At 67.2% G+C, this 56982-nt stretch carries 54 protein-coding genes and 1 pseudogene (1 of these 55 only partly in view); 31 read left to right on the top strand and 24 right to left on the bottom strand.

Going from position 1 to position 56982, the window contains the following annotated elements:
• The first annotated feature begins 166 nt into the window (after positions 1-166).
• Complete coding sequence (locus EV646_RS00005) at positions 167-1702, top strand: hypothetical protein (protein ID WP_132142589.1); 1536 nt, start codon at positions 167-169, stop codon at positions 1700-1702.
• Positions 1703-1708: 6 nt separating this feature from the next.
• On the opposite strand, the gene EV646_RS00010 is transcribed toward EV646_RS00005, so the two are convergent.
• The 4 genes from EV646_RS00010 to EV646_RS00025 form a co-directional block, all read right to left on the bottom strand.
• Positions 1709-2560, bottom strand: a complete 852-nt coding sequence (locus EV646_RS00010) for a carbohydrate ABC transporter permease (RefSeq protein WP_132142591.1) — start codon at positions 2558-2560, stop codon at positions 1709-1711.
• Complete coding sequence (locus tag EV646_RS00015) at positions 2557-3483, bottom strand: carbohydrate ABC transporter permease (protein ID WP_132142593.1); 927 nt, start codon at positions 3481-3483, stop codon at positions 2557-2559. The genes EV646_RS00010 and EV646_RS00015 overlap by 4 nt, the downstream gene beginning before the upstream one ends.
• A gap of 4 nt (positions 3484-3487) precedes the next feature.
• Positions 3488-4822 (bottom strand): ABC transporter substrate-binding protein, encoded by a 1335-nt coding sequence (locus EV646_RS00020; protein ID WP_241995073.1) that lies wholly within the window; start codon positions 4820-4822, stop codon positions 3488-3490.
• 61 nt (positions 4823-4883) lie between these two features.
• Complete coding sequence (locus tag EV646_RS00025) at positions 4884-7670, bottom strand: alpha-L-rhamnosidase (protein ID WP_132142597.1); 2787 nt, start codon at positions 7668-7670, stop codon at positions 4884-4886.
• Between the two features lie 181 nt (positions 7671-7851).
• Between EV646_RS00025 and EV646_RS00030 the strand changes: the two genes are divergently transcribed.
• Positions 7852-8745 (top strand): AraC family transcriptional regulator, encoded by an 894-nt coding sequence (locus tag EV646_RS00030; RefSeq protein ID WP_132142599.1) that lies wholly within the window; start codon positions 7852-7854, stop codon positions 8743-8745.
• Here the strand turns inward: EV646_RS00030 and EV646_RS00035 are convergent.
• Entirely contained in the window at positions 8711-9400 is a 690-nt protein-coding gene (locus EV646_RS00035) for a TetR/AcrR family transcriptional regulator (RefSeq protein WP_132142601.1), read from the bottom strand. The two genes, EV646_RS00030 and EV646_RS00035, sit on opposite strands and share 35 nt — an antisense overlap.
• Before the next feature lie 85 nt (positions 9401-9485).
• Here EV646_RS00035 and EV646_RS00040 point away from each other — a divergent pair, with 85 nt between their 5' ends.
• Positions 9486-10676, top strand: a complete 1191-nt coding sequence (locus tag EV646_RS00040; RefSeq protein ID WP_132142603.1) for an FAD-dependent monooxygenase — start codon at positions 9486-9488, stop codon at positions 10674-10676.
• Here EV646_RS00040 and EV646_RS00045 read toward each other — a convergent pair.
• Together EV646_RS00045 and EV646_RS00050 are read right to left on the bottom strand one after the other, a co-directional pair.
• Positions 10644-11102, bottom strand: a complete 459-nt coding sequence (locus tag EV646_RS00045) for a PGPGW domain-containing protein (protein WP_241995077.1) — start codon at positions 11100-11102, stop codon at positions 10644-10646. The genes EV646_RS00040 and EV646_RS00045 overlap by 33 nt on opposite strands.
• A 38-nt stretch (positions 11103-11140) precedes the next feature.
• A complete protein-coding gene (locus EV646_RS00050; protein ID WP_241995079.1) occupies positions 11141-13207 on the bottom strand; it encodes a peptidoglycan DD-metalloendopeptidase family protein in 2067 nt (688 codons plus the stop codon).
• Positions 13208-13489: 282 nt separating this feature from the next.
• On the opposite strand from EV646_RS00050, the gene lpdA reads away from it, so the two are divergent.
• Together lpdA and EV646_RS00060 are read left to right on the top strand one after the other, a co-directional pair.
• The gene (lpdA, locus tag EV646_RS00055) at positions 13490-14887 is read left to right on the top strand and encodes a dihydrolipoyl dehydrogenase (protein WP_132142607.1); all 1398 of its coding nucleotides are present in this window, start codon (positions 13490-13492) and stop codon (positions 14885-14887) included.
• Positions 14888-15112: 225 nt separating this feature from the next.
• Complete coding sequence (locus tag EV646_RS00060) at positions 15113-17233, top strand: peptidoglycan DD-metalloendopeptidase family protein (RefSeq protein ID WP_132142609.1); 2121 nt, start codon at positions 15113-15115, stop codon at positions 17231-17233.
• Positions 17234-17245: 12 nt separating this feature from the next.
• Here EV646_RS00060 and EV646_RS00065 read toward each other — a convergent pair whose 3' ends face one another.
• Entirely contained in the window at positions 17246-18004 is a 759-nt protein-coding gene (locus EV646_RS00065) for a metallophosphoesterase (RefSeq protein ID WP_132142610.1), read from the bottom strand.
• A gap of 9 nt (positions 18005-18013) precedes the next feature.
• A complete protein-coding gene (locus tag EV646_RS00070; protein ID WP_132142612.1) occupies positions 18014-19519 on the bottom strand; it encodes a PstS family phosphate ABC transporter substrate-binding protein in 1506 nt (501 codons plus the stop codon).
• Between the two features lie 111 nt (positions 19520-19630).
• Here EV646_RS00070 and EV646_RS00075 point away from each other — a divergent pair, with 111 nt between their 5' ends.
• The 7 genes from EV646_RS00075 (at position 19631) to EV646_RS00105 (ending at position 26585) form a co-directional block, all read left to right on the top strand.
• A complete protein-coding gene (locus tag EV646_RS00075) occupies positions 19631-20989 on the top strand; it encodes a dihydrolipoyl dehydrogenase family protein (protein WP_132142614.1) in 1359 nt (452 codons plus the stop codon).
• A gap of 45 nt (positions 20990-21034) precedes the next feature.
• Positions 21035-22054: an energy-coupling factor ABC transporter permease gene (locus tag EV646_RS00080; protein WP_132142616.1), complete on the top strand. Its 1020-nt coding sequence runs from the start codon at positions 21035-21037 to the stop codon at positions 22052-22054.
• Complete coding sequence (cbiQ, locus tag EV646_RS00085) at positions 22051-22809, top strand: cobalt ECF transporter T component CbiQ (RefSeq protein ID WP_241995081.1); 759 nt, start codon at positions 22051-22053, stop codon at positions 22807-22809. Before EV646_RS00080 ends, cbiQ begins: the two co-directional genes overlap by 4 nt.
• Positions 22806-23570: an energy-coupling factor ABC transporter ATP-binding protein gene (locus tag EV646_RS00090; protein WP_132142620.1), complete on the top strand. Its 765-nt coding sequence runs from the start codon at positions 22806-22808 to the stop codon at positions 23568-23570. The genes cbiQ and EV646_RS00090 overlap by 4 nt, the downstream gene beginning before the upstream one ends.
• Positions 23571-23821: 251 nt before the next feature.
• Complete coding sequence (locus EV646_RS00095) at positions 23822-24610, top strand: SGNH/GDSL hydrolase family protein (RefSeq protein ID WP_132142622.1); 789 nt, start codon at positions 23822-23824, stop codon at positions 24608-24610.
• Positions 24611-24705: 95 nt separating this feature from the next.
• The gene (locus EV646_RS00100) at positions 24706-25734 is read left to right on the top strand and encodes a winged helix DNA-binding domain-containing protein (protein WP_132142624.1); all 1029 of its coding nucleotides are present in this window, start codon (positions 24706-24708) and stop codon (positions 25732-25734) included.
• Positions 25735-25766: 32 nt separating this feature from the next.
• On the top strand, positions 25767-26585 hold the full coding sequence (locus tag EV646_RS00105; RefSeq protein ID WP_132142626.1) for an SRPBCC family protein: 819 nt from the start codon (positions 25767-25769) through the stop codon (positions 26583-26585).
• Here EV646_RS00105 and EV646_RS00110 read toward each other — a convergent pair.
• Positions 26528-26830, bottom strand: a pseudogene (locus EV646_RS00110) (excinuclease ABC subunit UvrA); the annotation flags it as partial. The gene EV646_RS00105 and the pseudogene EV646_RS00110 overlap by 58 nt on opposite strands.
• Before the next feature lie 54 nt (positions 26831-26884).
• A complete protein-coding gene (locus tag EV646_RS00115) occupies positions 26885-27436 on the bottom strand; it encodes a MarR family winged helix-turn-helix transcriptional regulator (RefSeq protein WP_132142628.1) in 552 nt (183 codons plus the stop codon).
• A 58-nt stretch (positions 27437-27494) separates the two neighbouring features.
• Between EV646_RS00115 and EV646_RS00120 the strand changes: the two genes are divergently transcribed.
• The 6 genes from EV646_RS00120 to EV646_RS00145 all read left to right on the top strand — a co-directional run bounded on the left by EV646_RS00120 (position 27495) and on the right by EV646_RS00145 (position 33137).
• The gene (locus tag EV646_RS00120; RefSeq protein WP_132142630.1) at positions 27495-28208 is read left to right on the top strand and encodes an SDR family NAD(P)-dependent oxidoreductase; all 714 of its coding nucleotides are present in this window, start codon (positions 27495-27497) and stop codon (positions 28206-28208) included.
• A gap of 54 nt (positions 28209-28262) precedes the next feature.
• The gene (locus EV646_RS00125; protein WP_132142632.1) at positions 28263-29312 is read left to right on the top strand and encodes a LacI family DNA-binding transcriptional regulator; all 1050 of its coding nucleotides are present in this window, start codon (positions 28263-28265) and stop codon (positions 29310-29312) included.
• A gap of 91 nt (positions 29313-29403) precedes the next feature.
• Entirely contained in the window at positions 29404-30726 is a 1323-nt protein-coding gene (locus EV646_RS00130) for an extracellular solute-binding protein (RefSeq protein WP_132142634.1), read from the top strand.
• Between the two features lie 13 nt (positions 30727-30739).
• Positions 30740-31675, top strand: a complete 936-nt coding sequence (locus EV646_RS00135; protein WP_199236727.1) for a carbohydrate ABC transporter permease — start codon at positions 30740-30742, stop codon at positions 31673-31675.
• A gap of 65 nt (positions 31676-31740) precedes the next feature.
• Entirely contained in the window at positions 31741-32556 is an 816-nt protein-coding gene (locus tag EV646_RS00140) for a carbohydrate ABC transporter permease (RefSeq protein WP_338419233.1), read from the top strand.
• 401 nt (positions 32557-32957) lie between these two features.
• A complete protein-coding gene (locus EV646_RS00145; protein WP_132142638.1) occupies positions 32958-33137 on the top strand; it encodes a hypothetical protein in 180 nt (59 codons plus the stop codon).
• Between the two features lie 154 nt (positions 33138-33291).
• On the opposite strand, the gene EV646_RS00150 is transcribed toward EV646_RS00145, so the two are convergent.
• The 8 genes from EV646_RS00150 to EV646_RS00185 all read right to left on the bottom strand — a co-directional run bounded on the left by EV646_RS00150 (position 33292) and on the right by EV646_RS00185 (position 40286).
• On the bottom strand, positions 33292-33642 hold the full coding sequence (locus EV646_RS00150) for a YciI family protein (protein WP_132142640.1): 351 nt from the start codon (positions 33640-33642) through the stop codon (positions 33292-33294).
• A gap of 93 nt (positions 33643-33735) precedes the next feature.
• Positions 33736-34191, bottom strand: a complete 456-nt coding sequence (locus tag EV646_RS00155) for a carboxymuconolactone decarboxylase family protein (protein ID WP_132142641.1) — start codon at positions 34189-34191, stop codon at positions 33736-33738.
• A 32-nt stretch (positions 34192-34223) separates the two neighbouring features.
• Positions 34224-35006 carry a sugar phosphate isomerase/epimerase family protein gene (locus EV646_RS00160; RefSeq protein WP_132142643.1) on the bottom strand — a complete coding sequence of 261 codons (783 nt, stop codon included), beginning with the start codon at positions 35004-35006 and terminating at the stop codon, positions 34224-34226.
• Between the two features lie 4 nt (positions 35007-35010).
• Positions 35011-35862 carry a carbohydrate ABC transporter permease gene (locus EV646_RS00165; RefSeq protein ID WP_132142645.1) on the bottom strand — a complete coding sequence of 284 codons (852 nt, stop codon included), beginning with the start codon at positions 35860-35862 and terminating at the stop codon, positions 35011-35013.
• Positions 35852-36796: a carbohydrate ABC transporter permease gene (locus tag EV646_RS00170; RefSeq protein WP_132142647.1), complete on the bottom strand. Its 945-nt coding sequence runs from the start codon at positions 36794-36796 to the stop codon at positions 35852-35854. Before EV646_RS00170 ends, EV646_RS00165 begins: the two co-directional genes overlap by 11 nt.
• Positions 36797-36801: 5 nt before the next feature.
• Positions 36802-38112, bottom strand: a complete 1311-nt coding sequence (locus EV646_RS00175) for an ABC transporter substrate-binding protein (protein WP_132142649.1) — start codon at positions 38110-38112, stop codon at positions 36802-36804.
• Between the two features lie 10 nt (positions 38113-38122).
• A complete protein-coding gene (locus tag EV646_RS00180; RefSeq protein WP_132142651.1) occupies positions 38123-39265 on the bottom strand; it encodes a mandelate racemase/muconate lactonizing enzyme family protein in 1143 nt (380 codons plus the stop codon).
• Positions 39266-39278: 13 nt separating this feature from the next.
• Positions 39279-40286, bottom strand: coding sequence for a hydroxyacid dehydrogenase (locus tag EV646_RS00185; protein ID WP_132142653.1), 1008 nt, complete (start codon positions 40284-40286; stop codon positions 39279-39281).
• A gap of 92 nt (positions 40287-40378) precedes the next feature.
• Here EV646_RS00185 and EV646_RS00190 point away from each other — a divergent pair, with 92 nt between their 5' ends.
• The 3 genes from EV646_RS00190 to EV646_RS00200 all read left to right on the top strand — a co-directional run bounded on the left by EV646_RS00190 (position 40379) and on the right by EV646_RS00200 (position 43195).
• Positions 40379-41269, top strand: coding sequence for a LysR family transcriptional regulator (locus EV646_RS00190; RefSeq protein ID WP_132142655.1), 891 nt, complete (start codon positions 40379-40381; stop codon positions 41267-41269).
• A gap of 79 nt (positions 41270-41348) precedes the next feature.
• Positions 41349-42290, top strand: coding sequence for an SDR family NAD(P)-dependent oxidoreductase (locus EV646_RS00195; RefSeq protein ID WP_132142657.1), 942 nt, complete (start codon positions 41349-41351; stop codon positions 42288-42290).
• 128 nt (positions 42291-42418) lie between these two features.
• On the top strand, positions 42419-43195 hold the full coding sequence (locus EV646_RS00200; protein ID WP_132142659.1) for a putative protein N(5)-glutamine methyltransferase: 777 nt from the start codon (positions 42419-42421) through the stop codon (positions 43193-43195).
• A 109-nt stretch (positions 43196-43304) separates the two neighbouring features.
• On the opposite strand, the gene EV646_RS00205 is transcribed toward EV646_RS00200, so the two are convergent.
• On the bottom strand, positions 43305-43949 hold the full coding sequence (locus EV646_RS00205) for a TetR/AcrR family transcriptional regulator (protein ID WP_132142661.1): 645 nt from the start codon (positions 43947-43949) through the stop codon (positions 43305-43307).
• Between the two features lie 100 nt (positions 43950-44049).
• Here EV646_RS00205 and EV646_RS38700 point away from each other — a divergent pair, with 100 nt between their 5' ends.
• The 3 genes from EV646_RS38700 to EV646_RS00215 all read left to right on the top strand — a co-directional run bounded on the left by EV646_RS38700 (position 44050) and on the right by EV646_RS00215 (position 46702).
• Positions 44050-44187, top strand: coding sequence for a hypothetical protein (locus EV646_RS38700; protein ID WP_158290861.1), 138 nt, complete (start codon positions 44050-44052; stop codon positions 44185-44187).
• A gap of 38 nt (positions 44188-44225) precedes the next feature.
• Complete coding sequence (locus tag EV646_RS00210) at positions 44226-44606, top strand: VOC family protein (protein ID WP_132142663.1); 381 nt, start codon at positions 44226-44228, stop codon at positions 44604-44606.
• 764 nt (positions 44607-45370) lie between these two features.
• On the top strand, positions 45371-46702 hold the full coding sequence (locus tag EV646_RS00215; RefSeq protein WP_199236728.1) for an IS4 family transposase: 1332 nt from the start codon (positions 45371-45373) through the stop codon (positions 46700-46702).
• A 73-nt stretch (positions 46703-46775) separates the two neighbouring features.
• Here the strand turns inward: EV646_RS00215 and EV646_RS00220 are convergent, their stop codons facing one another.
• Positions 46776-48740 (bottom strand): elongation factor G, encoded by a 1965-nt coding sequence (locus EV646_RS00220; protein ID WP_132142665.1) that lies wholly within the window; start codon positions 48738-48740, stop codon positions 46776-46778.
• Positions 48741-48897: 157 nt separating this feature from the next.
• On the opposite strand from EV646_RS00220, the gene EV646_RS00225 reads away from it, so the two are divergent.
• Positions 48898-49671: a phosphotransferase family protein gene (locus EV646_RS00225; RefSeq protein ID WP_158290862.1), complete on the top strand. Its 774-nt coding sequence runs from the start codon at positions 48898-48900 to the stop codon at positions 49669-49671.
• Here the strand turns inward: EV646_RS00225 and pyrH are convergent.
• Positions 49664-50371 (bottom strand): UMP kinase, encoded by a 708-nt coding sequence (gene pyrH / locus EV646_RS00230; RefSeq protein WP_132142669.1) that lies wholly within the window; start codon positions 50369-50371, stop codon positions 49664-49666. The genes EV646_RS00225 and pyrH overlap by 8 nt on opposite strands.
• Before the next feature lie 57 nt (positions 50372-50428).
• On the opposite strand from pyrH, the gene EV646_RS00235 reads away from it, so the two are divergent.
• The 4 genes from EV646_RS00235 to EV646_RS00250 all read left to right on the top strand — a co-directional run bounded on the left by EV646_RS00235 (position 50429) and on the right by EV646_RS00250 (position 54066).
• The gene (locus tag EV646_RS00235) at positions 50429-51214 is read left to right on the top strand and encodes a DinB family protein (RefSeq protein WP_132142671.1); all 786 of its coding nucleotides are present in this window, start codon (positions 50429-50431) and stop codon (positions 51212-51214) included.
• Positions 51215-51248: 34 nt separating this feature from the next.
• The gene (locus EV646_RS00240; protein WP_132142673.1) at positions 51249-51914 is read left to right on the top strand and encodes a VOC family protein; all 666 of its coding nucleotides are present in this window, start codon (positions 51249-51251) and stop codon (positions 51912-51914) included.
• 269 nt (positions 51915-52183) lie between these two features.
• Positions 52184-53128, top strand: coding sequence for a small ribosomal subunit Rsm22 family protein (locus EV646_RS00245; RefSeq protein ID WP_132142675.1), 945 nt, complete (start codon positions 52184-52186; stop codon positions 53126-53128).
• A 176-nt stretch (positions 53129-53304) separates the two neighbouring features.
• Entirely contained in the window at positions 53305-54066 is a 762-nt protein-coding gene (locus EV646_RS00250) for a phosphotransferase (RefSeq protein WP_132142677.1), read from the top strand.
• A 60-nt stretch (positions 54067-54126) separates the two neighbouring features.
• On the opposite strand, the gene EV646_RS00255 is transcribed toward EV646_RS00250, so the two are convergent.
• Together EV646_RS00255 and EV646_RS00260 are read right to left on the bottom strand one after the other, a co-directional pair.
• Positions 54127-54522 carry a VOC family protein gene (locus tag EV646_RS00255; RefSeq protein WP_132142679.1) on the bottom strand — a complete coding sequence of 132 codons (396 nt, stop codon included), beginning with the start codon at positions 54520-54522 and terminating at the stop codon, positions 54127-54129.
• Between the two features lie 9 nt (positions 54523-54531).
• The gene (locus EV646_RS00260; RefSeq protein WP_132142680.1) at positions 54532-55488 is read right to left on the bottom strand and encodes a helix-turn-helix domain-containing protein; all 957 of its coding nucleotides are present in this window, start codon (positions 55486-55488) and stop codon (positions 54532-54534) included.
• Between the two features lie 71 nt (positions 55489-55559).
• Between EV646_RS00260 and EV646_RS00265 the strand changes: the two genes are divergently transcribed.
• Complete coding sequence (locus tag EV646_RS00265) at positions 55560-56531, top strand: NAD(P)H-binding protein (protein WP_132142682.1); 972 nt, start codon at positions 55560-55562, stop codon at positions 56529-56531.
• Positions 56532-56730: 199 nt separating this feature from the next.
• Positions 56731-56982 carry the 5' portion of a dihydrofolate reductase family protein gene (locus EV646_RS00270; RefSeq protein WP_132142684.1) on the top strand. Its footprint extends 60 nt past the window's final position, so 252 of the gene's 312 nt are visible here — the first part of the coding sequence; its start codon is at positions 56731-56733; its stop codon lies off the right edge, out of view.

The following is a 56982-nucleotide window of genomic DNA, read 5'->3' on the forward strand; positions in this document are numbered from 1 at the left end:
CAACCAGCAACCTGACCCACGGGGAAGACCACCCCGACGGCCAGACCGCCAGCCAACACGAACCGATCACCCCGAACCCAAATCGCAACAGGCTCCTAGGGCGAGAAAACCCTCCATCGAGAAGCAGCCGCAGGCCTGTGTCCTTGGGTGAGCCTGACCGAGCGACGTGGCCGGGCCGGTGATCTACTTCGCGGGTGTATCTGAGCCCTTCCTGTTGGAGTTTACGTCGTGGTATTGGCGGGCCGCGTTCGATGAGGCGGAGTTGCGTGGCGCCGTTGCGGCGATGAACGAGCCAACCACCGCGGAGGAGTTCGAGCGAGGGTTCCTGACGCTGTTGCGCAGTGGCGAGACCGTTGCCTGTGGCATCGCGTTGGACTATTTCGACCGGGGCGAGATGACGAGTCGGTTCGTGGGGGGTAATCCGCTGGAGCCGTACGCCGAGGAGGTGTTCACGGTGGCTCGGCGGCTGCTCGCCCAGCCGCCGAGGCCTGCGGATGACATCGCCCGGATGGAGGGCGCCAATCATGCGAGTGCGCTGGCCGCGTTGTGGCGCTCGGGGTTGATCGAGGAGGACGCGGACAGGATCGCCGAGATCCTGGTTCGGATGCCCGTGGTCGAGTTGCGGGAACGTGCTTTGGACGCGGCGCGCGTCTTCGTGGATGACGACGAAGAGAGTTATCCACGACTTGCCGCGCTGATCACCCGGGTGGAGGCGTGTCGCACGCACGTCGAGGCGATCGCCGCGCTGCGAAAGGATGCCAGGGCCGAGGCGACCGCCGCCCTGGTCGACGCGACCACGGACGCCGAATGGCGGGTCCGGCAGGAGGCTGCTGCGGCGCTGGCGCACGGCATGCGCTTCTACGCGCACCGGGACTTGCTGGAGCGTCTGGAGCGGGACTGGTCGGCCGACGAGCAGTCCAGCGCGGCTCAGGAGGTTCGCGACGCGCTGGCCCCGGGACCGCACAGTTGGTCCTGGGAGGGGACCGAGCTGCCGACCGCGGAGCTGCGCGAGGCGCACCGCGAACTGCGGTCGCCCACCACTGAGGCCACGCACCGACAGGCTTTCCGGACCATGCTGCGCAGCGAGTCACCGGTGGCGGTGGGGATCGCCCTCGAACACATGCACCACGTCGACGGCCTCACTCGCTTCGGTATGGACGACACCGAGCACCACCAGGAGGCTCTCGCCGTTGCGCGCGACGTTCTGCGGCAGCCGTCGTCCCCGGCGGACCTGAGTCCGGGCACGGGCGCCGGCGCGAACCATGCGGGCGCGCTGGGCATCGTGGCCGAGCTGGGCGAGCCGGAGGACGCCCCGGCGATCGTCGCCGGCCTGAAGTCGGTCTTTCGGGTGGTCCGTGAGTGCGGCCTGGAGGCTGCGACTGATTGCCTCCAACGCTGGGAGGTACCGGACGAAACGATCATCGCCGCGCTGGAAGACCTGATCTTCGACAGCTCGGCGGACCTGGTACTGCGCACGGACGCGGTGGTCGCACTCTTCGCCGTAGAGACGCCGCAGGTGACCGCCGTACTGCTGCGCGCCGCCCGCTGCAGCGAGCTTCCCATCCAGGTCGAGGGCGCCAACGGGCTGAGCATCCAGTCCGGGGCCGACGACCATCGGGACCTGCTTCGCGAGGTCGTCAGGTCCTGGCCGGAGGACGCAGGGGACCGCGCCTGGATTGCGCGGGACGCCCTGCGTCCGTGACCGGCTTCAGCCTTTGATGGCGCCGGAGGTCAGTCCGGCGACTATTTGGCGGTTGAAGAAGAGGAACATGATGAGGGGTGGGATGGTGATCAGGAGGATGTCCATGAAGAGGAGGTTGTACTGGGTCGTGAACTGGCTGGAGAAGTTGTAGAGGGTCAGCTGGACGGTTGCGTTCTGGTCGCCGGGCAGGAAGTACAGCGGGTTCACGAAGTCGTTGAACACATTGACCGACTGGACCACCACGACGGTGATGATGACGGATCTGAGCAGCGGGAAGATGACCCGGAAGAACAGCCGCAACGGCCCGGCCCCGTCGATGATCGCGGCTTCGTCGAGTTCGCGGGGGATGGTCGCGACGAACGCCCGGAACAGCAGGATGCAGAACGACAACCCGAACGCGATCTCGATCAGGATCAGCCCGGGCATGGTCTTGAACAGGCCCAGCTTCTGCAGCACCCAGATCGTCGGTACGACGGCCGGCGGGATGATCAGCCCGGACAGCACCAGGAAGTTGATGAACGGGTTCCACCGGCTCTTACGGCGTTGCAGCACGAACCCGGCCATCGCCGCCAGCACCACCATGCCGGCCACACTGGCCACGGTCAGGATCGTGCTGTTGATGAAGGCGATCACCAGCATGTAGTCGCGGGCCTTGACCACCTCGACGAAGTTCTGCACGATCCGGAACTGGTGCGGCCAGGAGAAGTCCAGGTCGGCCGACTGCTGCCGGTCCTTCACCGCGGTCAGCACGATGAACGCGAACGGGATGACGAACACCACGATCGAGGACAGGATCGCGACCGCGCTGAGCAGGTAGTTCCGGCCCGGCTTGTGGTTGACGAGTTCGGCGGTGCTCACATCTCCACCTCCTTCCGGTTCAGGAACCACGACAGCGGCAGGATGATCGCGGTGACCAGCAGGAACAGGATCACGTTGCCGGCCGTCGACAGCCCATAGAACCCGGCCTGGTACTGCTTGTAGATCACCGACGAGATCACGTCCGAGGTGAACCCCGGCCCGCCGCGCGTCATCGCCCAGATCAGCTCGAACGACCGCAGGCCGCCGATCAGCGACAGGATGATCACGGTGACGGTGGCCGGCTTGCACAGCGGCAGCACGATCCGCCAGAACGACTCCCACGACCCGGCGCCGTCGACGCGAGCGGCCTCCATGTACTCGCGGGGGATCGACACGATGCCGGCGATGTAGATCAGGGTCGCCAGCCCGACGCCCTTCCATACGTCCACGGCGGCGATCGACATCAGCGCCCATTTCGGGTCGGTCAGCCACCCGGGTCCCTGGATGCCGATCACGCTGAGGGTCTCGTTGATCAGCCCGCGCTCGGGGTTCATCAGCACCTGGAACAACAACCCGACGCCGATCGTGCTGACCAGCACCGGGAAGAACACGACCGAGCGAAGGTATCCGCGGCCGACGATCCGCGACGTCAGCAGTACGGCGAGCAGCAGCCCGAGCACCACCTTCGACCCGGACGTCACCACCGCGTAGATCAAGGTGTTCGTGAAGCCTTTGACCAGGGCCGGCTCCTGGAAGAACATCACGAAGTTGTCCAGCCCGATGAACTTCGACTCGAACAGACTCCACCGGGTCAGGCTGTAGTAGAACGAGGCGAAGGTCGGGACGAGGAACAGAATGCTGTAGATCAGCGCGGTCGGCAGATAGAACCAGAACGAGTACGGCGAGTAGACCTTCCCCCCGGCCGCCGAAGCGGCCGGGGTCGCGTCACTACGCGACTTCACACGAGCAGAAGTGATGGTCATAGCATCACCAGCCCGCCAGTCCGAGTTGCTGCGCCTGCTTCTTCACATCCTCGTCGTACCGGGCCGCACCGTCCTTGGCCTTGCGGATACCGGACCCGACCTCGACGGTGATCTGCTCCAGCGACGGGCCCTTCACCGGCGAGAGGAACTCCAGCGCCAGGCTGGACGCCCCTTGCTTGTCGAGGTACGGCTGCATGTCCTTGATGGCCTGCGGTACGTCGGCCGGCAGCGTGCAGCCCTTGACGGCGTACGGACCGGTCGGAGCGCCCGCTTCGGACTGGGACTTGCAGCCGTCCGGGCTGGCGACGAAGGCCAGGAACTTCTTGGCCGCGTCCAGTTTGTCGCCGGTCGTGGTCTTCGGGATGTAGAGACCACCGGGAGTCCACAGGGTCAGCCCGTTCGTGGCCGCGTTGTCACCAGGCAGCGCGAACAGTCCGACGGTCTTGGCCGCGTCCGGGTAGGTGGCGATCATGTTCGCGACCACGCCGGACAGGATCGGGTAGTGCGCACCCTTGCCGGTGGCAAGCATCTTCAGGCCGTCCGGCAGCTTGGCAGAGGCGAAGTCCTTGTTCTCGTAGCCGGCGTCGTGGACGGCCTGGGTGTGCTCGAAGCCCTTCAGGGCCGCGGGCGAGGTCGCGTACTTCGCCTGGTTCTTGGTGTACTTGTCGGCGAAGTCCGGCTCGGCAGCGGACACGTTGTGGAAGTCACCGAGGACGAACAGCTGCGACGTCCAGGTCTCGCCGTACGTCTGGATCACCGGGGCGACCCCGCCGCCGGACGCCTTGATCTTGGCGTTGTTGGCCATGAACTCGGCCCAGGTCTTCGGCACCTTCAGGCCGAGCTTGGTGTAGACCGGGATGCTGTAGAGGACCGCGCCGCCCATGAAGCCGCCGACGGGGGCGCCGTACACCTGCCCGTCGGCGGTCACGGTCTTCTTGAAGTTGTCGTCCAGGTTGGCGACCCACGGTTCGTCGTTGACCGACAGCAGGTTCTTCTGCGGTGCGATCGCGTTGAACAGCGACCCGGTGTTGTAGTTGAACACGTCGACCATGTCGCCGGTGGACAACCGGGTCTTGATGATGTTGTCGCCCTCGGTGCCACCTGGCCTGGTCTCCACCTTGACGGTGATGCCGGGGTTCTTGGCGGAGAAGTCCTTGGCGAGCTGCTCGGCCTCCTTCACGTCCTGATCCTGGTTCGTGGTCAGGTACGTGATCTCGACCGAGCTACTACCGCCCGAGTCGTCGCTGGAACCGAGACTGCCCGCGCTGCACGCGGTCAGGGCGAGGGCGCCGACCGCGAACAGGGCCAGTCCTCTCGTGCCTGGGCGGAACCTCATCATGACCTCCAAGGGGATGTTTCGTCAGGGCAGGTGCATCGGGGCGGGGGTCGTCGGGTGTTGCTCAGTTGGTGTCGAGCAGGGCGTCGAGCTTGGCTTGCAGTTCTTCGGACGAGCGGGTGAAACCACGCGGGCTGACGGCTTCGACGAGCTGGTCGGCCGGCTGCTCGAGGTAGCGCTCCAGCCGCGCGGCGAGTTCGGCGTCATCGGCAACGACCTCGGCCTCGCGCGCCGCGGTCGCGATGGTGTCCCAGCTGGGCTCGTGATCCATCAGTTGCCGGATGGTCGCATCCGCGGGCAGCGCCGGCGTCTCGCCGTACGGGTCCTCGGCCGTCCACTCGTGCGTCCCGTGTCCGACCTCGACAGGCTCACTCTGCCCAGGTACGGCGACCTGTGCCCGCGCGCCGACGGGAACAGTCACACTCAGCTGGATCTGGCCGTCGGAGCGACTCCACGAGACCGCCGCTTCGCCGTACGGCGTGAGGTGCTTGGCCGCGGCGCTCGTGAGGTGCGACGTGAACAGCGGCCGTACGACGATAGTCCGGTAGGCCGGGTCACCGGCGGCGAGGCCGGCGACGCGGCGGTGCATCCAGTCCGCGACCGCTCCGAGCGCGTAGTGGTTGAACGACGTCATCTGGCCGGGGTTGATGCTGCCGTCGGGCAGCATGCTGTCCCAGCGCTCCCACACGGTCGTCGCACCCATCGTCACTGCGTACAGCCAAGAGGGGCAGCCTGTCTGTAGCAGGAGGCGATATGCGAGGTCAGGATGTCCGGAATCGGCCAGCGCGTCGGCCATCAGCGGCGTACCGACGAAACCGGTGCTGATCCGGAAGCCTGACGTACGGACGAGGTCGGCGAGGCGTTCGCCGGCGCGGCTGCGCTGGGTCTCGGTCGGCAGCAGCGCCCACTGGAGTGCGAGCGCATAAGTCGTTGCCGCGTCGCTCAATACGCGTCCGCCCTCGGTGGCGTACTCGGCGGCGAAGGCCTGCCGGACGCGCGCGGCGAGATCGGCGTACTCGCGGGCCAGATCAGCCTGTCCGACGATCTCGGCAGCCTTGGCGACGACCTCGGCCGAGCGGGCGAGGTGCGCGGTGGCGATGACATCCGGGTCGGCCTTCGCGCGGAACGGGTTGTCCGGCGGCGCGGTCGGGTCGAGCCAGTCGCCGAACTGGAAGCCGCCGGACCAGAGCAGGTCGTCGCCGGCCAGGGCGGCCATTTTGTCCACCCACGCGCGCATGCTCGGCAGTTGACGTTCGAGCACCTCGGCGTCGCCGGTGCGTTCGTAGATGACCCACGGAACGATCGTTGCCGCGTCACCCCAAGCTGCCGTTGCCGGACCGTCGTTCTTGAGCACGTCCGGGATGACGAACGGGACCGAGCCGTCCTTCTGCTGCTCGGCCGCTAGGTCGGCGAGCCAGTTGGTCAGGAAGCCGGCAGTGTCGAACAGGAAGCTCGCGGTGGGGGAGAAGACCTGGATGTCACCGGTCCAGCCGAGCCGCTCGTCGCGCTGCGGGCAGTCGGTCGGCACGTCGACGAAGTTGCCGCGCATGCCCCAGACCACGTTCTCGTGGAACCGGTTGAGCAACTCGTGGGAGGACTCGAACCATCCGGTCCGCCGCAGGTCCGACCCGACCACAACGGCCTCGAGGTCGGCCAACTGAAGATCGGGTACGCCGGTCACCTCGGCGTACCGGAAGCCGTGGAAGGTGAGTGGCGAGTCGAGCGTGACCTCATCGGGTCCGGCGAGGATGTAGGTGTCGGTCGCCTTGGCGGTGCGCAGTGGGCGGACGCCGAGCTCGCCGTTCTCGAGCACCTCGGCCTGCCGCACGACGATCTCGTCGCCCTCGGCGCCGCCGCGGACCGTCAGCCGGACCCGGCCGACCACGTTCTGGCCGAAGTCGACCAGCGTCTTGCCGGACGGCGAGGTCGTGATCTCGACCGCGGGTACGACTTCGGTGATCCGCACTGGCGGGCCGTCAGGTGCGACGAGCAGGTTCAGATCCGCGTCCAGTACGTCGACCGGCTTGGCCTCGCCGGGTGTCCGCCGGAGGTCGGTGCTCTGGCCGTCGTACAGGTCGTCGGCGGTGATCGCGCTCTCGCGTGCCGTCCAGGTGTCATCGGTGCCGAAGGTGTGGACCGTGCCGTCGGCGGTGGTGACCTCGAGTTGCGCAAGTACGGCGAGGTGGGTGCCGTACACCTCTTTCTGGTCCCGGAAGCCGAGGCGGCCGCGGTACCAGCCGTTGCCGACCAGGAATTCGAGGCTGTTCTCACCCGCGCGGACAAGGTCGGTCACGTCGTACGTCTGGTAGCGGAGGCGGTACTGGTACGCCGTCCAGCCCGGTGCGAGCTCTTCGTCGCCGACCCGCTGACCGTTGAGTTCGGGAACGTAGACACCGTGCGCGGTGGCGTAGAGGCGAGCCTTCACGACGTCCGAAGGCAGGTCGGCGACACCGGCGAGCAGGGGAGCGGGTGAGCCGTAGGAGTTGTCGCGCGGGCTGACGAAGCGTGCGGTCCAGTCGGTCGCGCTGAGCAGACCTGCCTCGACGGTCGCCGGCTCGCTCCACTCACTCCAGTCGTCACCGCCCCGGACGCGCACGCGAACCTGCGCGGACTGGCGTGACGCGAGCGGGTCACCCGGCCACGGGACCAGGACCTGGTCCGGCGACTCGACCGTGTACACCTGAGCCGTTCCCGTGCTGATCTCGACCTCGTACGCCGTCTGCGCGTAGCCGGCAGGGGCGGTCGGGACCTGCCACGACAAGCGTGGCGTGGCGGTGCCGATGCCCAGCACGGGCCCGGCGTCGGTCCGGTGTTCGAAGCGGAGAAGGGTGGGTGCGGCGAGGTTCGACATGAGACTCCAACCGACGAGTGAAACGATTCAGTGGGTGCTGTGACACAGCGCGGCGTGTTGTTTCGGATTGATGGCGGGGAGGTTTCGCCTGTCCACTGATCCTGCGACCAGTCGCCGCCGAGGACTAGCCAAAAGTGCACTCGTGGTAGCACAAAATGCACCTTGGCCCCTATGGTGAGGCATGGCCGACGAGCCGGTACGGACCATCGGGACCCTGCTGCACTTCATCGAAGGAACACAGGTGCACGCGGGTCCACATTTGCACACACGCTTCCATCCGCTGCACACGCACAGCTTCTTCGAGCTCGCGCTGGTGATCGGCGGCGAAGGTGTGCACCACAGCCAGGCCGGACGGCAGCGGGTCGAGGTCGGCGACGTGATGGTGCTGCGGCCGGGCGTGTGGCACGAGTACGTGGACTGCCGGGACCTCGAGGTCTACAACTGCTGTTTCTCAGCCGACCTGGTGCAGCGCGAGCTGGCCTGGACCCGCGAGGATCCCTTGCTGGGTTATCTGTTGTGGACCGGACCGTTCTCGGCACAGCGGCGCGGCATGCTGATGACGCATCTCGACGAGGATGCGTTGAAGCAGGGCATCGGCTATCTCGACCGCATCCGGGAACTGCGGAACGAGTCGCTCAGCCGGCGGCGCGGCGACATCGTCGGCTGGCTGTCGCTCTACCTGAGCTGCGTCGCGCGGACGATCGAGCGCGACGAGCTCGGCGGTCAGACGCATCCCGCCGTACTGGATGCGATGCGGATGATGGAAGCGGACCCGGCGCGGCAGTGGACACTGACCGAGCTGGCGCAGGCTTTGCACCTGGCGCCGGGGTATCTGGTGCGGCTGTTCAAGTCGGCGACCGGTACGCCGCCGATGGCCTATCTGTCGCGGCATCGGGTCGAACTGGCCGCTGAGCAGTTGCTGCATACGGACCTGCCGATAGCCCGGATCGGGGAGTCGGTCGGGTGGCCGGATCAGAACTATTTCGCCCGCCGGTTCAAGTCGCATTTCGGGCTGAGCGCATCGACGTACCGGCAACGTTTCAACCAGCGGAAGCACAGTCCTTCCGGGCGTTGATCAGGGCTTCCAGGCCGTCGAGGATGCGGTCGAGGCCGAACTCCAGGCCCTGGTTCTCACTGCCGCCCGCGGTGGTGAGAGCGGCCGTCAGGCTCGGGAATCGGGCGGCCTCGGTGGTCAGGATGTCGGCCAGCGCCCGGTTGATGTGCTCCTCGGTCAGACCCGTCGTGATGGTCTGCTGAGCGATGTTCCGGACGTGGCTGGTGAGGACCAGGATCGAGTCGAACTGCTCACCGCCGCTGAGGCCCGAGTCTGTCAGAGCCCGGATGCCGCGGTCCATCCAGGTCAACTCGTTGGGGCCGAGGAGCCGGCGTCCGATGGTGGACTGCAATAGCCACGGATGTTTCGCGAACGCCGCGTAGAGGTCGAAGGCCCAGGTCTTCAGGGCCTGACGCCAGGGCTGTGCCGGGTGCTCAGGCGGGGGACCGATGGCGAGGTCGCTCATCACCGCGACCAACTCGGTCTTGCCCGGGACATGGCGGTAGAGCGCCATTTTGGTGACCGGCAGGTCGTCGGCCACGCGTTGCATCGAGACCGCGTCCAGGCCCTCGATGTCGGCGATCCGGATCCCAGCCTCCGCGATCTCGGTCAAAGTGATCGCCGGCTTCGGCCCCCGGCTGCGTTGTTGTTGCCGCCCCCACAGCAGTTCCGTCATCCCGCAGTCCTTCCTTGTCGGCTTGAACTGTGTCTACCATACACAGTACTGTGTCCGGCGGACACAATTAACGATGGAGGCCGTGATGAAGGTTCTGGTGTCGGGTGCGAGCGTGGCGGGTCCGGCGGTCGCGTACTGGCTGGGGCGGTATGGGTACGACGTGACGGTGGTCGAGCTCGCGCCGGCGCTGCGCGAGGGCGGGTACGCGGTCGACTTCCGCGGCCCGGTCAACTTGGGGGTGCTGTCGCGGATGGGTGTGCTGGATGACCTGCGGGCGCGGCAGACGGGTGGTAGCCCGATGCGGTTCGTGGACGAGGCGGGCCGGCAGCTGATGCGGCTGCCTGGTGAGTTTGCCGGGGGAGACCTGGAGGTGCTGCGGTCGGATTTGTCCCGGATTTTGTACCAGCACAGTTGCGAACGGGCGTCGTACCGGTTCGGGGACTCGATCGCTTGGCTGAACGAGCACGCCGGGGGTGTCGACGTCCGGTTCGAGAGTGGGATCGAGGAGACGTACGACCTGGTGATCGGGGCGGATGGGCTGCACTCGATCGTCCGGCGGCTGGCGTTCGGGCCGGAGCGGGAGTACGTGCGTCACCTCGGGTACTACATCGCCGGATGGGAGCTGCCGAACACGCTCGGAATCTCGGGCGACGCGCTGATGTACAACGTGCCCGGGCGGCTGGCGAGCGTCGGCCCGGACCGGCGGGATCCGGCGAAGGCGGGGACGATGTTCCTGTTCAAGTCGCCGGAGCTGACTTATGACCGGCGCGATCGCTCGCAGCAGAAGGCGATCATCGCCCATGCATTCGACGATCTGGGCTGGCACGTCCCGCAACTGCTCGAGGGGTTGCCGGCGGCAACGGAGTTGTACTTCGACTCGATCAGCCGGGTCGACGTCGATCACTGGTCCACCGGCCGGGTCGTGCTCCTCGGCGACGCCGGGTACGGCGCGACCGTTGGCGGCATGGGCACGAGTACGGCGGTAGTGGCGTCGTACATCCTGGCAGGGGAGCTGGCGACGTCCGGTGGTGACTACCGGGCGGCGTTCAAGCGTTACGAGGCGCAGTTGCGCAAGCCGGTGTCGAAGACGCAGAACGGTGGCAACCGGACCGGGAAGTTCCTTGCCCCGGGCACCCGGTTCGGGATCGCCGCACGGAACCGGTTGCTGTCGACACCGTTCTTCCTCGACCAGATGCTGAAGGCCGGGGCGAAGATCAGCGGCCTGGTCGAGTTGCGGGACTACTCAGGGGAGCAGCGGCAGCTTGTACAGGAATGACTCCCAGGAGTCCGGGAGCCAGCCGGGCACCCCGAGGACGGCCATGTAGAGCCAGATCACGACCAGGACACAGACGAAGAGCGCGACGGTGCCGAGGGCCTTCAGCCAGGCGGGTTGCTTGCCGGTCCAGGTGGTAAGCGCCTTCACCCAGTCCTTGACCTTGTACAGCACGCGCTGAGCCCACTCGAACTCGCTCGCCAGTACGGCGAGGCCGGCGATGAACAGCGGGATGCCGCCGGGGCCGGGCAACCACCCGGTCAACGGCGCAGCGATGATCAGCACCCCGCCCACCACACCCACGACGATGCGGTAGATCAGGTGCTTCGTCGGGTTCGCCCGAATCCGCCGTCGCCACTCCCACCGGTCGTCCTGAGCGTCCAGCGTGATGTTGTGATCAGTGCGGTCGGGACTCTTCTGCTCGGCCACGCCCCAAGCGTACGTGCTACTGCAACGACTGTATGGATTCAGGCGGTCGGGGGTTTGCCGAACTCCCAGTGCCAGGGTTCCTCGCGGCTGCGGCCCTGGTCGGCCCAGGCCGGGTGGACCCAGCCGAAGGCGGCCGCGTGGGTCTTCATCCACTTGTACTGGACGGTGCCGTAGTGCTCGATGCCGCCGCAGAGGTCGACGGCGACGCCCCAGCCGTGGTTCGACGTACCGGGCAAAGCAGCCAGGGACGGTTTGCGGGCGTACAGGTCCACCTGGGCGCTGTAGGAGCGGTACGAGTCGGTGATGCAGAGGCGCTTGCCGAAGTGGGCACGGTAGGCGCTAGCCAGTTGCAGGTACGCCGCGGCCGCGTCGCACCGCAGCTTGTGACCGGAGGTCCCAACAGCACACAGTTTCCTCGCGGGGATGACGCCGTTGCTGTAGCCACCCCAGCCGGTACTCGCGGTACCAGTGGCCAGGAACGGCATCGGGTTCACCGGGTCCCCACCGAGACGTACCTCGAAGTGCAGGTGCGGTCCGGTCGTGTTCCCTTTGTCTCCGACGGTGCCGATCCGTTGGCCCGCACTCACGGAGGCGCCATCGGAGACATCAATCTCATTCAGGTGTGCGTAGAGCGTCTCGAGGCCGTCGCCGTGATCGATCCGTACCAGGTTCCCCGCCCAGGCTGGGTGCTCGATCGACACGGTTCCCGCGGTCGCCGCTCGTACCGGCGTACCGATAGCCGCCGGGAAGTCCTGCCCGGTGTGGAAGCCGCTCGACCACAGGTCGCCGGACTGACCGAACGGCGTACCGATCTCGTACGTCCCGTCCGCCAGCGGCCAGGTCCATGAGTCACTGCCACCGTCGTACGTCGGCGTCGCGCCGCATCGGAGCGCTTGGGCCTTGGAGGTGGCGACCGGTGCGTTCTGCGGCCGGTGCGGTTTGCCCAGCGTGGGGCGCAGAGCGGCGTACAGGTTGTCCGGGACGCTGGTGACAACGACCGAGCCCTTCGTCTCGTCCGCGGCGATCATCTCGCCGGTGTCGAGCGCGATGCCGATGTGGAACAGGCCGATGGACTTGCTGCCCATCACGAGCACGTCGCCGGGCTGGATCAGGCCGACCGGTACGGCCTGATAGTCCGCGTAGACCTTGCCAACCAGGTCGGGGAGGGTCGTGTACGGCGTCCACGCGGCCCGGGCCGTGGCAAGGCACCCATACCTCTTCGGGCCGGTCGCGCCGGCCCCGTACGGCTTCCCGACCAGGCTGAACGCCCGGTTCACCGCACGGATCGTCTCCGCCGGCAGCACGCGGACAACCCGCGTGTCGTCGACGACCGCGGCCGCGCCGGGGACCGCCTTGCCGCTCTTGATCAGCGGCCTCAGGCCAGCCGGAAGCTTGGCCGGATTCGAGATGGCACTCGCAGCCGGCGCCTTGACCTTGGCCACGGTCAGCTCGGTCAGGTAGGTCTTCCAGCGGGAGAGCGCCTGCTGGTTGCGGGTATCCTGAAGCTGGTCGGCCAACTCAGAGGCGTTGGCCAGCTCCGCGACCTGATCCTCCATCGCAGCCGCCCCATCCGCGGCCTTCTTCGCGACAGCTTGGCTCAGCTGCCTCGCCTTGGCAGCGGCCTGGTCGGCGACCGCGCGCTTGGTGGCGGCATCCCTGCTCGCTTTGTCCGCTACTGCCGCGGCTGCCACCGCCGTCTGGTACTGCGAAACCTGCGCGCTGCCGGCCTGGATGATGGCGGCCTGGCGGTCGGCGATCTCTTGCAGGTTCTCCGCGATCGGTGCGAGCGACCACAGCATCGATTCGGTGCCGATGGTGGTCGGGAGACCCAGCTGGTACGCCTGGACCGTCAGCAGTCCGAGCCGGTGACGCTCTTGCACCGCCTTCGCCTTGGCGACTGCCGCTGCGGCCTCCGCCCTTTTGGCTGCGGCTTCGGCGGCCTGGGAGGCCTTGAGCGCGTTGGTGTAGGCGATGGTGGCCTTGGCGAATTCAGCCTGCAGGGCGGCAGCCTCGGCCCGGAGTTGTTCGAGCGAGTGGCTGACCTGGGTCACGGATGCCGGTGGCGGTGGCGTGGGGTCATTGGCGTACGCCGGCAGCGCGGTCACTGCCAGTAACGTGCCGAGCGTCGCGAGCCGCGCCCCCCGGCGATTCCCCAACCCCATCAGTCCCCCAATTGTCGGTCGCGTCACGCATGGAAACGACCGCCCCCCGCGTCTCAGCCAGCTTAGGCAGCCGATGGTGCCGACGGAACCCACAGTGGCGGAGTGTGACCGTTCGGCCGACAAGTTTGGCCGATCGGGGGACAGAGCAGTGACCCCCGTCACGCGTCCGGGCCGGCGTCGTACCGGTGGACCGGGTGGCTGGTGCGACCCACTAAAGTTCACTGCATGGCCTCGCACTTTGACGTTGTTGTCCTCGGCGCGGGTCCGGGTGGGTACGTCGCGGCGATCCGCGCCGCCCAGCTCGGGCTCAAGACCGCCATCATCGAGAAGAAGTACTGGGGCGGTGTCTGCCTGAACGTGGGCTGTATCCCGTCCAAGGCGCTGCTGCGCAACGCCGAGCTGGCGCACATCTTCCGGACGGAGGCGAAGACCTTCGGCATCAGCGGCGAGGTCAGCTTCGACTTCCCGACCGCGGTGCAGCGCAGCCGGAAGGTCGCCGACGGCCGGGTCAAGGGCGTCCACTTCCTGATGAAGAAGAACAACATCACCGAGTTCGACGGCTGGGGCACCTTCGTCGACGCGAACACGCTCGACGTCAGCCTGAACGACGGGAACTCCGAGACCGTCACCTTCGACAACTGCATCATCGCCACCGGCGCCACCACCAAGCTGCTCCCGGGCACACAGCTCAGCGAGCGCGTGGTGACGTACGAGGAGCAGATCCTCACCGAGGAGCTGCCGGGCAGCATCATCATCGCCGGCGCCGGCGCGATCGGCGTCGAGTTCGCCTACGTACTGTCGAACTACGGCGTGAAGGTGACCATCGTCGAGTTCCTGGACCGGATGGTCCCGCTCGAGGACATCGAGGTGTCCAAGGAACTGGCGAAGGCGTACAAGAAGCTCGGCGTCGACGTGCTCACCGGCACCCGGGTCGACGCGATCGACGACTCCGGCGACAAGGTGAAGGTCACCGTCACCGGCAAGGACGGCAACCAGCAGACGCTGGAGGCCGACAAGGTGCTGCAGGCGATCGGCTTCCAGCCGCGCGTCGACGGCTACGGCCTGGACAAGATCGGCGTCCAGCTCACCGAGCGCGGCGCGATCGCCGCCGACGGCTTCCTGCGCACGAACGTGCCGAACATCTTCGCGATCGGCGACGTGAACGCGAAGCTGATGCTCGCGCACGCGGCCGAGGCGCAGGGCGTGATCGCCGCCGAGACGATCGCCGGGGTCGAGACGATGGAGCTCGACCACGTGATGATCCCGCGGGCCACCTTCTGCCAGCCGCAGATCGCCAGCTTCGGCTGGACCGAGGAGCAGGCCCGGCTCGAGGGGTACGATGTCAAGGTCGCGAAGTTCCCGTTCACCGCCAACGGCAAGGCGCACGGCCTCGGCGACCCGTCCGGCTTCGTCAAGGTGATCAGCGACGCCAAGTACGGCGAACTCCTCGGCGCGCACCTGATCGGCCCGGAGGTCACCGAGCTGCTGCCGGAGCTGACCCTGGCCCAGAAGTGGGACCTCACCACCAAGGAGCTGGCCCGCAACGTGCACGCCCACCCAACCCTGAGCGAGGCCCTCCAAGAGGCCTTCCACGGCCTCGAAGGCCACATGATCAACTTCTGAACACGCGGCATCCGGGCCACCCTCAGTGGCCTTGGAACGGCGGCAAACAGGGATCTCGTCTCTCGGCGGTCCTCATCGTTTGCCGCCGTTTTTCGCCCGCCGGGTCGCCCGAGCGGGCACAGTCCGTCCAGCTGGGTTCCGTCAGGACCGTTCGCAGCCTACGCTGGGCTCGCGCGGGGGCCGTCACCTCCGGTGCACGTGAGGTGATTCGACGATGGGGGCCTGATGGTTGTGGGGAACCGTCGGGGGCTGCGGTTCGCGGCACTCGGCACACTGCTGGCGGCGTTCACGCTGCCCGCGTACGCCGATCCCACGCCGCCTCCACCGGCTTCGGTGACGGATGTGAACCGGTCGCTCGAACAGCTCCAGGCCGAGGCGGCCGCCGTACAGGCTGATTTCGCCAAGGCGACGATCGCTTACACGAACGCTCTGAAGGCCGCTGAGGCGGCGGAGGCCGCGGCGAAGAAGGCGGAGACGACCTCGGCCGCGACGTCAGGCAAGGCCGATGAGGAGCGGCGGCGGTTCGGGTTGCTGACCGCGCAGGCTTATCAGCTCGGGATCCCGACCGTGATGGGCATGGAGTCGATGCTCTGGTCGCTGGCGCCGGTCGCGGAGAACCTGCAGGAGATCGCCGACCGCCAGACCGCCATCACTCAGCTCGGCAGCACACAGGTGACGCAGTACCAGGCCGCCATGGCGGCGGAGGCGGCGGCGAAGTCGGCCAAGGCGACGGCTGCCAAGAAGCGAGCGGCTGCGAACGAAGCCGCGACGAAGGCCAAGCAGCTGAGCCAAGAGGTGCAGCAGAAGGCCGCCGACGCCGCGATGATGATGGAGGGCCAGGTCGCCGACCTGGACGGCGCGTCGGAGCTGTCGAAGCAGCTGCAGATCGCGAGGGACCAGCAAGCGCTGGCGCGCTGGAAGACGTACCTGACCGAGCTGGCGACCGCCAAGGTCAAGCCTCCGGCGGCGAGCGTGCTGAAGAACCCGTCCAAGCTTCCGGCGGGCATGCTCCCGCTGACCGCTGGAGGACGGCCCGTCGCCGGTGCCGCCTCCGTGGTCCACGGCGGCCGAACGATTCGCGTGCTTCCGGCCGAGACGATCCGCGCGGTGAACCGGGCGTTCAGCCTGCTCGGCAAGCCGTACGGCGTGGCCGCGACCGGTCCGGGCAAATACGGCTGCCTCGGCGCCGCTCGGGTCGCGTGGCAGCCCTACACGACACTCCCGAACCTCGTCAGCAAGGTCTACCCGAACTACCAGCGAGTCCCCGCCGCCCAGATCCAGCCCGGCGACCTGCTCGTCATGGGCAGCAAGTCGCTCGGACTCGTGCACATCGGCGTCGCGCTCGACAACGGCGAGATGATCGCCGCGGACGAGTCGAAGGGCTCGGTCGTCGTCACCCGGGTCCCTGACAACCTGTACGGCGCTCTCCGCCCGACCCTCGGCAAGCCGACTCACGCTCAGGTCGCCCCCGCCTCCTCGTCCGACGCGTACGCCTTCCGCTGCGGCAACACGGCGACGTCGTACAACGTCGGGTCCGGCGCGTGGACGTGGCCGCTGGCGGACGGGACCTACGAGATCGGTACGTCGTTCGGCCAGGCCGGCTCGATGTGGTCCAGCGGCTACCACACCGGCCAGGACTTCCCGGCCGCAATCGGTACGCCGGTACGCGCGGTGACGTCAGGCATCGTCCGCGTCGAGCACCCGGCCTGGGCGGGAAACCTGGTGCGCATCGACCACGGCAACGGCCTCGAGACGCTGTATGCGCACCTCAGCAGCGTGGATGTCGCCGACGGCACCCAGGTCCGGGCCGGACAGCGCATCGGAGCCGTGGGGACCGAGGGCAACTCGACCGGACCGCACCTCCACTTCGAGGTCCGCCTCGGCGGCGACCCGGTCAACCCGATGCCGTTCCTGGCCACCGGTACGGCGAGTGTCGGGTGGGGCGGCTTCAGCAACGGCATGATCCCGGCGAGCAAGCTGTGTGGTCTCGGCTCCGGTCACATGCTGCGCTGCGACGCGGCAGCGGCGTACTTGCAACTGGCGAGCGCGTACCGGGCCCGCTTCGGCAAGACGCTCTGCATCACTGACTCCTACCGCTCGTACTCCGCCCAGGTCTCGCTGTACGCCCGCAAGCCGTCGCTCGCCGCCCTCCCAGGTACGTCGAACCACGGCTGGGGCGTGGCGGTCGACCTCTGCGGCGGCATCGACAAGTTCGGCACCGTCCAATACCAGTGGATGAAGACCCACGCCGCCCGATACGGCTGGGTCCACCCCGCCTGGGCCAACCAGGGCGGCTCCCGCGAAGAACCCTGGCACTGGGAATTCGGCAACCCCGCCAGCGCCTGATGTCACCCGAGGTCAAGCGGGAAAGCGGTACAGGGTCTGGAGCGGTTTGCCTGGTTCGTGGATGTGGAGGGCGAAGCCGGGGTGGGCGGTGGTGTTGTCGACCAGGCCGCCGCCGGGTGCTGGGGGCTCGAAGGGGAGCGGTGGCGTCGAGCGGATGCCTGGGGCCACGAGGAAGGGGAGACCCGCGAAGGTGGTGGCCAGGCCGTTGTGGACGTGGCCTGCGAGTACGGCGGTGAGCGGCTTGCCGCGCAGGACGGCTTCCAGTTCGTCGCCTGAGCGGAGCAGCCACTGGTCGAGTACCGGGTGGTGCAGCTCGAAAGGCGGGTGATGGAACGCGACGAACAACGGCCCGTCGACAGGTTCACGCAGTACGGCGTCCAGCCAGGCGAGCGACTCCGGCGACAGCAAGCCGTGGTCCTCGCCCGGCACCGAGGTATCGACCAACACGAATCGCGCTCCGCCAACATCGCGGACCTGGTGCACCGGGTGACCTTCGCCGGGTGAGTCGATGTAGTCACCCAGCCCGGCGCGCAGCGGAGCGCTGACGTCGTGGTTGCCCGGCAGCACGAGCACGGGCACATCCAGCTTGAGCTCGGCCGCCAGTTCGGCGTACTCGGACTCCAGCGCGTGATCCGCCAGATCGCCGGTCACCAGTACGACGTCCACCGGCTGCCGGAAGGCCCGCAGGTACGACGTGATCCGCCGCAGCCGCGATCGCGCCTCCTCGGATCCGTCGATATGTGGGTCACTCAGATGCGCAATGACAAACATGCCCGCACCCTAACCGCAGAACCCGGCCGGCAGATCGCCACACGGCACCAGTCCACCACGCGAGAGCACCGGCCTTGCCTGGGTCGAGCGGAGGTAGTCGAGGAAGGCCGCGGTGAGCGAGTCGGGCTCGGGCGTCTTGTAGGTGTACGCGTGCTCGACCTCCCAGAACTTGTACGACCCGTCCGACACCTTCGCCGCATCCGGTACGACGCCGTCGACCGAAGCGATCGCGATCTCGGGGAACTTTCGGGCGCTGCCGAGTTCGGCATACCCGATCGCGCCCTCGATCTCGTTGACCCGAGTGAGCAGCTCCTCCGTCGTACCGACTTCGCAGCGGTGGTACTTCGCGGCCGGGTCGTCGTCGCGGCGGCAGTCGTCGGACGAAATGCCCAGCTCCTGATCGCCGCCGAGCACTTTCTCGCGGAACACCCGCCGTGAACCGGAGTCCGGCCCGACCCGGCTCACCATCCGGATCGGCAGGTCCCGGCCGCCGAGCTGCTTCCAGTTGGTCGTCTTCCCGCTGTAGATGTCGCGCAGTTGCTTGGTGGTCAACCCAGCCACGTCCGACGAACGGTTCGCGACCACCGCGAAGACCACGACCGCGACCGCTTCGCCGCGCAGCTCCGGCGAGTCCTCGGCTGGACCATCCGACATGGCGATGAGCTTGCCCGCCGCGCCCACGTCCTGCGCTCCCGTCTCGTTCAGGGTGCGCACGCCGCTACGGCTGCCGTTCGCCGCGATGGTGATGTCGGCATCGGTGCACTCGGCCGCGTAAGCGGTCCGCACCTCGCGCATGGTCTGCTCGACCGCGGTTGACCCGATGACCCGCACCTGCCCGGAAGCACAGTTGTCCGGCGGCTGCAGTACGTCGGCCACGAACAACGCGACCAGTGCGCCGACCAGCAGCAGCGACAGCGCACCGAACATCAGCGAACGACGACCAGGCCCGCGCGGCCGCGGCTCGTGGTAGACCCCACCACCGGTGGATCCACCGGCCAGGTAGCCGGCATGCGTCACGCCCTTGCCCGTCCCTGACAGCACGAGCAGGAACTTGAAATGATCGCCGCGGTTGATCGCGATCCGGGGCACCACCAGCTTGCTGGTGTCGACATAGTTCGCCGGGACCAGCCGGCGCTGCAACATCTCGCCGAGTGAGCTCGGGTGGGCCTCAGTGACCTTCAGCCCGACGATCTTGCGATCCGGGAACGCGAACGACACCTTCTCGTGCATGTCCTGGGGATCGATGTCCATCCCGCCGGCATTGTCCAGCCGGAGCAGCACAATGCTCGGATTGTCCACCACCGCGTTCTGGTGTCGTACTTCGACATCGACCATCTGCTGTGTCTTGTCAGCGCTGGGATAGACCCCGATCGGGGCATCCACCTGGACCCGGTAGACGAGTCGCTTGCGCCGTAGGACGTACCGGTCGATCAGCCAGGCGACCACCGAAGCGATCAGAGCGACACCGGCGATGATCGTTCCGAGGTCGATATCGCCGAAAACCGAGAAATCCAATGTCCCCTCCTGCGAAAACGCTATCCCGGCGCGGTGAACGGGTGCTTACCGCGCGATGACGTGCGGGGTGTGGGCTTGGCCGAGTCCGGCCGGTCTGCGAGATTGGTCGGCATGGCTGAACAGGTTGACGTGGTCGTGATCGGACTCGGTGTGGGTGGAGAGGAGACGGCGGGCCGGCTGGCGGAAGCGGGGCTGAACGTGGTCGGCCTCGACCCGCGGCTGGTCGGCGGTGAATGCCCCTACTGGGGATGCATTCCGAGCAAGATGATGATCCGCGCCGCCAACCTGATCGCCGAGACCCGCCGCGTCGACGGCATGGCCGGTACGGCGACCGTCCAGCCGGACTGGGCGCCGGTCGCCAAGCGCATCCGCGAGGAGGCGACCGACAGCTGGAACGACCAGGTCGCGGTAGACCGGCTGGTGAAGAAGGGCGTCACCTTCCTCCGCGAGCGCGGCACGATCACCGGGCCGCGGACAGTCCAGGCCGGCGACCGGGAGTTCGAAGCGTCCCGCGGCATCGTGATCGCCACCGGCACCGTGCCGGTGGTTCCGCCGATCGACGGTCTGGCCGGTACGCCGTACTGGACGAACCATGAGGCGATCGAAGCCGACACGCTGCCGGCCTCGATCGTGGTGCTCGGCGGTGGCGCGATCGGGCTCGAGCTGACCCAGGTGTTCGCCCGCTTCGGCGTCGACGTGACCCTGGTCGAGGGCGCCGGCCAGGTGCTGTCGATGGAGGAGCCCGAGTCCGGCCAGCTGGCCCGCGAGGCACTCGAGCGCGACGGCGTCACCTTCCACACCGGCGTCCACGCCAAGCAGGTCAGTCACCGTGGCGGCACCTTCACCATCACGCTCGACGACGGCGAGACGGTGACCGGCGAGAAGTTGCTGGTGGCAACAGGTCGCCGGGTCGACGTGGCGGCGCTCGGGCTCGACCAGGTCGGTATCGATCCCGGCGTACGGCGGATCGAGGTCGACGAACACGTCCGCGCGGCCGACGGGGTGTGGGCGCTCGGTGATGTCACCGGCGTCGGCAATTTCACCCACAACGCGATGTACCAGGCGAACGTGGCGGTGTTCGACATCCTCGGCAGCGAGGGCGCGCCGGAGGCGAGCTACCACGCGATGCCGCGAGTGACCTTCACCGATCCCGAGATCGGCGCGGTCGGGATGACCGAGAAGCAGGCCCGCGAGGCCGGGCTGGACGTGAAGATCGGTTCGGCCCAGATCCCGGTGTCGTCCCGCGGCTGGATCCACAAGGCGGGCAACGAGGGGTTCATCAAGCTGGTCGTCGACAATGAGCGCGGAGTGCTGGTCGGTGCGACGAGCGCCGGGCCGACCGGTGGCGAGGTGCTGGGTGCTCTCGCGGTCGCCGTCCACGCCGCCGTACCCGTTTACTCTCTGCAGCAGATGATCTACGCATACCCGACCTTCCACCGTGCGATCGGGGACGCCCTGAAGCAGTTGTGAGATCGCTTGTTGCGATCCGGTCGCAACAAGATCAAGAATGTGCGGGTGCATGTTCCTGACGGTTTCTTCGACGCGCCCACTTCGATCGCGACCGGCCTGATCGCCGCCGGCGCGGTCGGCTTCAGCCTGCAGCGGGCCAACCGCGAGATCCGGGAGACCGGGCCGGCGCTGGCCGGGCTGACCGCGGCGTTCGTCTTCGCGGTGCAGATGGTGAACTTCCCGGTCGGCGCGGGGACCAGCGGTCATCTGCTCGGTGGCGCGCTGGCCGCGGCGCTGGTCGGGCCGTGGACCGCCGTACTGGTGATGTCGACCGTGCTGCTGGTTCAAGGGCTGCTGTTCGCCGATGGTGGCCTGACGGCTCTCGGCACGAACATCACTCTGATGGGGCTGATCACGGTTCTCGTCGGGTACTTCCTGACCCGCGCAATCTTGCAGGTGCTGCCTCGGCGGGTCGGGAGCGTCGTGCCTGCTGCGACGGTTGGTGCGCTGGTGTCCGTCCCGGTGGCGGCGCTCGCGTTCACGGGGTTGTACGCGGTCGGTGGCGCGGTCGACATCCCGCTCGGCAAGCTCGCGACCGCGATGGTCGGGTGGCACATCCTGGTCGGCATCGGCGAGGCGGTCATCACAGCCGCCGTACTGAGCGCGGTCGTCGCGACCCGCCCCGATCTCGTGTACGCCGCTCGGCACCTGCAGCAGGAGCTGGTCCTGATCGATGCCGACGGCAACACATCGTCGGTGTCACCGGACAAGCCGATCGCGGCCAAGCCGGCCCGGCGAGCGCTGGGCGTCGGGGTAGCGGTGACCTTCATTGTGGCCGGCGTGGTCAGCCTCTTCGCGAGTGCACATCCGGACGGGCTGGAGTTCGTTGGCGCGAAGCTCGGGTTCGAGAGCGCGGCCAAGCACTCCGCGGTCGCCGGCAGCCCATTGGCCGAGTACGGCGTGAGTGGCATCGGCAACACCGAAGTCTCCGGCGCGCTGGCCGGCATTATCGGCGTACTTGTCACGATCGTCGTCGGCCTGGCGCTCGCCAAACTCGCTTCCCTCAAAGCTGACCGGGCATCGTGAGCGGTGACGGACTTCTCGTAGCGGTGGACAGCCGGGTCCATCGCATCCCGGCGCAGGTGAAGATCGTCGCCCTCTTCGTCTTCGTCCTCGCGGTCGTCTCCACCCCTGCGTTGGTCTTCTGGGCCTTCGGTCTGTACGCCGTGATGCTCGTGGCCGCGGTGGTCGTCGCCAGACTCCCAGCGCCGGTCGTGTCGCGGCGGCTCGCGGTGGAGACGCCGTTCATCGTGTTCGCCTTGCTGCTGCCATTCGTGGCGACCGGTCCGCGGATCGACGTACTCGGCCTTGAACTGTCGGAGTCCGGCGTACTCGGGGCTTGGAATGTGCTGGCGAAGGGGACGCTCGGGGTGGTTGCGGCGATTCTGCTGTCGGCGACGACCGGGCCGCGAGACCTGCTCGCCGGGCTCGAGCGGCTGCGGTTGCCGTCGACGCTCGTGGCCATCCTGTCGTTCATGGTCCGGTACCTGAGTGTGGTGTCGGACGATCTGCACCGGATGCGGATCGCGCGCGAGTCGCGTGGGTACGTCGGGGGACGCGCAGGGCACCTGAAGGCAGTGGCCGGGGGAGTCGGGGCGTTGTTCGTACGCAGCTTCGAGCGTGGCGAACGAGTGCATCTAGCGATGCGATCCCGCGGCTACACCGGCCGGATGCCGCTGCTCAGCGCCCAAGGCGCGTCGTCTACGCAGTGGCTCGAAGGCCTTGCCATCTCCCTGACCGCAGTACTCATCGCGGTCGCGTCCAGGGTGGTGGGCTTGTGAACGCGATCCATGTCGAGCGGCTGGTTTTCGCCTATCCAGATGGCCGGCAGGCGCTGTTCGGGGTCGACTTCACCGTCGAGCGGGGTGAGCGGGTCGCGCTGCTCGGCCCGAACGGTGCCGGGAAGACCACGCTGGTGCTGCACCTGAACGGGATCCTCGGGTCGGTCGCGGGCGGGACCGGGAGCGGCCGGATCCAGATCGGCGGCACGGACCTGCATCGCGAGCATCTGCCCGAGGTACGGCGGAAGGTCGGGCTGGTGTTCCAGGACCCGGACGATCAGCTCTTCATGCCGACGGTGCGGGACGACGTCGCCTTCGGGCCGGCCAACCTCGGGCTGCGTGGATCCGAGCTCGACGACCGGGTGCACGAGGCGCTGGTGCAGGTCGGCATGCAGGACCATGCTGACTTGGCGCCGCATCACCTGTCCTTCGGCCAGCGTCGCCGGGTGGCGGTGGCGACCGTACTCGCGATGCGCCCCGAAGTACTGGTGTTCGACGAACCGTCCAGCAACCTGGACCCGGCCAGCCGCCGGGAACTGGCCGACATCCTCGCCGGGCTCGACGTGACGCTGCTGATGATCACCCACGACCTCCCTTATGCATTGCAGCTCTGCGGGCGGAGCTTGCTGATGGACGGCGGGCGGATCGTTGCGGACGGCAAGACCCGTGACCTGCTCGGCGACGCCGACCTGATGTCGGCCCACCGCCTGGAACTCCCGTACGGCTTCAACCCGATGTCGGTCCCCGGCCCGGAAAAGTAAGCGGTCAGCCCCCGAGGTTGTGGGTTGCGGACGCAGATTCTGGGTCCGCAACCCATCAGCTGATGGGCTGGCCCCCGAGTTGTCGGGTGAGCTGTTGGGGGTTTGCCGGCGGGCCGGGTGGGGAACTTCGGCAACCGATTTCGGCAATCCGTGGTGAATTTCTCACCGAAGGCTTGTGTGTTACCGGCGAGTCGGGTCATCGTGACTTTGAGTGCATCTGTCGCCACCCCTCGCACAAAGGCGGTCCGCCCATGAAGTCCATCGCCGTCCTCGTCTCGACCGCGGCCCTCGGCGCCGCGATGCTCGTCAGCCCCGGTGTCGTGTACGCCGCGGCGCCCGACTACGTAGCCCTGGGGGACTCCTACGCCTCCGGCGTCGGTACCCGCACCTACACCTCGGAGAGCGGCTCGTGCCAGCGCTCCACCAAGGCCTATGCGTATATCGACGCGGCCAGGCTCGGCGCGAACCTCTCGTTCGTCGCCTGCTCCGGAGCCAAGGTCGCCGACGTCAGCAGCAAGCAACTCGGCCCGCTGACCAGTGCCATCGAGCTCGTCACCGTCCAGGTCGGCGGCAACGACGCCGGCTTCTCGTCCGTCATCACCACCTGCGCGCAGCCGGCCTGGCTCAGCGACTGCGACAGCGCGATCAACAACGCCCAGTCCATCATCAACAACACGCTCCCGGGCCGGCTGAACGGCCTGTACGGGACGATCAGGTCCAAGGCGCCGAACGCTCACGTCGTCGTGGTCGGCTACCCGCGGCTGTTCAACGGCACCGACTGCAACGCCGGCACCTTCTTCAGCTCCGCCGAGATGACCCGTCTGAACCAGACCGCCGACCTGCTCAACTCCAAGATCTCCGCCGCTGCCAGTGCGGCCGGCTTCTCCTTCGTCAACCCGACCTCGGCGTTCATCGGCCACGCCGTCTGCGGCAGTCCCGAGTGGATCAACGGCCTGTCCAACCCGGTCTCCGAGTCGTACCACCCGAACGTCACCGGCCAGGCCTCGTACGCCAACCTCGTCCAGCCCGCGCTGAGCTGAATAATTGATCCAGCTTTGAACCGGTCTGCCGAAGAATTTTCGGCAGACCGGTTCATGCTGCGCAAACTGTCGGTTCGTGATGTCATGCTGGGGTGGTGCGGAGGTCTGTGGACTGGTTGCTTGCAGCCCGGTTCCAGGCCAACTGCATGGCGCGTCCGGTGGACGAGGCCGGCCCCGGAGGGGTGGCCGACGTCGTGCGCCGGACGGGGGGACTCCAGGCCCAGAGCTGGCGCGGCGCCGCGTACGCCGTCAGAGCCCGCTCCACCGCGACAACCTTCGCCGACGTATCCCACGCGCAAGAGACCGACAGATCAGTCATCCGCGGCTGGTTCATGCGCGGAACCCTGCAGCTCGTCGCCACCGAGGACGCCGGCCCGCTGCTCGGCCTCCTCGGCCCGAAACTCATCAAAGACACCGAACGCCGGTACGGCGAACTCGGCCTGACCGAGGCGATCCGGGCCAAGGCAGCCGACGTACTCGAGTCCTACCTGCTCGACAACGGCCCGTCGAGCCGGGCCCGACTGGCCGACGTACTGGTGACGGCTGGGCTGATCGCCGAACCCAAGGGGCAGGCGGTCTACGCGCTCATCCGGCACACCGGGCTACTCGGGCGACTGTGCTACGGGCCAGGGCACGACAAGAGCGAGACCTGGGTGGCCGTGCGTGAGTGGCTCGGGAAGCCGCTGGAGTTGGAAGGCGACGTCGACGACCTGGCGCGGCGGTATCTGACGGCGTACGGGCCGGCGTCGGCGCGCGACTTCGCGACCTGGTCAGGGCTTCCGGTGCCGACCGCGCGGAACGGGTTGCGGGCTGCGGCAACCACCTCCTTCGAGGTCGACGGAGAGGAGCTCGCAGCCGTCGACGATCTGCCTGGTTGCCGGGATGTGCGGTTGCTGGGGGAGTTCGACCCCTATCTGCTCGGGTATCTCGACCGGCGGCACGCGCTGGCCGAGGAGCATCGCAAGCACATCTATCCCGGCGGCGGCATGCTGCGGCCGGCGGTCGTCGAGGGCGGTCGGGTGATCGGATCGTGGAATCACAAAGGTTCGTATGAATTGTTCGTTCCTCAGGAGCCAGCTGGGCTGGCTGAGGAGTTGGACGACCTGCGCCGGTTCGCCGGTTGATCGTATATTCCTGATCAGGTATATATGGATCCATGACCGAGACCTTGAGTACGGAGAACGGCCGGACGGTGCTGCGGATGCAGCGAGCGCTGACGCATCCGATCGAGAAGGTCTGGCGGGCGATCACGCAGCCGAGCGAGCTGGCCGGGTGGTTCCCGGCGGCGGTCGAGCTGGACTTGCGGCTGGACGGGCCGATCACCTTCACGTTCGAGGAGGATCCCGGCGCGCCCGTCGATGAGCAGAGCCGCGGTGTGATCCGTGCGTACGAACCACCCCGGCTGATCGAGTACACCTGGGGAGACGAGGTGCTGCGCTGGGAGCTGGTCCCGTCGGGCGACGGCTGTGTGCTCCATCTGACTGCGACGTACGACGATCGTCCGGGCTCGGCGAGCTTCACCAGCGGCTGGATCCTGTGCTTCGACGCCTTGGAGAAGGTGCTCGGCGGGTCAGCGGTGCCGGAGCAGGACTACGCCGTACTGCACGAACACTTCGTCAAGGTGTACGGGCTGGACCAGGGCGTGACGCTGGACGACGGCAGCATCCGCTTCGAACGGCAGTTGGTCCGTCCGAAGGAGACCGTGTGGGAGCGGCTGTGCGGAGCTGAGTCGCCCTCGGTCGGCAGCCCGCCGCCGGCCGGCTTCGTTGCCAAGGGCATCGAGGCCGGACCGGTGACGGAGGTCGCCGAGTCTCAGCGCCTTGTCTATCCGTCGCAGGACGGCGAGGTCACCTGGGCACTTCGCGACGGCAATGGCGGGGCCCGCCTGGTGCTCACACAGACAGGCCCCGCCGCCGGCTACCTGACGGACTGGCGGGAAGTGATCGAGTCGCTCGCCGCCGAGCTCGTGGGCTGAGCGACGTACTCGCGGAGGTGTTCCGCGGTGAGGCTCGGGCAACTTTCGACCAGATCGGCTGGGGTGCCGGTGAACACGACGCGGCCACCGTCGTGGCCGGCGCCCGGGCCGATGTCGATCAGCCAGTCGGCATGAGCCATCACCGCCTGGTGGTGTTCGATGACGATGACGGTGTTGCCTTCGTCAACGAGAGCGTCCAGCATCGTCAGCAACTGGTCGACATCCGCCAGATGCAGGCCGGTGGTGAAGCGCACGTACGAACTTTGCTCGCAGATCGTGGCGTATGGACCTTCAGAACCTTAAACGTCCGGCGGAAGCTTTCGGGCTCGCCGGCCGACGTCGTCGAGGAGCTCCTGCAATTGCGCGGCGAGTCGCTGGCGGTCGTCCGGCGCCAGCGAGGCGACGAGCGAGGCCTCCCGGGTGAGGACCTGGTCGACGGTCCGTTCGATCAGGTCGTGGCCGGCGTCGGTGAGGGTGACGACGACCGCGCGCGTGCCGTCATCGGCCGTACGACGAGTGACGAGGCCGGCGACTTCGGCCCGAGCCACCCGCTGGGAGATCGCGCCGGCGGTGACGAGCGTACGGCGGCTCAACTCACGCGTGGTCAGCTCGTACGGCGATCCGGCCCGGCGCAGCACGCTCAGCAGGTCGAGCGTGGCCGGGTCGACACCGAGATCCGCGAGCAGCCGGCGGCGGTCGTCGGCGAAGAGCTTGGCCAGCCGCCACAGGGGAGTGACGATCTCGATCGACTCGGTCGGCGTCCCCGGGCGCTCGCGGCGCCAGGCGTCGGCGATCTCCGCGGCGGGGTAGGGGCTCGGACCGTCGAACGGGTACTCGTCTTTGACAACCATGAGCCTATGCTATGTTTAGACCTAAACATTTAGAGCTAAACGTGGAGGTGTTGCAGGCGTGACGCGGACGATCGTGGTGACCGGCGGAGCGACCGGAATCGGGCGGGCGACCGCCGAGCGGTTCCGTGCGGACGGCGACGAGGTCGTGATCACCGGCCGCCGGGAAGAGCTCCTGGCCAAGACGGCCGCGGAGATCGGCGCCAGGGCAGTGGTGTGTGACGCGACCGACCCGGTGCAGGTCCGGCGCCTCGTCGACGAGTTGCCGAAGCGGATCGACGTACTGGTGAACAACGCGGGCGGGAACACGGATTTCAACCGTCCGGCCGGGGACGACCTCGAGCAGCTCAAGGCCAACTGGATCGCCAACCTGGACGCGAATCTGCTCAGCGCAGTGCTGACCACGACCGCACTGGCGCCACGCCTGACGAGCGCCGTGGTGCACCTGGGCTCGATCGCCGGAGCGCGCGGCCCGGGTGCGTACGGCGCCTCGAAGGCCGCCCTGGCGACCTGGAACCTCGACGTCGCCGCCGAGCTCGGGCCTCGCGGGATCACCTCGAACGTGGTCGCGCCGGGCTTCACCGCCGAGACCGAGTTCTTCCAGGGCCGGCTGACCGCGGAGCGCCGGGAGACGTTGCTGCAGGCAACGATGACCAAGCGGGAAGGGGAGGTGGCGGACATCGCCGGCACCATTCACTTCCTCGCATCGCCCGCGGCCCGGCACATCACCGGCCAGGTGCTGCACGTGAACGGTGGCGCACTGACGACCCGGTGATGCTGACAGCGTAGCCAGGTGTCAGGGCTTGGAGCGATCAGCGACAATGTGCTCATGCGTGCCACCGTCAAAGACGTCGCCAAGCTGGCCGGGGTGTCACCGAAGACGGTGTCGAACGTCATCAACGGCGTCGTGTTCGTCCGGCCGGAGACCCGCGCCCGGGTCGAGCAGGCGCTGAGCGAGCTCGACTACGTCCCGAACATGAGCGCGCGCGGCCTGCGCAACGGCCGGTCCGGGATGATCGCGCTGGCCCTGCCCGACCTGCTCCGGGCGTACTCCGCCGAGGTCGTCCATCTGGTCGTCGAGCTGGCCCACGAGCGCGGCTGGGGCGTGCAGATCGAGCAGACCGCGGCCGAGCCCAAGCGCGAGTTCGAGCTGCTGTCGAAGGCCCGCGCGTACCTCGTCGACGGCCTGATCCTGAACCCGGTCAACCTGGACGACAGCGCCGTGATGACGGCCGGCCCGCTGCCGCCCGTCGTGCTGATCGGGGACGTCGACCAGGACGTCGTCAGCCAGGTCGCGATCGACAACGTCGCCGCCGCGCGGGACATGACCAAGCACCTGCTGGATAAAGGTTGTCGCCGGATCGCCGCTGTCGGTACGCCAGAGATCCCGCGCGGCTCGAGTGGCGCGGGCGTACTCGCGGGCTCGGCCGACGCGCCGGGCACGGCCGCATCGAGGCTCCGTACGGCCGGTTATCGGCAGGCGCTCGAGGAGGCCGGCGTACCGCATGATCCGTCGCTCGAGATCAACCTGGACCGGTGGCGGCCCGAGGGTGCGGCCACGGTGGTGGGGAAGTACCTGGCCGAGCATGAGCTGCCGGAGGCGTTCTTCTGCTTCACCGACACGCTGGCCTCCGGTGCGTTGTCTGCGCTGTGGACCGCGGGGGTCGCCGTACCGGACCAGACGCTGGTAGCCGGGTTCGACAACATCCTCGAGAGTCAGTTCATGATTCCGCCGCTGACCACGGTCGACTTCGACCGGCGCGCGTTCGTCGCGGCCGCGCTGGATCTGCTCGGCGAGCGGATGGCGGACAAGGACGCGGCGCCGCGGCGGGTGATGATCCCGCACCGGATCATCGAGCGCGCCTCCACCGCACGCTAACCGACAACTTTCCTCAAAAAACTACATACGGGAGTCTTGTCGGCGCGTTCTAACGATGTAATGATCGGTCCCGCCCTCCCAAGGAGACCGAATGACAGTGTTTTCTGCGTCCCCCGCCCCACCACCCCGGCCAATATCTCGGCGCCGTCTGCTCTCCGGAGCGGCGGCCCTCGCTGGTGGCGGGATGCTGCTCGGCTGCGCGCCGAGCGCGTCACGATCGGCGGCTGACCTCAGTTACTGGCACTTGATGACCGGCGGCGACGGCATCGTGATGGCGGGCCTGGTGGACGCCGTCAACGCCGAGAGCCTCGGCTTCAAAGCCACCCAGACCGTGCTCGCCTGGGGACCGCCGTACTACACCAAACTCGCGATGGCCTCGGCCGGCGGACGCGCGCCGGACGTCGCGATCATGCACGCCTCCCGGATCGCCGGCTACGCGCCCGGCGGCCTGCTCGAGCCGTGGGACGTCGAGGAGCTCGCCGAGGTCGGCATCCACGAGAGCGACTTCCCGCCGCTGGTGTGGCAGAAGGGCATGTACGACGGGAAGCTCTACTCGATCGCCCTCGACACCCACCCGTTCGTCCTCTACTACAACACCGACCACGCGACCAAGGCCGGTGTGACGGACGCGCTGCAGACGATGAAGAGTCCCGAGGAGTTCACCGAGGTCGCCCGCAAGCTGCAGCAGGTGACCGGCAAACACGGTCTCTCGTACGGCTACCTCGGCGACGGCTCGCAGATGTGGCGGCTCTTCTACACGCTCTATCGCCAGATGGGCGCCGAGATGAAGCTCGTGCCTGGTCAACAAGCGCAGGTCGACGAGGCCGCCGCGGTCAAGACGCTCACCTTCGTCCGCTCCCTGCTCGACGACACGATCGCCACCCGCAGCGGTGACGGCGGTACGGCGACGTCGGAGTTCCTGCACGGCGAGAGTGGGATGTTCTTCGGCGGCGTGTGGGAGCTGCCGGTATTGAAGGAGTCCAAGCTCCCGTTCGACGCCCGGCCGATCCCCACGCTGTTCGGCACCGATGCGGCGTACGCCGACTCGCACACGTTCGTGTTGCCGAGGCAGTCGAAGGTGTCGCCGGAACGAAGGCGGCACGTGTACCGAATGGTCGGCGAGATCCTGAAGCGCTCGGTCAAATGGGCCGGCGCCGGCCACATCCCGGCGTACCAGCCGGTGGTGCGGAGCACGGAATACCAGGGGCTGAAGCCGCAGTCGAACTACGCGGGCATCCCGGAGTACGTGAACTACGACCCGGACGCGTGGTTCGGCGGCGCGGGTAGTGACTTCCACAAGTACTTCGCCGAGAACGTGCAGAACGTCTACCTGGGCAGCGGGGATCCGGCGGCCGGGTTCGAGGGTTTCGTGAAGCGGCTGAACGTGCTGCTCGATCGTCCGCAACCGGTGTAGAGGAGAGTGACTGATGTCGACCGCCATCGACACCCCGCCCGCGACCACCACGCCGGTTGTTGCTGAAGGCAAGAAGCAGGCGCGCCGGGGGGAGACGTTGTCCGGCTGGGCCTTCGCGGCGCCGTTCGCCGTACTGTTCTTTCTCTTCCTGGTCGTGCCGGCGCTGTACGGCCTGTATCTGAGCTTCACCGGTGAGACGCTGACCGGCTCGGGTGGCAAGCTGCTTGGATTTGGCAACTATGCCGAGGCGTTGCAGGACCCGGACATGTGGCATTCGCTCGGCAACACCCTCTGGTTCACGCTGCTCAGCACGGTTCCGCTCGTCGTACTGTCGCTGGCGTTCGCGCTGCTGGTGAATCTCGGGCTGCCCGGCCGGTGGTTGTGGCGCTTGTCGTTCTTCCTGCCGTATCTGCTCGCGTCGACCGTCGTGGTGATGTTCTGGAGCTGGATGTACAACCCGAAGCTCGGGCTCATCAACGGCGTACTCGCGGAGTTCGGGGTCGCGCCGGTGGCTTGGCTGCAGGATCCGAACGTGGCGATGATCTCGGTCGTGGTGACCACCTTGTGGTGGACGATCGGGTTCAACTTCCTGCTGTATCTGGCCGCGTTGCAGAACATTCCGGAGCAGCAGTTCGAGGCGGCCGCGATCGACGGCGCGGGGAAGTGGCGGCAGCTGTTCTCGATCGTGATCCCGCAACTGGCGCCGACGACCGCGCTGATCGTGACGCTGCAGATCCTGGCGTCGCTGAAGGTCTTCGACCAGATCTACATGCTGACCAGCGGCGGTCCGGCCGGCTCGACCCGGTCGATCGTGCAGTACATCTACGAGTCCGGATTCACCGGCTACCGGTTCGGCTACTCGTCGGCCATCTCGTACCTGTTCTTCGCGATCATCGTGCTGGTGTCGCTCGCGCAGTACAGGCTGATCAACCGCAGGAGCGCCGCATGAGTACATACACACTGAGCCGTGGTTTCAAGAAACAAACTCACAAGCCTGGGGAAAACCCGTGGAGCGTGTCCAGAATTGCGGCACTGCTGGTTCTCGTAGTGCTGGGCGCCACCTGGCTTGTGCCATTTGCCTGGGCCGTCCTGACCTCATTGAAGAGTGAGGCCGATGCGGGGGCATCGACGATCAGCTTGAATCCACCGGATGGATTCAGCTTCGAGGCCTATCGCAAAGTCCTGTCGGCCGGTGACATCCCGGCCTGGGCGTGGAACAGCCTGATCACCTCGGTGGCGATCACGTTCATCACGGTCGCGACGTCGGCACTGGCCGGCTACGCGTTCTCGCGGGTCAGCTTCGCAGGCAAACGTTGGTTGTACGCCGCGATCATCGCGGCGATCATCATTCCGCCGCAGCTGCTGATCGTGCCGCTGTTCCGGCAGATGCTCGCGTTCGATCTGGTCGACACGTACTGGGGGATCATCCTGCCGCAAGCGTTCGCGCCCGCGATGGTCCTTATTCTCAAGCGCTTTTTTGATCAGATCCCGGTCGAGCTCGAGGACGCGGCCCGGGTCGACGGCGCCAACCGGCTGCGGGTGTTCTGGTCGATCGTGTTGCCGTTGTCGCGGCCGATCCTTGCCGCGGTGGCGATCTTCGTGTTCATCGGTGCCTGGAACAACTTCCTCTGGCCGTTCATCGTCACCACCGACGCGGAGCTGATGACGTTGCCGGTCGGGCTGCAGACGGTCAAGAGCGCTTATGGGTTGCAGTACGCGCAGAACATGGCGTCCGCGATCTTGGCCGCGCTGCCACTGGTAGTGGTCTTCCTGTTCTTCCAACGGCACATCATCAAAGGCATTGCGACCACTGGCTTCGGTGGTCAGTAAAGGAAAGACAGGGTGGGTGGGGGCATCGGTGGTCAGTAAGGCTTACCTGTTTCGGTGGGCGCGGAAACTGGACAGCGGTTCCGGCACGCGGGATTCCTGGTCCGATCCCTTGAAAACATCGTTACTCTCAGCAAGGCTTCCCTGATCACTTCCGCGTCGTTTCCGGGTGCGGGAAGGACGGGGGAGTGTGCGACGGCCAGGTTGTGTCAGGGCTTGTGGTCGTCGCGCCATCCGTCACTCGGGGGTAACGATGAGAAGAAGGGGGATCTGTGTCAGCGATGACAAGGCTCGCCGAGCAGTGCCGTGATGTGAGGAGTCACGGCACAGCAGGACTCGGACGGGCTTCGATCCAACCAGCGGTCTGCACCGGCATCCACGAGGTGAGCTCGTCGATTCCGTCGGTGTCACCGCGACGCGTGGCGGTGCTGCGGTTGAGCAACGGGCTGACCACCACGCTGCGTCTCGACGAAGGCGTTCCGGCGCCGGAGCGAGGCGCCACCGTGTTCGTCCGGGGTGGCCGGGGCATGGGTGACCAGCCTGCCTCAGGTGGGGTCATCCTCGCGTCGAGCGACCCCAACTGAACAACACGGGGCCCAAGCAGTTAAGGGGTCAGTGACTCGCCGGTCTCAGGTGTCAACGCCCAGCTGAGGCCGGCAAGTCCCTGGAAATCCCAGGTTTTCCTGCCAAAACAACCCGACCGGGGCGGTGGGGCGGGGAGAGCAACACGGATGGTTTCTAGTCCGGCATCGGATCGGTGAGCGCGCGGACCTCGATCGGAGAGAAGCGCGCCTCCGGCAACTTGGCCGCCAGCTCGGTCGCCCGCTCCAGACTGCAGTCGACCAGGTAGTACCCGGCCAGCACTTCCTTCGCCTCGGTGAACGGCCCGTCCGTCACCGCCGGCACGCCGTCGTTGACCTGCACCACCCGCGCATTCGCGGTGGTCAGCCCGTCCGACGCGACGTACTCGCCGGCCGCCTTCATCTCCTCGAACAGCGTCCGGTGCGCGGCGTACACCGCGTCCATCCCTTCCGCGTCGAGCGCGTCCCAGGTCTCGGTGTTCCCATAGATCAAGAGCATGTACTTCATCGCTCGCCTCCTTGCCTGGTACGTCGGAGCGCCGGATGCCGATTCGACATCCGGCGCTCACGTTACAGCCTGTATCCACGGATAGAGGCTGTACTACCAGGTGGCGCCGGCAGGCTCGCGCACTGTGGTGTTGATCCGGTTGAACAGATTGGTCAGGCTGATCATCAAGATGATCGCGGCGAGCTGGTTCTCGTCGAAGTGGTCGGCCGCCGCGGCCCAGATCTCGTCGGTCACCGCGTCCGGCCGGTCGGCCAGCCGGGTCGCGGCCTCGGCCAACGCCAGCGCGGCCCGCTCGGCGTCGGTGAACAGGTCCGACTCGCGCCAGGCGGCGACCTGGTGCAGCCGCTCGTCGGTTTCGCCGTTCTTCAGTGCCGACTTCACGCCGCCGAACACGCAGGGCCCGCAGCCGTTGATCTGGCTGGTGCGCAAGTGCACAAGCTCCAGCGTCAGGGCCGGTGCACCGCCTTGGTGGACAGCCTTGTAGATGTTCTGGATCCCCTTGGTGGCATCCGGCAGGAGCATCGCGGGGTTCTTCATCCGAGCAGTCATGGGAGGGTCTCCATCAGGTGAGTGTGTTGATTTCACTCTCCTGACGGAGTCCGTCGCGAAGATGTGACAGCGGTGTGGAGATCTTTCCGGAGCCTCTCTTCGACGGGTACGGCGGGATCGGAGTACTGCCCGGTCAGGCAGATCGGCCCGGTCCACCCGAGTCGTTGCAACGTGGCGAAAACGGCCGACCAGTCGGACATCCCTTCCTCGCCTTGGACGAAGTAGGTCTTCCAGCCGCCATCGGTCTTGAGGTACTTCGCGTTCTTCAGGTTGACGATGCCGAGCCGATCCAGGCCGAGCTCGAGCGTGACCGCAGGATCGTCGCCGGCGAGCGCGTCGTGTGCTGCGTCCCACACCAGTTTGAAGTGCTCGGGCAGACCCTCGAGCAGTTGCAGTACGCCGAGCGTCGACGCCACGAACCGCCCGTGATGCGGCTGCACCCCGACCTGTACGCCGTACTGCGAAGCGAGCACCGCCGACTCTTCGAGCAGTACGCGCGTACGTCGTACGGACGCTGCATAGCCGTCGGGGCCTAGGCCGGCCATGATGCGGATGAGCGGCACTCCCGCTGCGGCACACGCGGCGAAGACACGCTCCGACAGCTCACTCGCGATGCTGATCGGTTCGATGCCCTCGGCACGTAACTGCTCGGTGAACTTCGGCAGCTCCGCCTCGGCGGTGGCCGGGGTGACGTAGGCGGTGTCGCGGACGGGGATCTCGGCTCCGGTGAAGCCGAGCCCGGCGACGAGCCGGCCGAGCTCGTCGCCAGGGAGTCCGGACCACGGTTTGGTGAAGACGGACCAGGTGTAGGTCATGAAATCAGCGGCCTCCCAGCCCGCTCATGGTGATGCCTCGGACGAACCAGCGTTGAGTGAGGAAGAACACGATGATCAGCGGGACAGTGGTGACGGTCGCTGCCATCAGCAACAAGTTCCACTGGGTGCCGTTGGTGTCCTGGAACACCTGCAGGCCGACGGACGCCGTACGGGTGGCATCGCTGTTGGAGATGATCAGCGGCCAGAGCAGGTTGTTCCACTGGCCGATGAACTTGAACACGGCGAGCGTCGCGATCGCCGGGACGGCCAGCGGCACGATCACCCGGATGAACGCCTGCCAGCGGTTCGCGCCGTCGAGCCGGGCTGCTTCCTCGTAGTCGCGCGGGATGCCGAGGAAGAACTGCCTGAGCAGGAAGACGCCGATCGCGGTGAACGCGTGCGGCAGGATCATCCCGGACCAGGTGTCGATGCCGTGCAGCTTCGCGACCAGCACGAACTGCGGGATGAGCGTCACCTGCGACGGGATCATCAAGGTGGCGAGGTAGACGCCGAACAGCCAGCTGCGACCGGGGAAGTTCAGCCGGGCGAACGCGTACGCCGCCAGCGCCGCGGTCACGGTCTCGAGCAGAGTGGTGCCACCGGCGAAGATGACGGTGTTGAGCAGGTAACGACCGAGCGGGACGAGCTCGAACGCCCGCGTCAGGTTCTCCGGGTGCCAGCTGCTCGGCCAGAACGACGGTCGCGCGGCCATCGACTCGGCGTCAGACTGGAACGCGACCAGGATCATCATCACGACCGGGATCAGCGTGACGGCGGTGACGAGGAAGCAGGCGAAGACCACCAGCTTGCGGATCAGGACCTTGTTGCCAGCCAAAGGCATGGCCTCAGTTGTCATAGTGCACCAGCCTCCGCTGCAGCAGGAACTGGGCCGCGGTGATCACCACGATGAAGGCGAACAACACCAGCGACTGCGCCGCGGCGTACCCCTGGTCGTAGTTCTCGAACCCGGTCCGGTAGATGTACATGACGAGCGTCGTGGTGCGGCTGCCTGGTCCGCCGTTGGTCATGATGAGCGCTTGGTCGAAGACCTGGAACGACCCGATGATCGATGTCACCACGACGAAGAACAGAGCCGGCGACAACATCGGCAGCGTGACACTGCGGAAGCTCTGCCAGGCCGAGCTGCCGTCGACGCGCGCGGCCTCGTACAGCTGTTGCGGGATCGCCTGCAACCCAGCCAGGAACACAACCATCCCGAAGCCGAAGCTCTTCCACACGCTCATGACAACCAGAGCCGGCATCGCCCAGTTGTCGTCGATCAGCCAGGCCGGCCCGTTGATCCCGAACACACCCAGTACGGCGTTCACCAGACCGTCGTGCGGGATGTAGAGCCAGATCCAGACGAACGCCACCGCCACCGTGATCGTTGCGTACGGCAACAGCAGCAGCGACCGGAAGACCGCGACCCGGCGCAGTCCCAGATTCAGCAGCAACGCCAGCGCGAGGCTGACCAGGATCGTCAATGGCACGCTCAGGAAGGTGAAGTACACCGTATTGCCGAGCGCCGACCAGAACGTCGGGTCCGGGCCGAGCCGGGCGAAGTTGCGCAATCCCGCCCAGCTGGGCGGGCTGAACAGGTTCCAGTCCAGCAGCGAGATGACGCCGGCGGCAACGACCGGACCGGCGGTGAAGACCAGGAACCCGATCAGGCTGGGCAGGATGAACAGCCAGGCGGTCAGCGACTCGCGGTTCCGCCAGCGCGGTGTCGGTTTGGGCGACGGCCGCGATGGTGCGGCGGTCGCCGGTGCGAACAGGGTGTCGACAGCCATGGGGATCACCCCTTCCTGGCAGTGGCTTGGCGGATGTTGTCCTGGTGCTGCCGCATCAGTACGTCGAGACGCGGCGTCAGCCCGGCGATCACGTCAGGAACCGAGACCTGGCCGAGGAACGTCCGGGGCAGGTCTTGGCCCAGCAGTTGCTTGACCTGGTTCCAGTTGGTGGTGACGTCGAACGGGTGTCCGCCGCCGACCTTGCCGGCCAGGATCTGCTGAACGATGCCGAGGTTGTCCGGCGGCGGCTGGAACGCACTGCCGGCGCTGTAGCGAGCCGGGTTGTTGCGTCCAGCCTTGGCGTAGATGTCCAGAGCGCCCGTACTGGTCAGGGTCTTGAGCAGCTTCCAGGCGAGGTCGAGGTCGGCACCTTCGCGCACCCCCGATGGAATCGCGAAGCTCGACCCGGAGACACGCGGCGTGCTGCCGTTCGCGCCGGCCGGGAACGGGATGATGTCCCAGTCGAACTTGGCCTTGCGGATGTTCACCACCTGCCACGGCCCGTTCTGCATGAAGGCGACGTTGCCCTGCATGAAGTTGGACGACGAGTTCTCGGTGACCAGGTTCTTGATCGGCGGCGTGACCTTGTCCTTGACGAAGAGGTCGATGACGAACTGGAGCGCCTCCATCGCCTCCGGCTCGCCGAGGATGCTCCGGGTGGCGTCGTCGTTCATCACGTTGCCGCCGGCGCAATAGATCCAGGAGACCAGGTCGTCGATGGCCGGCGCGCAGGTGAAGCCGTACTGGTCCGGTGCTTTGGTCAGCTCGATCGCGAGGTCGCGGAAGGTTGCCCACGGCATCGGTTCGGTCCGGGACGGCAGCTCGATGCCTTGTTTCTGCAGCAGCGTCTTGTTGTAGTACATGACCGTCGGCGCGACATCGAACCCGATCGCGTAGGTCTTGCCGTTGAAGCTGGAGATCCGGCGGCTCGGCTGGTAGAAGTCGTCCGGGTCGAAGTCGGAGTCGGCCGCGATCAGGTCGTCCAGCGGCCGGTGCGCGCCACGAGCGGCGTACGTCGGGATCAGTGTGCCGTTGATGGCCGTCACCAGGCTGGCCGTTCCGCTGACAAGCTGCAGGTCGAGTTTGGTCGGGTAGCCGCCCGACGGAGTGAGGGTCGGGACTGACTTGAGCTTCAGCTGGTCTTCGACGTACTTGCTGAAGTCTTCCCAGACCTTCTTCTCCGCTGGGCTGCTCGACCACATCGACCAGGTCGCGGCGCCGGTGGGCGGTCCGGTCGAGCAGCCGGCGACGGCGGCGCCAAGGCCGGCCAGACCGGTGAGTTCGAGGAAGCTGCGGCGGGACAGCCTCGTTGCCATGGGCTACTCCTCAGCTGTAATCAAGGGTGATCGACTCGGCGCGGATGCGCTCCTCGTCGACCGTGACGCCCAAACCGGGGGCGGTGGGGACCGTTGCGACGGCCTTGGTGATGGTCAGCCCCTCGACGTACAGGTCGGAGAGCAACTCCGGCCCGTTCAGCTCGGCGGGCAAGGCGAGTTCGAGCTGGCTGAACACGTGCAGCGCGGCCGCGAACGCGACTCCGCAGTCGGTGAGTCCGCTGGCGAGGATTTCGAGACCGCCGGACAGCGCGGTCTGAGCGGTCTTGAGGGCGTTGCGCAGGCCGCCGGACTTGCAGATCTTCACCACGACCAGGTCGGCGGCCTCGAGCCGGATCGCGCGGGCGAGATCCTGGGCGGAGAAGCTGCCTTCGTCGATGGCGATCGGCAGGTCGATCAGTCCGCGCAGCCGTTGCATCGCGAGGGTGTCGGTGCTCGGGACAGGCTGTTCGACACAGTGGATGGTGCGGATGTTCGCCGTACGGTCTCTGAGTTGTTTGAGGGCGCTCGGCCGGTAGGACTGGTTCGCGTCGAGCCAGAGCGGCTTGCCGCCCGCCACCTCCGCGACCGCTTCGATCGCGGCACAGTCCGCGTCGAGATCGCCACCGATCTTGACCTTGTACGCCGGATAGTCCGACGACTGCTGAGCATGGTCTCGTACGGCGTCTGGGTCGCCGACGCCGATCGCCGAGCAGAGCGGGATCTCGTCGTACAGCTTCCCGCCGAGCAACGCGTGGACGGGAACCCCGGCGAGCTTGCCGGCGGCGTCGTGCATGGCGACGTCGACAGCGGCTCGGGCGAACGGGAAGCCGTTCGAGACCGCGGGGCTGAGGCGCTTGGCGGCGCGCTGGTGGAACAGTTCGACGTCGAAAGGAGTGAGGTCGAGGAGGAGCGGCGCGAGGTGGCGCTTGATCACCACGGCCATCGTCTCGGCGGTCTCGTAACTCCAGCTCGGCAGTGCGCGCTGCTCGCCCCAACCCACCACGCCGTCCTCGGTCGTCAGCTTCACGAACACGACCGCGGCCGCCTGATCCGGCCTGTCGCCGGGGGAGCCAACCGCGCCGCTCCCGAGGACGAACCGGCGGGCGAAGGGCACCGCGACCGGGAAGACCTCGACCTGAGTAATCCTGGACATGGACGCCGTCCCTTCAGGCCGCGATCGACCAGACGGCCGGATCGACGTAGCTCGGCCCACGGGTGCCGTTCTCCAGGTAAGCGAGGACGTCGGCCAGCACGTATCCGGCGAGCGCGAGGTGACCTTCGGCCGTGTCGCCGGCGATGTGTGGGCTGAGCAGCAGGTTGGGCGCCTCGAGGGTTGCCGCGTCGAACTTCGGTGGCTCCGGGTCGTAGACGTCCAGAGCGGCGTACAACCGGCCCTCTAGTACGTGGTCGAGGAGGGCTTGCTGGTCGATCGCGGGGCCGCGGGACGAGTTGATGACGACGGTTTCGTCGCGAAGTCGCTCGATCAGCTTGCGGGAGATCATGCCCTCGGTCTCCGGGACGTTCGGCACGTGGATGCTGACGAACCGGCTCTGCAGGGTCTCCTCAAGCGTGGCGGTCCGGACCTGCAGGTCGTCCGCTCGGTCGGGCTTGAGGTAGGGGTCGTAGACGACGACATCGCAACCGAACGGCTTGAGCAAGGTGATGAGGGCACGGGCGGTGCTGCTGGCGCCGATGATGCCGACCTTGGCGCCGGCGAGTTCGTGGCCGCGGAAGGCGGTCTGCTTCCAGCCGCCGGCCCTGATCGCGTGGTCGAAGCGGGGGAGGCGACGGGCGAGGGTGAGCATCGAGGCCAGGCAGTACTCGCCGACCGACCAGGCGATCCGCGGACCGGCGGAGAAGACGGCGACACCTTCGCCGAGGATCGCCGGGTCGATGAGCTTCTTGACCGAGCCGGCCGCGTGCGCGACCACCTTGGGACCGTGACCGTCGTCCCACAGTCCCTTGCGCAGATGCGGCGTACCCCAACTGGTCAGGACGATGTCGGCGTTGTTGACCAGCCCGGGGATCGCCTCGCTGTCGAGCGTGAGCGGGCCGGACGCGTGTTCGGCTCCCGCCCAGGTGGTCTCGAAGCGGTCGTCCAGCAGTTGGCGGGTCTGCGGGTCGCAGACGTCGGCCGCCCGATCGGGCGTCATCAGTACGGCGAGTTTCGGCACGGGGTAGCTCCTTTGGTGGCTTGGTTTGAAGGTAAGGGCTTTCCGTTATGCAGGTCCAAGCCCGATTTCGCATGAACCGATACCGTGCAGGCATGGACCTCTCGCTCCAGCAACTCCGTGGTTTCGTCGCCGTCGCCGAGGAACTGCACTTCGGCCGGGCCGCCCAGCGGCTGAATCTGACTCAGCCGCCGCTGACCCGCCAGATCCAGGGACTCGAGCGCACACTCGGGGTCCAGCTCTTCAACCGGACCGGCAGGGGAGTGCGGCTGACCGCCGCCGGTGACGTGTTCCTCGAGCATGCGCGCCGGGTGCTCGCCCTGCTCGAGGTCGCCCCGGAGGCCACGCAGCGCGCGGCGGCAGGACAGACCGGCACGCTGCGGATCGCCTTCACCGCCATCGGTGCATACGCCGTACTCGCGGACTTCCTCACGATGGTCGCGAAGCGCACGCCGGCGGTGACGGCGGAACTCACCGAGCTGGTCAGCCCTTCCCAGTTCGAGGCGCTGGCGAACCTGGAGATCGATCTGGGGCTGGTGCGGCCGCCGATTCCTGCGCAGTTCGAGTCCGTGCTGGTGCACTCGGAGGACCTGGTGCTCGCCGTACCCGCCTCGCATGATTTGGCGGTCGGGTCGGCGCCGGTCTCATTGGCGGATGTCACCGATGAGTACATCGGCTATAGCCCGGAGGGATCGCAGTACTTGCACGATATCTGCGCGGCGATGATCGGGATGGATCGCTACGCCGTCAGCCAACTCGCCTCCCAGGTCCCGACGATGCTTGCGCTCGTGCGGGCCGGCCTGGGGTGTGCGTTGATTCCGCGCTCGATCATGGCGATGCAGGTCGAAGGTGTTCGCTACCGCGAGCTCGACGCTGCCGACGCCCACTCGGTCACACTCCACGCCTGCTGGAGCCCGGACAGCCCCAACCCTGCGTTGCAGAGGCTCGCCGAGTCGCTGCGGGAGAACCCACACCTGGATGCTTGACCGTACGCCGCTTGACCGTACGCCGCTTGACCGTACGCCGCTTGACCTAGAGCGAGGTCTAGTTCGTAGGGTCGGGAGCATGACTGGACAGCACAAGATCGGGTCGGGGTTCGGGTTCTCGAGTACGGCGGACGACGTTCTGCGCGGGATCGACCTCAGCGGGAAACTGGCGGTTGTCACCGGCGGGTATTCGGGGCTTGGACTGGAGACGACTCGGGCGTTGGTGAAGGCCGGCGCGCACGTCGTCGTACCGGCTCGGCGGCCGGACGCGGCTGCGGAGGCGCTGGGTGGGATCGCGGAGGTCGACTCGCTGGATCTGGGCGACCTCTCGAGTGTGCAGGGGTTTGCGGATCGATTCCTTGCGTCGGGGCGGTCGATCGACCTGCAGATCAACAATGCGGCGATCATGGCGTCGCCGGAGACGCGGGTCGGGCCGGGGTGGGAGGCGCAGTTCGCGACCAACCACCTTGGACATTTCGCGCTCGTGAACCGGCTGTGGCCGGCTCTTGTCGCGGGCGGGGGTGCGCGGGTGGTTTCGGTGTCGTCGACCGGTCACCGCAGGTCGGACATCCGCTGGGACGATCTCGAGTTCCGGCAGGGGTACGACAAGTGGGAGGCGTACGGGCAGGCGAAGACGGCCAACGTGCTGTTCGCCGTCCAGTTGGATGCTCTCGGCAAGGATTCCGGCGTACGCGCGTTCTCGTTGCACCCGGGCGGGATCCTGACCCCACTGCAGCGTCACCTGGAGCGCTCGGAAATGGTCGGCTACGGGTGGATTGACGAGGACGGTAATCCGACGCAGCACTTCAAGAACACTGAGCAGGGCGCAGCGACTCAGGTGTGGGCGGCGACGTCGCCGCAGCTCGACGGGCTGGGCGGGGTCTTCTGTGAAGACTGCGAGGTTGCCGAGGTCTCGACCGACGACAGCCCGGGCGTCCGGCCGTACGCGATCGACCCCGCGTCGGCGGCTCGGCTGTGGACGGTGTCGGCCGAGCTCACCGGGGTGAACGCTTTCGGGTAAGGTGATCGCAGTATTTCGACGGACTGAGGAGGTGGGACCGATTACCGCAAGGGCAGGTTGGTTGCTCCCGCCTCGAGTGGTCGGCGTCGTTCGCTGACTGCGGGAGCCTTGTAGTTCGAAGGGGTTCCGTGTCTGTACCTTCTGTTTCTTTTGATGTTGTCGCCCGCCTGCGGGCCGGTGGTTGTGTGTTCGCCGAGGACGAAGCCGCGCTGATCCTCGAGACCGCCCGCGATGCCGACGAGCTCGCGGCGATGGTCGACCGGCGGGTGGCCGGGTTGCCGCTGGAACATGTGCTCGGGTGGGCGTCGTTCCATGGCGTCCGGGTCGCTGTCGACCCGGGGGTGTTCGTGCCACGTCGCCGTACTGAATTCCTGGTTGAGGAGGCGTTGCGGGTCGCTCGGCCGGGTGCTGTGGTTGTCGACTTGGCCTGTGGGTCCGGTGCGTTGGGGGTGGCGGTCGCGGCCTCGGTGTCGGTTTCGTTGTACGCAGCCGACATCGAGTTGGCCGCGGTGCGTTGTGCTCGGCGCAATGTGGTGCCGTACGGCGGTTCGGTGCACCAGGGCGATTTGTTCTCGGCCCTGCCTGCGTCGTTGCGTGGGCGGGTCGACATCCTGCTGGCGAATGTTCCATATGTGCCGAGCGCGGACATCCAGTTCCTGCCTGCCGAGGCGCGGCTCTACGAACCGCATGTCACGTTGGACGGCGGCTCGGACGGGCTGGATGTCCTGCGCCGTGTCGCCGTCGAGGCATCCGAGTGGCTCGCGCCCGGCGGTCACCTCTTCACCGAGATGAGCACCCGCCAGGCCCCACTCGCCGCAGCCCTCCTCACCAAACACGGCTTGCCCGCCCAAATCACCACCAACGACGACCTAGCCGCCACCGTCGTCACCGCCCGGCGGGACTGACCCGCCGCGTTGGCGTCCTCCCCACGGTGGCTTCACTCGCCCCGCACGGTGGCTTCACTCGCGGCTGGGGTTGTCGACACTCCGCACAGTCGCGTTGTGGGCGGCGGTGTCAGGCGACGGCGAACTTGGCGAGGGCGGGTTCGAGGAGGTCGAAGGCGCGGGTGGCTTCGGGGGCGATGGTTGCGGCGATCTTGTCGTTGGGGTGGCCGGCGAGGGTCAGGTCCTGGATGCGCTGGAAGAGGATGCGGTGGACGGCGCCGAGTAGGCCAGCGGCCGTGCGTACGGTGATGTCGTCGGGCCCGGCACCGATTGCCTCTGCGAGGGTGTCGGCGAGGGCCTGCTCGCGCTGGTCGTGCAGGTTGCGCAGGCACACCGTGAGGGTCGGGCTCTCGGCGATCATCCGGGTGAAGTCGGGTCCGGCGAAGCCCGCCACCGGGTCCTGCGACTCGACCGCGGCCGCGAAGTCGCGGCGCAGGGCCGCGAGCGCGGATTCACCAGGACGACGTGACGCGACCGCCTGGGCCAGGGAGGCGATGAACGCGTCCTGGTGGTCGAGCGCCAGATCCTCCTTGCGCGCGAAGTAGTTGGTCACGGTCTTCTTCGCGACCCGCGCTGCCACGGCGATCTCGGCGATGGTGGTCTGCTCGAAGCCCTGCGCGATGAAGAGCCGCGTCGCCTGGTCGGAGATCAGCTGCCGCGTCTCCTGCTTCTTGATCTCCCGCAGGCCGAGCGGCGCGGTCGTCGTGGTGTCCATGCGGAGAATCTTACCCCCGACATAAATTTATGTTGACAGCACTCTCTAGCTCTGGTTAAAGTTACGTCCGTCGTAAAGATAGCCCGAAGGGAAGTAGTGGATGCGCAAGCCGAATCTCGGTGCGAACCAGTCCGCCGGCCAGCGCCGGCGCGACCAGCAAGGGACGGCGCGGACCCGCGTCGTGCGTTACCAGCAGCCGGTGGTCCGCCGCGGGAATCCGCGCCGGGGCGCCCGCTGACCGACCGCCGTACACCGAGTTCTTCTGGAAGGAATCCTGTGAAGATCAACGCTTCCACCATCTCTCTGACCGTCGACGACGTCGCGGCCTCGCACGGCTTCTTCACCAAGCACCTCGGCTATTCCGAAGAGGTCGCGGCCGAGGGGTTCGCCAAACTCACCCGTGACGATGCCGTTGACGTCGTACTGCTGCAGAAGGGGATCGAGGTGCTGCCACCCGAGCAGCGCGATCAGCGGGCCGCCGGCCTGATCCTCGCGTTCACGGTGACCGGTCTCGAGGCCGAGGAGGAGCGCCTCCGCTCCGAAGGAGCCCCGATCACCATGCCGCTCCGTGAAGAGCCCTGGGGCGAAAAGCTCTTCCAGCTCACCGACCCCAACGGCGTCATCATCCAACTCGTCGAATGGACCACCCCGGTCTGATCCGGCGACCTCCGCCCGCAAGCTGGTGGGTTCACCGACCAACTTGCGGGTTCACCCCCTGCATTCGGTCGGGGAACCCACCATTTGATGGGTGAACCCACCAAATGCGGTTCTTCTGCTCGATGTGTGGGTGGTCGTGCGTTCCACACGGCCGTGATGCGCGGGCAGGTGCCCGGAATCCCCGCGCGATCACGACCTGACTGGTCGCCGAGCGGGGTCTGGGGAGCGCTACCCCACCTGATTCGACAAGCCAGACTCCCCGGTCCACCCGGTCCGTGTGGGTACCTCGGGGTGAATGACCGGCTGGTGGTGACCTTGTGCACCGCTCGACCATCGCGTGGCGGCGTGTCGTGGTCGAACCGTGCACAAGCCGGGTACGACGCCGTGAAACAGCACCCCGGCGCTACCCTCTCGGCGGCACCCACCGCCGCGACCGGTCGAGCCATGGTGGAGGGTTTGCCCCGGATTGGGCGGATTGGGCGGCAACCCTCCGAGGTCGTCGGGTCTGGACCAGTCGGCGATTCACCACGAAGCCGGCGACCAGCTCCGATGCCGGAGCAACGAACGATCACCCACACATGTGGCAGGAGAGCCCCATTTGGTGGGTGAACCCCAATGCCGCTCAGTTAGTGGGTGCGGTTGGTTGTCAAGTGGTGTGTTGGTGAGCATGAAGCAGCGGAACTCCCTGTAGGAGAGGGGTTGTCCTCGCAAGACGGCCCTTCATAGGGGGAGTTCCGCTGTTGGTTCAGTCTGTCATTACGCGTGTGGTTGAGGTGGCATCGGGTCGGTTCGCGTCAGGACATCTGGGCGAGTTGACGCAGATCGTGCCGTTCGAGATGGTCGATGAGGTGCTGGCCTCGGCCGGGCGTGTGCAGGTGCGGGTGCGTGATCTGCCGTCGCGGGTGGTGGTGTACCTGTTGCTCGCGGCGGGTCTGTTCTCCGAGCTGGGATATGGGCAGGTATGGGCGCGGCTGGTCGCGGGTCTGGGCGGTGCCGACGGCCTGGGGGTGGCCGTGGCGATGCCGACGTCGTCGGCGTTGTCGCAGGCACGCCGCCGGGTCGGGGTCGAGCCATTGCGGGCGTTGTTCGGTCTGTTGTCCGGACCTGCGGTCGGGGCGCCGCGATGGCGTGGCCTGTTGCTGTGCGCGATCGACGGCACCACGCTGTCGGTCCCGAACGGTGACAAGAATGTGTCCGCCTACGGTCGCCATCGCGCCGGCCCGAACGGCGACGCGGGATACCCGATGCTGCGGTTGCTGGCGGTGGTCGCGTGTGGCACCCGCACCATCATCGACGCGGTGTTCGGGCCCTGCGACGTCGGCGAGACGACGTACGCGCCGCGGCTGGCCGGCTGCCTGCGCCAGGGCATGCTGCTCCTGGCCGACCGCAACTTCGCCGTCAAGGACCTGATCGAGGCCGTCGCCGCAACCGGCGCCGGCCTGCTCATCCGCTGCAAGGACAACCGGCGACTGCGACCCACCGGACACTGCGGCGACGGGTCCTGGCTGGCCCGGATCGGCACGGTGACCGTGCGCGTGATCGAGGCCGAGATCGTGGTGCGCTGCACCGGCGGCCCGGACCGGGCCGCCCGCTACCGGCTGCTCACCACACTGACAGATCACCACCGCTACCCGGCCACCGACCTGGTCGAGCTCTACCACCAGCGGTGGGAGATCGAAACGACCTACCTGGAACTGAAGTCCACGATCCTTGGCGGACGAGTACTCAGGGCCCGCACCCCCGACGGCATCACCCAAGAGATCTACGCCCTGCTGGTCACCTATCAGGCCCTGCGCACCGCGATCGCCGACGCCGCACTCACCCAGCCCGCCACCCCACCCAACCGCGGCAGCTTCACCATCGCCCTGCACACCGCCCGCGACCAGATCATCCACGCCGCCGGCGTCATCGCCAACACCACCATCGACCTCGTCGGCACGATCGGACACGCCGTACTGACCGCCCTACTCCCGGCCCGCCGCGCACGCACCAGCCCGCGCATCGTCAAACGCGCCAGCTCCAAACACCGCGCCACAGCAACCACCGACCGCAACAACTACAACACCACAATCACCGTCCGGATCCTCGACGGTTGACAACCACACCCCACCCCTAACTGAGCGGCATTGGGGTGAACCCACCAAATGCGGCGTCACCGGGGCGGGTCGTTCAGACGCGGCGTTGGACGTGGAGGAGGTAGTCGCTGCGGTTGAGGGGGTCGTGGTCGGTGCGGGGGCGGGACGGGATCGGGCCGGTGACGGGTTGGTAGCGTTCGAAGGCTGATTCGAGGACGCCCTCGCCGCGGGTGAGAGCGGGGAGTTGCTGCTCGAGTTCGTAGACTGCCGCCGCGGGGATTTCTCCTTCCAGGGTTGAGGTTTCGGCGGCCAACGCCGGCACCTGCGGGATCGCCCGGAGGCGTGCGAGCGTTGCCAGTACGGCGCGCGTCGTATCGGTCGGGATCTCCAGCTGGAAGCGATGCATCGGCTCGTGAACCGTCGTACCGGCCTGCTGGAGTGCGGTCATCAGGACCAGCGGGGTGAGGTTGCGGAAGTCGCCGGCTGTGCTCGACATGCTCTTGTCGAAGACCGCGTGTGCGTGACTCTGCCGCGCCGAGTACCCCGAGTGCGTCATGAAGACCCGCGCGTCCGGGATCTGCCAGCCGTGGATGCCTTGCTGGAAAGTATCGCGGACGGTCTCCTCGACTGCCTTGATGAACGCGTACGGCATCGATCCGAGCTCGACCTCCAGCTCGAAGCTCACCCCGGTGTTGACCGGTGCCGGCTCGACCCGCAGGCCGATCGTGGCGAGGAACGGGTTCGGGTCCTTCTTGTTGAACTCGACGGCTTCGCCGGTGCCGTTCAGTCGCTCGATGCAGATCGTCGTGGTCTCGCAGAACTCGACGTCGATACCGAACTCGGTCGCCAGCGTGGTCTGGATGACCTCCTTCTGCACTTCGCCGTACAGGGACACGTAGATCTCCTGGCGGATGTCGTCCTGCCGCAGGTTGATCAGCGGGTCCTGCTCGGCCAGCTGGGTGAGCGCGACCTGCAGGTTCCCCTTGTCGGACGGGCGGGTCGGCGAGATCACCGTCTCCAGGGTCGGCGGCGCGAAGTATCCACCGTGCGCGTGCTGGGTGGCGCCGATGCGGTCGCCGATCTGGATGTCCGCAAGGCCCCAGAGCTTGGCGATCTGGCCGGCTCGGACCTCGGATGTACCGCCGCCGAAGACCTGGAGGGCCGTCAGCTTGGCTTCGCCGCCGTTGCCGAATTGCAGTCGTTCCCGGACGTGCGCCGTACCGGAGAACATCCGCGCGTACGCGACCTTCTCGCCGGCCGGACCGCGTTCGACTTTGAAGACGGAGCCGTCCAGTGGGCCCTTGTCGTCGCCGTCGGCGGTTGGCAGGAGCTCGCGGATGCCCCGGGTGAGCGCGTCCGTGCCGGCGCCGGTGATCGCAGAGCCGAAGTAGACCGGGTGCACCAGCGCTTGCTTCGTCTGTACGGCGAGCCGGCTGCGCAGAGCGTCGTACGACAAGGCCCTCTCGTTCTCGACGAAGGTCTGCAGAAGCTGGTCGTCGTTCTCGGCGAGCACTTCGAGGAGGTCGCCGTACGGATCACCCGGCCCGTACGGCGTGAACGTCGCCGCGCGGGTGCCGAGGTCGCCTGCCGAGCCCATCGGGATGATCGCGGGGGACAGCTTGTCCGCGATGCTCTTGAGAACGGCGTCGTACTGCGCGCCGGCGCGGTCGGCCTTGTTGACGAAGATGAGGGTCGGGATCCGGAGCCGCTGCAGCGTCCGCATCAGCACCCGCGTCTGCGCCTGGACGCCTTCGACAGCGGAGATCACCAGCACCGCGCCGTCGAGCACGCTGAGCGCCCGCTCCACCTCGGCGATGAAGTCCGGGTGACCGGGGGTGTCGATCAGATTGACCGTGATGTCGCCGATCGCGAACGACACGACCGCCGACTTGATCGTGATACCGCGCTGGCGTTCCAGTGCGAGGGAATCGGTTTGGGTGCTGCCGTCGTCGACGCTGCCGATCTCGTCGATCACCCCGGCGGCGTAGAGCAGCCGCTCGGTCAGGCTCGTCTTACCGGCGTCGACATGCGCCAGGATCCCCAGATTCAGTAATTTCACAAAGCTTCATGTCCCTTGAACAGGTGTGAGTACGTACGGCGACGGACATGAAGCGAGGTCGCATGACGGACTCCTTGACTGGACACCTGCTCGGACGGCTACGAGTACACCAAGAACCCCGATGCCGGCTCAACCGGTTTTCTCTAGGCTCAAGCGCGTGAATGAAACCGAAGCTACCGCCCGCGCCGCTGCGGTCGTCGGGCCGATCGCTCAGGTCGAGCAGGTCCAGGGCTTCGCCGGCAACCGAACCTTCCGCCTGCGCGCCCTCTCCGGCGAGACGTTCTACCTGAAGTCCGGGGCGACGATCCAGGCAGAGGCTCGTGCTTGTGAGCTGGCCCGTTCGGCCGGCGTCCCCGCACCGGAGATCCTGGCCGCCGAGACGACGTACTTGATCTGCGCCGAAGTCCCGGGCAGCCCGTCCAGTGACGACGCGGTCATCACCGAGGCCGGTCGAGGCCTCCGCCGGCTGCACGGCATCCGTGGCGACGACGGGCGCTGGGCGGATCGGCTCAGCACGCCGATCGAGCGGCTGGACCTCCTTGCCGGCATCGTCCCCGACGACCTGGTACGCCGTCTCCGCGTGGCCCTGCCGCCCTTCGTCGACACCGTCGCCGACGCCGAGACAGTGCTGCTGCACAGCGATCTGCACCCTCGGCATCTGTATGCCGTCGGCAACGAACTCACCGGTGTCATCGACTGGGGCGACGCGATGTACGGCGACCCGCTGTTCGACCTGGCCCGGTTCTCGATGGCCGGCGACGCCGCCTTGGACGCCTTCCTCAGCGGCTACGGCCTCAATGGCGTAGGTCTGGAGAGGACGCTGTCGATGTATCGCATCTTGTGGTCGTTGATGGCTCTGCATGCCGAGCGAGCCGCTGGTGGTGACTGGTTTGCGGCGCATGTCGACACCATTACGAAGGAGCTCAGTTGATCAGGGTGCCCACGTGGGTGCCCTCGGCGATGTGGGTGGCGGCGGCTGCGCGGTCGATGTCGAAGACGTGCAGGGGGAGGTTGTGGTCACGGGCGAGGATGAAGGCTGTCTGGTCCATCACGCCAAGACCGCGGTCGATCACCTCTTGGTAGCTGAGGTGGTCGAAGCGTTGGGCGGTGGGTGAGGTGTTGGGGTCGGCGTCGTACACGCCGTCGGTGCCGTTCTTGGCGACGAGCAGGGCGTCGGCGCCGAGCTCGATCGCGCGCTGGACGGCGGGGTAGTCGGTGGTGGTGAACGGCTGACCGTTGCCGCAGGCAAGGAGCACGATCGAGCCTTTCTTCAGGTGCCGGAGGGCGCGGAGGCGGATGTACGGCTCGGCCAGATTGTTGATCGGGATGGCAGTCATCAGCCGTACGTCGTCCGCGCCGAGCGCCGCGAGCCGACCGCGAAGGAGGACGGCGTTGATCACGGTCCCGAGCATCCCGATGTTGTCGGCCTCGACCCGGTCGATGCCCCAGTCGTCGGCCCGGTTGCCACGGAAGACGTTGCCGCCGCCGACGATGACCGCGACCTGCACACCGGTCGCCCGCAACGCGAGCACCTCGTTGGCGAGGTGGGTCAGCCGATCGCTGCTGAAGCCGAACTCGCTCGGCCCGGCGATCGCCTGCCCGGACAACTTGAGCACGAGGCGTCGATACATGCACCGAGATCTATCACGGTGCTGGACGCTTCTCGTCGGCCGGGGGAAGCTGGCCGGGTGGATGAGTTCAGGCAGCAGGATCTGAATGGTGCGCGGTTCGACCAGGTGTCGCTGAAGCAGGCGGTGTTCCACGATGTCAGCCTGGAGAACGCGCTGTTCGACAACGTCAGCCTGCGCGGCGCCCGGATCCGCGGTGCGCTCGTGGTCGACGTCGCCATCAACGGCATGATCGACAACCTCCGGGTCAACGGCGTGGACGTCGTACCGCTGATCGATGCGGAGCTCAATCGGCGGTATCCGGACCGGATCAAGATGCGGCCTGCTGATGCGGACGGGTTCCGCGAGGCGTGGGCGATCCTCGAGCGGCTCTGGGGCGAGACGATTGCACGGGCACAGGCGTTGCCGCCGGCGTCCCTCCATGAGCGGGTGGACGGGGAGTGGTCGTTCGTCGAGACGCTGCGGCACCTGGTGTTCGCCACCGACGCGTGGGTACGGCGGACGGTGCTCGGCGACCCGGCGCCTTGGCATCCGCTCGACCTGCCGCACGACGAGATGCCTGACATACCGTCTGTTCCCCGGGATCGCGCCGTACGGCCGGCTTTGGACGAGGTACTCGCGCTGCGCGCCGACCGGATGGCGACCGTACGGGACCTGATCGGCGGGATCACCGACGAGCGGCTCAACGAGCAGACGACGCCGGTGACCGAGCCTGGCTATCCGGAGTCGCGCAGCTTCCCGGTGCGCGAGTGCCTGTCGGTGATCCTCGACGAGGAGTGGGAGCACCGTCTGTACGCCGAGCGCGATCTTGCGGAGCTCGAGAAAACAGTCGGCGGGGTGTCTTAGCCTCGGATGACTGGAGATTGGGGACATCGTGGACATGCTGCCGAACAAGGTGATTCTTGATGCCGGCCTGGAGGACTGGCGCAAGCTCGCTCAAGCTCTGCATGCGCGTTTCGTCATCGGATCCTTCGCCGACGGTGTGCGATTTCTGCAGGCTGTCAGCGAGGCTTGCGCGCCGGCGGAGGTGAGGCTGACCAGCGGGTTCGCCGACGTGAAGCTGATCAGTGACGACGCGGTCTACCGCGGCGACGACGGATCCGAGCAGGTGTTGTCGTGGGTGACGCAGCGCGATGTCGACGCGGCCCGGACGATCTCGTCGATCGCACGCTCGATGGGTCTCGTCGCGGAGCCAGCGGCTGTGACGCAACTCGAGCTTGCGCTGGACACGGCTGATCTCGCGTCGATCGGTCCATTCTGGGCCGCCGTACTGACGGGGAGCGCCGAGTCGTGGCAGGGCGGCGATGTGCGTGATCCGACCGATCGCTTGCCGTATCTGTGGTTCCAGGACACTGATGCGCACGAGACGCCACGGCAGCGTTTCCATGTCGATCTCTGGGTTCCACCGGAGGTCGCCGCGGATCGGATTGCGGCTGGTGTCGCCGCCGGTGGCCGGGTCACCTATGACAAGGAGGCTCCGGCGTTCACCGTGCTGGCTGACCAGGAAGGGAACAAGGTCTGTATTTGCACGTGCCTGGATCGCTGAAAAACCTGCGGCGAGTGAGGCTGCCAGTTCGCTAGAGTCGGATGGTCGTGGCTACCTGAGGAGGTACCTGATGGCTTGCATGGTTACCCGGTTCCGTGCCAACCCCTCCTTCACTGCGCTCGAAAGCTAGCCAGCTGTCGACTGCCATGAGCTCGCGTCCCGCGTGAGCTGCTTCAGTGTTGCCCCGGACCGGTTGGTGCGTCGCGGCGTAGGCCGCGGGTCCCGTGCGCCCTCGCGCACCCCGTGCCGACCGAACCGGAGCACTCCTCATGTCCGCATCGGACACCTCACTCGACGCTGCCCTACGGCAGATCCTCAATGGCGTTAAGTACGACGCCCTGCGCGCCCGCATCACCACCATGTCCAACCGCTACCGCACCGAGCTGGTCGACGACACCACGCCAGGCATGGCCGACGACCTCGACTGCCTCGCGTACGCCGTCTTCCGCATGCCCGCGACCTATCGCGCGATCCGCTCCGTGCTACAGGCTGCGGCCGTCAGCGACGTGCGGACGCACCTCGACCTCGGCGGCGGCACCGGAGCCGCCGCCTGGGCGGCCGCCGACATCTGGCCGACCGTCACCACCGAGATCGTCGAGCGTCAACCGACCGCGATCCGCCTCGGTCGCCGGCTGGCCGAACACCTTGCCGACGGCAACCAAACCTGGACCACCGCGGACCTCCGCCGCTGGACGCCGAACCGACGGGTCGACCTCATCACCATCGCCTACGTCCTGAACGAACTCACCGACTCTGCCCGCGACAACCTCATGAGTACGGCGGCCAACACCGCCGACACCGTGGTCGTCGTCGAGCCCGGAACTCCCCGCGGCCATCGCCGAATCCTCGAAGCACGCGACCAACTCATCCACCACGGCCTGACCATCGCCGCACCGTGCCCACACCAGTTGGCGTGCCCGCTGAGTACGTCGGACTGGTGTCACTTCGCCGTACGCCTGCCAAGAACGGAACTCCACCGCGCGGCCAAGGGCGGCACCCGCAACTTCGAAGACGAGAAGTTCGCCTATGTCGTAGCCACCCGCCGCCCGACCCGCCGCCCCGAGGCCCGCATCATCGCCCGCCCCTCCCAGCCCAAGGGCCGCGTCGTCCTGGACCTCTGCACAGCCAAAGGCACCAGACAACGCGAAACCATCGCCAAGTCATCACCCAGCTATCGCGCCGCCCGCTCGGCTGCCTGGGGTGACGGGTGGTGAAGGTGCGGAACACAGGAGGTACTCGATCTCGACCGCGCCTGCGCTGCCCCATCACTCCGAGGAGGTGCGCTCGCGGCCGACTACCTCCTGTCGTTCAGTCCCTTCTCACATCGCAACTGGCCGGGGGGCACGCAATTCGACAGCAAGTGCCACCCGAGGCTGCCAGCATGTTCCACATGGACGAGCGGTTGGAGGGTGGGTTCGACGGCGGTGCCTCGCTGGTCGATGGCGTCGTACGGCGTACTGCGGGGCCGTGGACCGCGTCAGTGCATGCGTTGCTCGCGCACCTTGCGGAGGTTGGTTTCGAGGGGGCGCCGCGGGGTTTGGGGGTGGATTCCGATGGGCGGGAGATGGTGAGTTTCCTGCCGGGATCGACGGTCGGTACGTCGTTGCCGTGGCCTGCTTGGACGCATAGCGACGAGGCTTTGGTCGACGTGGCCGGGTGGCTGCGGCGGTATCACGCAGCGGTGGCCGATTTCGCTCCGGCTGCTTCGTCGAACTGGCGTGAGGGTGAGAGGTGGCGGCCGGGGATGATCATTGCTCACAACGATGCTGCGCCGTACAACGCCGTCTGGTCCTCTGCTGGTCTGGTGGGCTTCGTCGACTGGGACATGGCCGGGCCCGTGACCGTGGAGCTGGACGTGGCGTGGGTCGCCTTCTCGTGGGTGCCGCTGCATGCTCCACACGTCGTAGCAGCCGAAGGCTTCACCAACCTCGAGGACCGCCCGCGCCGCCTGTCCGTCTTCCTCCGCGAGTACAACTGGCAAGGCACCACCGCCGACATCCTCGCCCTTATCGCCACCCGCCTCACCCACCAACTGGACCTCATGACCCGCACAGCAGCCTCCGGCGACCCCACCTACCAACGAATGCTCGCCGCCAACCGCCACAATGACCTAACCATCGCCCTCAACGCGCTGCACACGCTTGATGGCTAACCAGCGTCGGGTGGGGTGAACTCAGCGGTGAGGTCACGTGGCCCGACCCCATTCGACAATCTAGGGGGTTCCGACCAGGAGGCAGAAGGGGTGGCCGGATGGGTCGGCTAGGACGTAGAGGGGTTCGCCTTCGTCGGTGGTGCGGTCCAGGAGGACCTCGGCGCCTAGTTCTTCGGCGCGTTGGCGGTGGCGTTGGAGTTCTTCCACGTTTGGTACGGCGTAGTCGATGTGCAGCTGCATCGGCACGTCATGGGACGGCCACGTGGAGCGGGGGAGCTTGTCGACCTTCTGGAAGGCCAGCTGGCGGTTGCCGGCGTCGTCGACCAGGACCAGCCAGTCGTCGTCACCGGACTCGTCGCCCGGCCGGTAGCGCAGCCCGAGCAACTGGCGGTAGAACTCCGCGAGTCCGCGGGCGTCCGTCGTATCCAGTGCGGTGTGCATCAGTCGCGGGTACATACGAGCCACTCAAGCCGAAACCGTGGCAGACGGCAACGACCGGAAAGTACGCCGATACGCGTCCGGAGGCACTCCGACGATCCGTTTGAACTGGCGTCGCAATGTCGTCGCCGTACCCATTCCAGTAGCGGCGGCGATGGCTTGGATGCTGAAGTCGGTCGACTCGAGCAGCTCCTGCGCACGTCGTACCCGTTGAGTCAGAAGCCACTGCAACGGCGTCTGCCCAGTCACCGACCGGAACTGCCGTCCGAGATGGCGAGGACTGGTGTGCGCACGCAAAGCCAGGTCGGTCACGGTCAGCGGCTGGTCCAGCCGCTCCTGAACCCACGCGAGCAACTGCGCGAGCTTGTGGTCACCACTGACCTGCAGCGGCGTGGCGACGAACTGCGCCTGACCGCCGGATCGATGCGGCGGTACGACGAGCCGACGCGCGACCGCATTCGCAACAGTGGTGCCATGGTCGAGCTGGACCAGGTGGAGGCACAGGTCGACCGCGGCGGCCTTGCCCGCGGCGGTGAGCACCCTGCCGTTGTCCGTGTACAGCACATCCGGATCGACCACCGCTTGTGGATAACGGGCACTCAGCTGCGCGGTGTGAGCCCAATGCGTCGTGGCCAGCCGACCGTCCAGCAGCCCCGCAGCACCGAGTACGAACGCCCCGGTGCACAACGAGGCGACTCGAGCACCGGCGTCGTGGGCCGCACGCACTGCCTCGACCAGTTCACCCGGCGGCGGATCGTCGACGTCCGCGCACGCCGACACGATTACGGTGTCGGCGCTGAGCAAGCGATCCAGCCCGTCGTCCGGCTCGACAACGAACGGGCCGATCTTGACCGGCCCCGGTCCGCAGAGGAGTACGTCGTACCAATCCTCGACCCCGACCGGCGGGTTGCCGAAGATCTCGTACGCGACGCCGAGCTCGAAGTGCAGCAAGTGACCGGCGGTCGCGAGTGCCACGGTGTGCATGTCCGAAAGTGTACGCATGGTGTCGTTCCGGACTCTCACGATCCAGCCGCACGTACGGCGAAAGTAGGGGCATGGACGTGATGGTTTATGGAGCAACCGGACACACCGGACGATTCGTCGTCGCCGAGCTGATCGAGCGTGGATTCACGCCGATCATCTCCGGACGGGACGCCGCGAAGCTGGAGAAGCTGGCCTCGTTTGGAGACGTACGACCGGCATCGGTGGACGATCCCGACGCGTTGGACCGAGCTGTCGCCGGCGCCGCGGCTGTGGTGAACGCTGCCGGCCCGTTCGCGGTCACGGCCGGTCCGGTGCTCGACGCGGCGCTGCGAGCGAAGATCCCGTACGTCGACGTGGCGGCTGAGATCGAGGCGAATGCGGCGACGTACGCCCGTACGGCCGCGGTGCCGGTGGTTCCGGCGATGGCGTTCTATGGCGGGCTGGGCGATCTGCTGGTGACGGCGGCGATGGGGGACTGGACCGCAGCGGACGAGGTGCATGTCGCGTATGGCTTGAGCAGCTGGCATCCAACCGAGGGGACCCGGGCGGCGGGTCGGGTGTCACACGCGCGTCGCGGCGGTCGCCGCGTGCGGTTCAGGAACGGTGCGCTGGAGTATCACGACGACCAGTTGATCGAGCAGGACTGGGACTTCCCAGCGCCGCTGGGTCGGCGCCGGGTGCTCGCCGAGTTCACGATGGCTGATGTCGTGACTGTCCCGAGTCACCTCGACGTGCCCGACGTACGCACGTATATGGCCCTCGAGGCAGCGCGGGATCTCGCCGACGAGCACACGCCGGCGCCAGGCCCCGTCTCCGACCAGTCCTTCATGGTTGATGCGGTGGTGCGAACGGGTGGTGTGGAGCGTCGCGGGACAGCCTCGGGTCAGGACATCTACGCGGTCACCGCGCCGCTGGCCGTGGAAGCGGTACGGCGGATCCTGGCCGGGGAAACGCGGACCACCGGCGTGGCTTCGGCGGGCGCGATGTTCGATGCACGGGACTTCCTCGAGTCGCTGTCGAAACACCTGACGGTAGTGGTCTAGGCGAGTTCCTGCCAGACCGGTTTACGGCGCCGTACGTCACGGGCACGCTGATCGCGACCATCACCTTCCCGCCCAGCTGAAGGCCGGCGTCGGCGCGGTCGCGATGGGCTCGTCGACGTACGAGTCCGTGCTCCGCGACGCCGAACCGCTGACGCATCCGGAGCGCTGGCAGGAGGCGCACGGCGACCGGCCGGTGTAGGTGTTCAGCAGTCGCCGGCTGCCGGCTGTCCCGGGCGCGAACCTCCACTTCGTCACCGGCGACGTCCGCCCGGTCCACCAGGCGATGCTCGAAGCCGCCGCCGGCAAAAACGTCTTCATCGCCGGCGGCGGAGCCTTGGCCACCGCCTTCGCCGAGGCCGGCCTCCTCGACCGCATCACCATCGGCATCGCCCCCGTCCTGCTCTCCACCGGCAAGCCCCTCTACACCGGCCGCCTCACCGCATCCCAACTA

The sequence above is a fragment of the Kribbella antiqua genome (assembly GCF_004345665.1).
In the GTDB taxonomy this organism is placed as follows: Bacteria; Actinomycetota; Actinomycetes; order Propionibacteriales; family Kribbellaceae; genus Kribbella; species Kribbella antiqua.

What these genes read in the sequence shown, in the direction of transcription:
- EV646_RS00015 (WP_132142593.1), bottom strand. Translation starts at nt 3,483, where the DNA reads ATGACCATCACTTCTGCTCGTGTGAAGTCGCGTAGTGACGCGACCCCG.
- EV646_RS00020 (WP_241995073.1), bottom strand. Translation starts at nt 4,822, where the DNA reads ATGATGAGGTTCCGCCCAGGCACGAGAGGACTGGCCCTGTTCGCGGTC.
- EV646_RS00025 (WP_132142597.1), bottom strand. Translation starts at nt 7,670, where the DNA reads ATGTCGAACCTCGCCGCACCCACCCTTCTCCGCTTCGAACACCGGACC.
- EV646_RS00030 (WP_132142599.1), top strand. Translation starts at nt 7,852, where the DNA reads ATGGCCGACGAGCCGGTACGGACCATCGGGACCCTGCTGCACTTCATC.
- EV646_RS00035 (WP_132142601.1), bottom strand. Translation starts at nt 9,400, where the DNA reads ATGACGGAACTGCTGTGGGGGCGGCAACAACAACGCAGCCGGGGGCCG.
- EV646_RS00040 (WP_132142603.1), top strand. Translation starts at nt 9,486, where the DNA reads ATGAAGGTTCTGGTGTCGGGTGCGAGCGTGGCGGGTCCGGCGGTCGCG.
- lpdA (WP_132142607.1), top strand. Translation starts at nt 13,490, where the DNA reads ATGGCCTCGCACTTTGACGTTGTTGTCCTCGGCGCGGGTCCGGGTGGG.
- EV646_RS00060 (WP_132142609.1), top strand. Translation starts at nt 15,113, where the DNA reads ATGGTTGTGGGGAACCGTCGGGGGCTGCGGTTCGCGGCACTCGGCACA.
- EV646_RS00065 (WP_132142610.1), bottom strand. Translation starts at nt 18,004, where the DNA reads ATGTTTGTCATTGCGCATCTGAGTGACCCACATATCGACGGATCCGAG.
- EV646_RS00075 (WP_132142614.1), top strand. Translation starts at nt 19,631, where the DNA reads ATGGCTGAACAGGTTGACGTGGTCGTGATCGGACTCGGTGTGGGTGGA.
- EV646_RS00095 (WP_132142622.1), top strand. Translation starts at nt 23,822, where the DNA reads ATGAAGTCCATCGCCGTCCTCGTCTCGACCGCGGCCCTCGGCGCCGCG.
- EV646_RS00105 (WP_132142626.1), top strand. Translation starts at nt 25,767, where the DNA reads ATGACCGAGACCTTGAGTACGGAGAACGGCCGGACGGTGCTGCGGATG.
- EV646_RS00115 (WP_132142628.1), bottom strand. Translation starts at nt 27,436, where the DNA reads ATGGTTGTCAAAGACGAGTACCCGTTCGACGGTCCGAGCCCCTACCCC.
- EV646_RS00125 (WP_132142632.1), top strand. Translation starts at nt 28,263, where the DNA reads ATGCGTGCCACCGTCAAAGACGTCGCCAAGCTGGCCGGGGTGTCACCG.
- EV646_RS00130 (WP_132142634.1), top strand. Translation starts at nt 29,404, where the DNA reads ATGACAGTGTTTTCTGCGTCCCCCGCCCCACCACCCCGGCCAATATCT.
- EV646_RS00135 (WP_199236727.1), top strand. Translation starts at nt 30,740, where the DNA reads ATGTCGACCGCCATCGACACCCCGCCCGCGACCACCACGCCGGTTGTT.
- EV646_RS00150 (WP_132142640.1), bottom strand. Translation starts at nt 33,642, where the DNA reads ATGAAGTACATGCTCTTGATCTATGGGAACACCGAGACCTGGGACGCG.
- EV646_RS00155 (WP_132142641.1), bottom strand. Translation starts at nt 34,191, where the DNA reads ATGACTGCTCGGATGAAGAACCCCGCGATGCTCCTGCCGGATGCCACC.
- EV646_RS00160 (WP_132142643.1), bottom strand. Translation starts at nt 35,006, where the DNA reads ATGACCTACACCTGGTCCGTCTTCACCAAACCGTGGTCCGGACTCCCT.
- EV646_RS00165 (WP_132142645.1), bottom strand. Translation starts at nt 35,862, where the DNA reads ATGACAACTGAGGCCATGCCTTTGGCTGGCAACAAGGTCCTGATCCGC.
- EV646_RS00170 (WP_132142647.1), bottom strand. Translation starts at nt 36,796, where the DNA reads ATGGCTGTCGACACCCTGTTCGCACCGGCGACCGCCGCACCATCGCGG.
- EV646_RS00175 (WP_132142649.1), bottom strand. Translation starts at nt 38,112, where the DNA reads ATGGCAACGAGGCTGTCCCGCCGCAGCTTCCTCGAACTCACCGGTCTG.
- EV646_RS00180 (WP_132142651.1), bottom strand. Translation starts at nt 39,265, where the DNA reads ATGTCCAGGATTACTCAGGTCGAGGTCTTCCCGGTCGCGGTGCCCTTC.
- EV646_RS00190 (WP_132142655.1), top strand. Translation starts at nt 40,379, where the DNA reads ATGGACCTCTCGCTCCAGCAACTCCGTGGTTTCGTCGCCGTCGCCGAG.
- EV646_RS00195 (WP_132142657.1), top strand. Translation starts at nt 41,349, where the DNA reads ATGACTGGACAGCACAAGATCGGGTCGGGGTTCGGGTTCTCGAGTACG.
- EV646_RS00205 (WP_132142661.1), bottom strand. Translation starts at nt 43,949, where the DNA reads ATGGACACCACGACGACCGCGCCGCTCGGCCTGCGGGAGATCAAGAAG.
- EV646_RS38700 (WP_158290861.1), top strand. Translation starts at nt 44,050, where the DNA reads ATGCGCAAGCCGAATCTCGGTGCGAACCAGTCCGCCGGCCAGCGCCGG.
- pyrH (WP_132142669.1), bottom strand. Translation starts at nt 50,371, where the DNA reads ATGTATCGACGCCTCGTGCTCAAGTTGTCCGGGCAGGCGATCGCCGGG.
- EV646_RS00240 (WP_132142673.1), top strand. Translation starts at nt 51,249, where the DNA reads ATGCTGCCGAACAAGGTGATTCTTGATGCCGGCCTGGAGGACTGGCGC.
- EV646_RS00245 (WP_132142675.1), top strand. Translation starts at nt 52,184, where the DNA reads ATGTCCGCATCGGACACCTCACTCGACGCTGCCCTACGGCAGATCCTC.
- EV646_RS00250 (WP_132142677.1), top strand. Translation starts at nt 53,305, where the DNA reads ATGGACGAGCGGTTGGAGGGTGGGTTCGACGGCGGTGCCTCGCTGGTC.
- EV646_RS00255 (WP_132142679.1), bottom strand. Translation starts at nt 54,522, where the DNA reads ATGTACCCGCGACTGATGCACACCGCACTGGATACGACGGACGCCCGC.
- EV646_RS00260 (WP_132142680.1), bottom strand. Translation starts at nt 55,488, where the DNA reads ATGCACACCGTGGCACTCGCGACCGCCGGTCACTTGCTGCACTTCGAG.
- EV646_RS00265 (WP_132142682.1), top strand. Translation starts at nt 55,560, where the DNA reads ATGGACGTGATGGTTTATGGAGCAACCGGACACACCGGACGATTCGTC.